The organism is Streptomyces camelliae (genome assembly GCF_027625935.1).
GTDB lineage: Bacteria > Actinomycetota > Actinomycetes > Streptomycetales > Streptomycetaceae > Streptomyces > Streptomyces camelliae.
The window spans coordinates 4290520-4348190 of record NZ_CP115300.1 but is presented as its reverse complement, the minus strand read 5'-3'; the positions used below and the strand labels follow the sequence as shown (position 1 = coordinate 4348190).

Sequence of the window (57671 nt, the reverse complement as noted above, 5' to 3'; positions counted from 1 at the left end):
ACGGCGTTGCGGCCGTGTTCGAGGTACTCGAACTCCGGGGCGTGCCAGGGCCAGTCGGTCGTGACGATGGGTGTCTCCAGGACGAACGAGTCGACCGCGCACAGCCCCACGAGGCCGGGCATCAGCATGACGTCTGACACGGCGCCCAGCAGCGCCTTGTGTTCGCCGAACGCCTGGCCGACGGGCACGACGACGGATGTCCGGGCCGCCGCGGCCTCGATGGCCGTCCGCTCCTCGCCGGTTCCGGCGACCAGCAGTCTGAATCCGGGCAGGTGCCCGGCGATGTTCTCGGCGGCTTCGACGAGGAAGGAGATGCGTTTGGTGGCGCTGAGGGCTCCGATGAACAGACCGGTGCGGCCGGCCGTCAGGCCGTACCGCTGTCGCAGCTCCGTGATCTGACTGGGAGTCACGTCTCGGTAGGCCTCGTCCAGGGCCTTGGTGTCGATGGCGTTCTGGACCACTGTCACCCGCTGCCGGGGGAATCCGTGCGCGGTCACCGCCTGCGCTCCGCCGGCGGTGTAGGAGAAGAACCAGCGGGCACGCCGGGTGAGGGCGTACTTGACGGACTGTTCCAGTGCCGACTGCGGCCGGGTGTACGTACGGCCGTGATCCCACATCGCGACGGCCGGCCCGCGGCCCGTCCACTGCCGCATGAGCTGGGGATACAGCTCCATGTTCCGCAGTGACTGGTCGACGACCAGGACGTCCGCCGTGCGGGCGAGCGAGCCGAGACTCTTGTAGACCAGAGGCCGGCCCGCCACCCACGCGCTCCACTGCCTCACTCGCAACGCTCCCTCGGTGTGGATCACATCCCGGCGCGCGCTTTGATCGCTGCTGTACGGCTCTCCGTAGGCGATCACGAGCTGGATTCCACGCTCCTTCAGGTCCCCTTCCAGGCGGCGATAGAAGGAGCGCCGGAACTCCGAAAGGAATGGCACGACGAGAACCACCTGCGGGCAGTGCGCGGGGTGGCGTGTCGACCGGGACTTTCTTTCCATGCTGGATAAATTGCCATAAACCTGGTGAAGGGCATGTCAAAGACCCGGCGATGGAGTCGGAGAAGACTCATTAGGAGCAGTTATGAAGCACAATGCGCTGACCCGACGAATTGCCGCCAGTCCGCTGGCGCCCCTCGCCGGCTTCCCGCTCCGGCTCGCGAACGTGGTTCAGCACAATGCCCGCATCGCCAGACTGTCCGCTTCCTGGCTGGTGCGTTCCCGTGAGCACGTTCACTACACCTACGACCTCGAACCTCTCAACATGGAGCACCTGGCCTGGTTCGTCGCAACGGCGACGGGCACCAGGGTGGCCACCGTACGGGGCTACCTGAAGGAGCTGCAGGAGGACGCCGAGCTGCGCCGCGTCATGGCTGAGGGCCTGGCCCGCAGCAGCCGGAGCGCCAGCACCGACAAGGTCGTCCGCTACGGTCGGCGGATCGGCTGGTACGCCTTCGTCCGGGCGCTCCGCCCCGAGTTCGTGGTGGAGACCGGCACCAACCGGGGGCTGGGCAGTGCGGTGATCGCCGCCGCTCTCCTGCGCAACGGCCGGGGCCGGCTCGCCACCGCCGACATCGACGACCGCTCGGGCGAGTTGATCCTGCCGCCCTACGACAAGGTCGTCGAGCATGTGGTCGGTGACTCGCTCGAATTCCTCGCCGGCCCGGTGGCCAGGCAGCAGCCGATCGATCTCTTCTTCGTGGACACCGGCCACACCCCGGAACACGAGCGCGCGGAACTCCTCGCAGGGGCTCCGCTGCTGGCTCCGCACGCGGTGGTGGTGGCGACGAAGACTTACTGCTGGCCGGAGCTGTCTCGCTGGGCCGAGGAGCAGCAGCGGGAGTTCCTTCACTTCAGCGAGAAGCCGCTCGACCACTGGTACCGGGGCGTCGGCATCGGCGCGTCGTTCCCCTCCCTGGTCCGGGCGTGAACCCGGCGGCCAGGGCCAGGCTCGCCCGCTGGTACGCGCGATGTGACGCCTGGCAGGGCGCCGACGCCGCGCTGCGCCGCTCGCCCGCTCAGGCATGGTTCCGTCGAAGGGCTGTCGGCCGTCTGGCGGTCCTCGGTTACCACGGCGTGGATGACCCCGAAACCTTCAAGGCTCATCTCGACCTCCTCCAGCGGCGGTTCGTGCCGGTCTCGCTGGAGCGGGTCGAGGAGGCAGTCCATGGTGGCCGGGCGCTGTCGGACCACAGCGTGCTCGTCACGTTCGACGACGGTGACCGCAGCGTGTACACCCATGCGCTGCCGCTGCTGGCGGCGCGCGGCGTTCCGGCCGTCTGCTTCGTCATCCCCGGGCTGGTGGGCACCGACGCCCCTTTCTGGTGGGACGAGGCCGAGCATCTGGTCAGGAACGGCGGCACCACGCACCGGGTACCGCCCACCCGTCCCGAGATCACGCCGCACACCCTGAAGCTGCTGCCAGAACGTGAGCGGCAGCTCGCGCTGTCGGAACTCCGGGCCACGGCCACTGTGCCCAGCCCCCGGCCGCGGCAGCTGACCGGCGCTGAACTGCGGGAGCTGGAGGAGGGCGGTGTCGTCGTCGGCAACCACACGCTGACCCACCCCTGCCTCGACCGGTGCGACGACGATCAGGTGCGGCGAGAGGTGCTGGAGGCACACGAGCGGCTGACGCACCTGGTCGGCCGTCCGCCGACCTCCTTCGCATATCCGAACGGCAACGTCGACGAGCGGGCTCACCGCTTCCTCGCGCAGGCCGGCTATCGCTCCGGATTCCTGTACAACCACCGGCTGGCCACCCCGGGTGCCTGCCATCCCCTGCGCATCGACCGGCTGGTGGTCTCCAGCCGGACCAGCGTGGACCGGATGGAAACCATCCTTTCCGGGCTTCACCCGGCCCTGTTCCGGGCCGGGCGGGGGGCGGCCCGAGCTGTCGTGGGAGCGGTTCAGCCGCTCAGCAACAGGTCCTGACCGGCTGTGAGCGCTGCGGCCACGTGCCGCAGCGCCTGGTCGATCCGGGCCGCGCAGTCGCGCAGCTCCGCCAGGGGACGGCCGTCGGGATCCTCGATGTCGTCCGCCCCCGGGGCCGCCGGAGAGGTCCTGCCTCGGGCCACGGCCGCCTGGGCGACCGCGGCCCGAGGACCGTTCACGACAGACCGTTCCCTGGTGAGACGCACGAACTCCTCCAGCGTGAAGCAGCGCCGCAGCGCCGTCGGCAGGAGCTGTACCGCGGCCTCGCGATGCTCGCGCGCAAGGCCGAGCACCAGGTCGGCCGAGCCGATCAGCTCGGCCGACAGCCGACGGGTGGCGAAGCCTGACGCCTGCCCGCCGAGTCCCTCGATCATGGTCACGCTGTCCGGGCTCATCGGTGTCCCCGGCCGCGCCATCGTGCCGGCGCTGCCGATCCGGAAGCCGTCGGCGGCCGGGCCCAGGTGCAAGGGGAGCAGCCGCTCGGCGATCGGCGAACGGTACATGTTGCCGGTGCAGACGAACAGCAGGTGGAACACGGTCACCCCGCTGTTCCGATCTTGTCGGCCTCCGCCTTCCGGGGCGCCGCCAGAAGATTCTTGGCCTCGGTGGGGCGCTGTCCATATCCGTAGCCGTAACCGTAGCCGTAACCCTTGTGCTTCACGGTGACCATACTCAACACCGCACCGAGAACAGGGGCGTTGACCGAGTGCAGGGCGTCGACCGCAGCCTTCGCCCGTTCGGCCGGAGTGCGCCTGGCACGGACTACGAGGACTGTGCCGTCGACGGCCGGGGCGAGGCCCACGGTGTCGGCGACGGGCAGCAGGGGGGCGCTGTCCACGACGACGGTGTCGAAGCTCTCGGCCAGGCCCTCCAGGATCTGCCTCATCCGGTCGGAGGAGAGCAGCTCCGCCGGATTCGGCGGCATGGGGCCCGAGGTGAGCACGAGGAGGCCGTGTTCTCCGCACTCCTGCAACACCTCGTCAGCGGTGGCCTGGCCGATGAGGACGCTGGTGAGGCCGGCGTCCTGGACGAGCCCGAAGTTCTTGGCCACGCACGGATTGCGCAGATCGGCATCGACCAGGCAGACCTTGCCACCGGTCTCGGCCAGGGAAAGCGCGAGGTTGGCGGCCGTGTTGGTCTTCCCTTCGCCCGGCAGCGCGCTAGTCACCATGATCACGCGCGGTTTCCGGTCGACCTGGGCGAACTGCAGGTTGGTACGCAGAAGCCGGAATGCCTCGGCACGGGCGCCGTAGGCCGCCGAGCCGGCCGCGAGCGGGCTGCCCGGAGCCCTCTTGTCGTACGGGATGCCGCCGAGCGTGGCCAGTCGTGTCGCCTCGGCCAGCGCGTGGCTGGTGTGCAGGGTGGTGTCGAGGGTGTCCCGAAGGACGGCGAGAGCCACACCGGCGACGAGACCGGCGAGCAGCCCGGCTGCGCCGTTGAGCAGGGGCTTCGGGCTGATCGGAGTCGTCGGCGGCTGGGCATTGCGCGTAATGCCGATGTTCACAGGAGCAGCCTTTTGCCCCGGAGGTGTCTCAAGGCTGACGAGCTGTCTGCTCGCTTCGCGCGCTACGAAGTTGGCGATCATTGCTGATCGCGCAGGGCTGGTGTCGGTGACGGTGATGTCGATGAGCACCGTGTTGAGTTTCACGCTGGCACTGATGTGCCCGGCGAGCTGAGCCGGCGTCATGTCGAGTCCGAGCTGACGGACAACCGGTGCGGCGATCAGGGGACTGGAGATGATGTCGGCGTAGGACTGCACCCTCGCCTGTGAAAACGCGCTGCCCTGGTTGAGTGCCGTGATGTCGGACGCGGTGCGCGTGGACACGAAGATCTGACTGCCGGCCTGGTAGCGGGGAGTCGAGTACGCCGTGAAGGCGATTCCGGCGCCCAGGCCGAGGAGCGTCAGGGCGGTGACGGAAAGCCACCGTCGGGCTAGTGCTTTGAGAAAGCCGCCCAGGTCCAAGGTTGCACTCCTTCGGGTTGTTCCGGTTGTGGCATCCGAGATACCCCCGGCTCAGCATCGAGACTTGAGATATCCCCTTATAGAGATCTTAGGGGCGTTTGACCGTTTTGCGGATACGCGCCCCTCAACCTCACTCACTTGAGGAGTCCACGTGCGCCATCGAGCCCCAGCCGTGGCCGCCCGCCTTGCAACCGCCGCTCTGTGGGTGATCGGGCTGAGCCCTGCCTTCTTCGCCACCGTTGTGTGGGACCGTGCTTCGTCACCTCCCGGCGGCGCTGTCGACTGGGGTGCGACAACCGCCGAGGTGACGCCGACGGATTGGCGGCTCCACGCGGGTGAGCTCTACGCGCTGGCGACGATCACCCTGCTGGTCGCCGTCCTGGTCTTCTCGCTGGCTGCGCCTCCGCCCGCCGCTCGACACCGTGGCGTGTCACTCGTAGTGGCAGTGATCGCCATGTACTGCGGTCCAGTGCTGTCGGGTCTGTTCGGTGCCCACGGTGGCGCCGGAGACTGGCGGTTGTGGCTGGCACCCTTGGCCGTCGCCGCACTTTACGCAGCCCCACCCGTTGAGTTGGGTGAACTGCTGCCGCGACTTCGGGCAGTCCTGCGTGTCTACACGTGGGGCAGCCTCGGGGCATTGGTCATCATGCCCGACTGGGCTCTGTCCACGAGCTATATCGTCAACCTGCGGCTGCCGGTGATGGGATCGTCCCGACTCCTCGGTCTCACCAACCACCCCATCCTGCTGGGTGTCCTGGCCGCCGCCACTCTCGTCGTGGAACTCGCCCCGCTGCATCGACGCCGGCTGTGGCTGTTGCACAGCGCCGCGGCCGCTGTCGTTCTGCTTCTGGCCCAGTCGCGCACGGCCTGGATGGCGACTCTGGTGGCGCTTCTGTTTCTCTACCGCCGTGGCGTCGCGCGCCGGATGCACCCCCTTCTGGTCCGCGGCCTGGCGCTGGCCTTCGTCGCCTGCTCACTGCCCTTGGTGCTGGCTCTGACGGGCCAGATCGGACGGCTCGCCAGCGACGGCGAGTTGACGTCCGTTCATGGCCGCACCGAGGTCTGGGAGATGGCGATGCTGGCCTTTCACTCCGATCCCCTGTGGGGATACGGCCCGACACTTTTCAGCGACCGTTTCTCGCCGGTTCGAGGTCTGTACGAACACGCCCACAGCCAGCTCTATCAGACCCTCGGTACCTCGGGGCTGATCGGCATGCTCGGACTGCTCGCCTTCGCGGCGGTGCTGCTGCTGGCGGCTTCACGTACCGCACGCGTGAGTGCGGGGCTGTCCCCGTCCCTGGTAGCGATCACGACGGTCACGTGTCTGACCGAGGCGCCGCTGCGAGGCGTCGGCTTCAGCCCCTACCTCGTGCTGGTAGTCCTGGACATCACGATTCTGCTGGCAGCCGTCCGAGGCTCCGGGGCCGAGCCGGAGCCGGAGCCGGCAGGGTTGTACACGTTGCCACACCCGGCGCCGCACGCCCGGTACCCGTGCGGCGTCAGGAAGAGGCTGGAGGCGGTGGGTTCCGCCGCAGCGACGCACACCGGTTCGGGCCGGTAGGGCGATCGGACACCATCGGTTTCCCGCGGTCCTCACCGCCCGCGGCATGCTCTGTGAGATGGGGAGCCCTTGTCCACCGACACCGCAGTATCCGAGGCACGTACCGCGCTGGTCGCCCTGGTCTGGAACTATGGCTCGGCGATCGTCGCCACGGTGATCCAACTCTGCTACACCGCCTACACCGCCCGCGTGGTGCTCCCCCAGAGCTTCGGGGCGTTCGCCGCGGCCGCCGCGGCTCTCACCGTGCTCGGCTATGTCGCCGGAGCAGGGCTCGCCACCTACCTGATGCGAGCGGAGCAGCTCACGCGGCAGACCGTCCGGACCGCGTACCGCGTCTCCCTGCTCAGTGGTCTCCTCTGCTGCGCAGTCAGCCAGGCGGTGGCCCCACTGGCGGCCACCGTGTGGGGGCTGCCGGAAGTCCGGCCGATCGTGCAGCTCTACGGCCTCTACTTCCTCGCCCAGCCTGCCTCGCTGGTGGCCGTCGCGGCGCTGCGCCGCATGGACCGTGCCCGCTTCTGCTCTGTCACAGAGACCGGGGCTCAGTTCGTCGGCATGGCGGTCGGTGCCGTCCTGCTCGAACTGGGCTGGAGCCCGTACGGGCTGGTGATCTCCCAGGTGGTGACACCCACGGTGACTCTCATGGTGGCAGCTGTGCGGCTGGCACGCCTGCCCCTCGTGGACGGACCCCTGGTACCGGCTCGCGACATGCTCCGCATCTCCGGGGCGTTCGCCGGCTACGGGATGATCCAGATGACGGCGGCCGACGTGTCTCTGTGGGCCGTCACCCGGTTTCTGGGACCGGCCGCAGCCGGTCAGTTCTCCCGCGCGACACTCGCGGTGAGCCTACCGGTCAGCGTCCTGTGCCAGAGTCTGCGGAAAGCCGTGATGCCGTCACTGGCCCGGATCAACGGCGAAGGGCGGTCGCTCGCCACAGTCCTGCCCGATGTGCTCAGTGCGGCCTCCGCCGTCGCGTTCATCGCCTTCGGCATTCTGGCGGGGGTGGGCCCGGCCGCGTTGGAGCTCCTGCTCGGGCCCGGCTGGGGACCGGCGGGCGCGCTGATGCCCGTGCTGGCCCTGGGTGCCCCCTTCGTGCTGCTGTGCCAGGTCAGCTATGCCGCGGACGAGATCCGCAAGGCGATGGGCAGCCTGCTGCGGACCCAACTGCTCGTGCTCGTGGCTACGGTGGTCCTCGTGGTGTCGTCGGTGACTGCTGGTCAGAGTATGGCGTTCGTCGCCGTGGCAGCTTCGGTCGCAGCAGGCCTCGGCCACGTGGAGCAGCTCGTCCGCTGGCATCGGGCCGGGGTGTGCTCGTTGTCTGCGCTCGTCCGGCCGTACCTCGTCCATGCGGGCGTCGGTGCCGCGCTGTGCGTCAGCGGGTACCTGGCGGCCGACTACGGCCGGGGACCGCTGTCCCAGGTCGTGCACGGTCTGCTGGGCATGTTGCCGGTGGGACTGGTGTGTGTGGTGCTGCGACGTCGGCTCCCGCTGTACTCGGCAGCTGTCTCTCGCGGCCTTGCCGCGTGATCAGCCTTGGCGCGGCCGAGCAGTGCGGCCGCGCACGGCAGTTCTCGCGGCCGGGCGGTCTGCGGGACATGTGGACGACGGCTGTGCGCGGCGGAGTCGTCCGCGACCGCCTTGCCCTGGGTTGGATGGCCACACGGTGATCCCGGTCAGGTGGGCCGGATGGGTGCACGGCAGCCGCGCCCCGCAGCTGCCGTGCAAGCCGGCGTCACCACCTGGTCGGCGCCGTGTCGTCCAGGTGGGGGCCTGTCACCTGGCACTGGTCGTCCGACGTGGCCCCTCGGGCAGCAGTGTGTGGCTGCCCAGCAGGAGGCCGGGCGATCGGCTCCGTTCAGGACGCGCACGGAGCCGCGGGCTTCACCGTGGTGTGCAGTGGAGTCACCAGGGCCTGGCGCAGGATCGTCGGGGAGCCGTCGGCGTCGGGCTCGTTCAGATGCAGCACCAGCGTGCGGCTGGACTGTCGGGGCAGCTCCAGGTCGAGGGTGTACACGGGGTGACCGCGTTCGACGCCGGGGATCAGCTCGACCGGGTGGCCGTCCAGGGTGGCCCGCGTCAGGCTCGCCCCCCGGCCGGCGTAGTAGGACACCAACAGCCGGTTGTCACCAGGCCTGGTGCGGTAGTCCGGGTGGTCTGCGCGCACCGTGACGTAATCGGGCAGGCCGGAAGCCGGCGCCCGGTTGGTGAGCGTCACGGTCACGGTGACTTTCCGGCCGTTGTCGGTGCAGGCGCCGGGCGCCCAGACAAGGCTCCGGTCCAGGTAGTAGTCCAGCTTGGTGCCCGCCGCGTTGTTCACCACGAGCCCCGCGAAGGGGCCGGGCGTGTCAGGCAGCGCGCCGCCGAACGGCCGTGACTCCAGCAGCCGTTCCTCGGCCCCGTGTGCGCTCCACACCTGCAGGCGGCCCTCTTGCTGCACATCGTGCACGGCCCGCAGCAGCGCGGGGAGCAGGCCCGGGTCGTCGGCCGCGTGCATCAACTGCTTGGCTGCGGCGCTCGCGGCCTCGACGAAGAACGCCTTGCGCTCTCCGACGTTCTCGTACGCGGCGTAGCTGGTCCGCTCGGTGAGGTCCACCGCGTTGTCGGCGGTGAGCGCGGTGCCGTCGGCCAGCCGGGCGGGCCCGGTGGCGCCCAGCAGTCGGCCGAGCGTGGCGGGGTCGATGGCGATCGCTCCGTCCAGGTCACGGCCGGTGTGCGTCCGCCAGTACGAGGTCCAGATGCGGGCCGCGTACGGGAAGTGCGGGCTCATGTTGGAGTTCTGCCAGATCTCGCCGGGTCCGTTGTCGCCGTACTGGTCCGCGAACTCGGACCCGAGGTTCACGTCGGTGCGGACACCGTCCATCTCGGTGTCGTTGCCGAAGCGTTCGAAGGACAGCCGGCCCCGGTCGGCCCGCAGCACGGCGAAGGCTCCGGGCAGGCCCCCGGTGCCCCGGGCCTCGGCCGTGTTCTGGAAGGACAGGAAGTAGTGCCGGGGGCCGTGCGCCCCGAGCATGGGCGGCACGGCACGGGCCGCGACGGCGACGTCGGCCGTCTGCGGGACGAGCCGGTCGAGCTGGTCCGACAGCTGCTCACGGCCGCGGTCGACCGCCGGCAGCCAGGTGGAGCCCGCCAGCCGGCGGACGTCGCCCCGCACCTGGGCCGCGACCCGCGCGGCTCGCTCGAACGCGGGCGCCTGCCCTTCGAGTTGGGTGAGCACCCGCGGGATGCCCCCCGCGTGGGCGCCCGCCGTGAGCTGCGGGACGGCCCGCACCAGTGGCGGCAGTACCTGGCCGGCCAGCCGGTCCGAGGCCTCGGCGATGCCGCGCACGGTCCGGAGGGGGCCGCCGGCGAACGGCACCTGGGCGGCGGTGTACCAGGCCGGCCCCGTGGTGAGCCAGTGCGCGCGGGCGGCGTGCGTGGCCGCGGAGCGCAGCAGGCGCTCCGCTGCGGACTCCGCCGGGGCGCCCGCGGCGGCGGTCCCGGCGGGGTGGGCTTTCGCCGTGGCCGCCATCGCCTGCCGCAGCGCGGTCAGATCGTGCTGTGCGGCGAGGAGTTCGGTGCGGGCGAACCAGCCCGTGATTCCGATCCAGGCGGCCGCCGCCGGGGGAAGAGCGGCGGCGGCCAACAGCATGTTCCTGGCAAGAGGCCCGAGGGCGCGCCGATCTGCTCGGCGCGCCCGTCGTCCGGCGTCCTGGGCACGCCCAGGACGCCTCGGGAAGAACATCCGTACTTTCGGCAACGTCATGAGCTACGGCGACGCCGCGCGACCAGCATGGTGCCGGCGCCCGCAGCGATCAGGCCCGCCGCGGCACCACCCAGCGCCAGCTTCTCCTTGCTGTGGCTGTCACCGGTGTTGGCGAGGTGCGGCGGACCGTGGTGCCCGTGCTCCTTGCCGTGCTCGTCGTCCTTGCCGTGCTCGTCGTCCTGGCCGTGCTCGTGCTCCTGGCCGTGCTCGTGGTCCTCGCCGTGCTCCTCGTGGTCGTGGTGGTGTGGCTTCGGCGGCTTCGGCGGATACTCCGGCTTCTCGTGCTCGTGCTCGTGCTCGTGGTGGTGGTGCGGCTTCGGCGGGTAAGGGTTGTCGTTGTCACCGGCATAGGCCGTCCCCGCGCTCGCCAGCGGGGCCGCGGCGAGCGCGACGGCCGTGATGGCTGAGGCCAGAACGGATCGCCATCTTGGCGATGTCTTCATTCGCTTCCACTCCTCGAATCGATCTTGGCGGCAGCTCTCTACCAAGAACTGGATAGTGGAATGAATGAGAAATAAGCGGGACAAATAACGCTTTTGCCGACATGACTCACCAGATGGTGTAGCACTGTCCTCCGTCGGCCGCCACCGGAGCATGGTCCAGGATGGATACATGAGCGTAGTCAAGATCAACGTGCTGTCTGTCCCCGCCGAGCAGCGGGAGGTGCTGGAGAAGCGGTTCGCCTCGCGGGCCCACGCGGTGGAGAACTCCGCGAGTGCCTGACCCAAGCCCTCGCCGACGCCCTGCGTGTCGCGGAGAGCCGGGGCCGGCGGCTGGAGCGGCTGAACTGAGCCAGATACGACGGCGCCCCCTGCCTGTGCGAAGCAGGGGGCGCCGTACGTCCAAGAGCCGCGGTCACTTCACCGGCTCGGGCTCCGGCTCTCTCTCGGACTCGGCCTCGCCGGCCGGGTCGACCGGGGTCTTGACGGAGTCGAGGAGGAGCTGGGCGACGTCCACGACCTGGATGGACTCCTTGGCCTTGCCCTCGTTCTTCTTGCCGTTGACCGAGTCGGTGAGCATGACGAGGCAGAACGGGCAGGCGGTGGAGACGATGTCCGGGTTCAGGCTCAACGCCTCGTCGACGCGCTCGTTGTTGATGCGCTTGCCGATGCGCTCTTCCATCCACATCCGCGCGCCGCCGGCGCCGCAGCAGAAGCCGCGTTCCTTGTGGCGGTGCATCTCCTCGTTGCGCAGGCCGGGGACCTTGCCGATGATCTCGCGCGGGGGCGTGTAGATCTTGTTGTGGCGGCCGAGGTAGCAGGGGTCGTGGTAGGTGATGATGCCCTCGACCGGGGTGACGGGGATGAGCTTGCCCTCGTCGACCAGGTGCTGGAGCAGCTGGGTGTGGTGGATGACCTCGTAGTCGCCGCCGAGCTGGGGGTACTCGTTGCCGATGGTGTTGAGGCAGTGCGGGCAGGTGGCGACGATCTTCTTGGCCGACTTCGGCTTCTTCGACTCCGGCGTGACGTTGCCGTCCTCGTCGGTCTCCTCGCCGAAGGCCATGTTCAGCGCGGCGACGTTCTCCATGCCGAGCTCCTGGAACAGCGGCTCGTTGCCCAGCCGCCGCGCCGAGTCACCGGTGCACTTCTCGTCGCCGCCCATGATGGCGAACTTCACGCCCGCGATGTGGAGGAGCTCCGCGAAGGCCTTCGTCGTCTTCTTGGCGCGGTCCTCCAGCGCGCCCGCGCAGCCGACCCAGTACAGGTACTCGACCTCGGAGAGGTCCTCGATGTCCTTGCCGACGACGGGGACCTCGAAGTCGACCTCCTTGGTCCACTCCAGGCGCTGCTTCTTGGCCAGGCCCCAGGGGTTGCCCTTCTTCTCCAGGTTCTTGAGCATCGTGCCCGCCTCGGAGGGGAACGCGGACTCGATCATGACCTGGTAGCGGCGCATGTCGACGATGTGGTCGACGTGCTCGATGTCCACCGGGCACTGCTCGACGCAGGCGCCGCAGGTGGTGCAGGACCACAGCACGTCCGGGTCGATGACGCCGTTCTCCTCGGCGGTGCCGATCAGCGGCCGCTCGGCCTCGACCAGAGCGGCGGCGGGCACACCGGCGAGCTGCTCCTCGGACGCCTTCTCCTCGCCCTCCGCCGTCTTGCCGCCGCCGGCCAGCAGGTACGGCGCCTTGGCGTGGGCGTTGTCCCGCAGGGACATGATGAGGAGCTTGGGGGAGAGCGGCTTGCCGGTGTTCCAGGCCGGGCACTGGGACTGGCAGCGGCCGCACTCGGTGCAGGTGGAGAAGTCCAGCAGGCCCTTCCAGGAGAACTGCTCGACCTGGGAGACGCCGAAGACGTCGTCCTCGCCCGGGTCCTCGAAGTTGATCGGCTTGCCGCCGGAGGTCATCGGGAGCAGGGCGCCCAGGGAGGTCTCGCCGGTGGCGTTGCGCTTGAACCAGATGTTGGGGAAGGCCAGGAAGCGGTGCCAGGCCACGCCCATGTCGGTCTTCAGGGCGACCACGATCATCCAGATGAACGACGTCGCGATCTTCAGGCCGGCGAAGAAGTAGGTGAGGTTCTGGAGGGTGGAGACGTCCATGCCCTTCAGCCACGACACGACCGGGTACGAGATGAAGAACGAGGCCTCGTAGCCGTCGACGTGGTGCTGGGCGCCCTCAAGGGCGTGCAGCATGAAGATGCAGACGCCGACGATGAGGATGACGGTCTCGACGAAGTACGCCTGACCCCAGTTGGAGCCGGCGAAGCGGGACTTGCGGCCCGGCTTGTCCGACCTGCTCAGCTGGCGGATCACGACCAGGACCGCGATGCCGAGCACCGTCGTCGTGCCGATGAACTCGACGAAGACGTTGTACGGCGTCCAGTCGCCGATGACCGGCAGGATCCAGTCGGCCTTGAAGAGCTGGCCGATGGCGTTGACGATCGTCAGCAGCAGCGTGTAGAAGCCGATCGCCACGAACCAGTGCGCCACCCCGACGACGCCCCAGCGGTTCATCCGGGTGTGGCCGAGGAACTCTCTGGCTACGGTGACGGTGCGCTGAGCGGGGTCGTTGGTCCGGGTCCCGGCCGGAACCGGCTGGCCCATCCGCATGAAGCGGTAGATCTGCAGGAGGGCGCGGCCGAACAGAGCCACGCCGACCACGATCAGGACCAGCGACACGATGATCGCGGCGAGTTGCATTGGGGCTCCTGAGGGCGGCCTTGAGAACTGAGCGATATTACTAAGCGGTAACTTATGTAGTCCGTCTGAGACTACCCCCATCATCCGTCGGGATGCAGCAGGCCTCCGGGTGATGCGCGTCATCCCCGACTCATCGGATCGTGTTATTCGTACCGAATTGCTACATTCGCCCCTACCTTAGAGCCGTGCTCTACGGGATCGCCGCCGCTACCGCCGCCCTTCTGCTCGCCGCCGTCCTCGCGGCGATGCTGCGCGGACTCGCGCTGCGGGCGGGCATCGTCGACCGGCGCCTGCAGCGCCGTCTGCCGCTGCTCGGCGGGTTCGCCGTGGTGGCCGTCACCTGCCTGGTGGCCTGGGCCGGTGAGTGGAGCGGGATCGCGCCGCTCGGGGACGGTGTCGGCCGGCTGCTGGCCGCCGCCGCCGCGCTCGCCGGGCTGGGCCTGGTCGCGGACGTGTGGCGGCTCCGCGCGCGTGTGCTCGTCGCCGGTACGGCCGTGGCGGCGGTCTGCGTGGTGCCGTACGAGGAGACAGGGGTGGCGGGCGGGGTGCTCGCGGTCGGCTGGATCGTCGTCGCCTCGCTCGCCTTCAAGGGGCTCGATCACGCGGACGGGCTGGCGGGGACCGTCGGGGTCGTCACCGCCTTCGGGGCCGGGGCCTGTGCCGCCGCCGAGGTGCTGGACGGGCTCGCCGCGCTGCTGAGCGTCTTCGCCGCCGCCCTCACCGGCTTCCTGATGCACAACTGGCCGCCCGCGCGGATCGGGCTCGGCGCCTGCGGCTCGCTGTTCACCGGATTCCTGCTGTCGTCGTCGATCGTCCTCACGCGCGCGGGGTACGAGCTCGCGCCGAGCGCGGCCGTGGCGGTGTGCTTCGGTGCCGTCGCCGTCGCCGACGCCGTCCTGGTGGTCCTCGCCCGGCGCCTCGCCCGGCGTCCGCTGCTGCGGCGCGGCCCCGACCATCTCGCGCACCCGCTGCGCCGGCTCGGGCTCACCCCGGCGGGCTCGGTCGTGCTGCTGGGTGCCGGCTCGTTCTCCTCGGTGCTCGTGGGGGTGCTCGTACACACTGGGTGGACGGGGGAGGGGGCCGCGCTGTGGGTGGGCGGAGGGGTGCTGCTCGCCGTCGCCGTACTCCTTCGGATTCCTGCCCGAATCCCTGTCCAGCGGCCTCCGCACATGACATCTGTGCAGGTCAGAGGCCCATTGCGTGTAAGGAACGGATAAGACTTGAGTCCCCTTGACTCAGGTCTGTTGACCCAGCGGGAGCCGTCGTGCACACTTGAGTCCGTTCCACTCAAGTCAGCTGGAGGAATCAACCATGGCACGTGCGGTCGGCATCGACCTGGGCACGACTAACTCCGTCGTCAGCGTTCTGGAGGGCGGCGAGCCCACCGTCATCACCAACGCCGAGGGCGCCAGGACCACGCCGTCCGTCGTCGCCTTCGCCAAGAACGGCGAGGTGCTCGTCGGCGAGGTCGCCAAGCGCCAGGCGGTCACCAACGTGGACCGCACCATCCGCTCGGTGAAGCGCCACATGGGCACCGACTGGAAGATCGCGCTGGACGGGAAGGACTTCAACCCGCAGCAGATCTCCGCCTTCATCCTGCAGAAGCTGAAGCGCGACGCCGAGGCGTACCTGGGCGAGAAGGTGACCGACGCGGTCATCACCGTCCCGGCGTACTTCAACGACTCCGAGCGCCAGGCGACCAAGGAGGCCGGTGAGATCGCCGGTCTGAACGTCCTGCGCATCGTCAACGAGCCGACGGCCGCCGCGCTGGCCTACGGCCTCGACAAGGACGACCAGACGATCCTCGTCTTCGACCTCGGCGGCGGCACCTTCGACGTGTCCCTGCTGGAGATCGGCGACGGCGTCGTCGAGGTGAAGGCCACCAACGGTGACAACCACCTCGGTGGTGACGACTGGGACCAGCGCATCGTCGACTTCCTGGTCAAGCAGTTCCAGTCCGGACACGGCGTGGACCTGAGCAAGGACAAGATGGCCCTCCAGCGCCTCCGTGAGGCTGCCGAGAAGGCCAAGATCGAGCTGTCCTCGTCCACCGAGACCTCGATCAACCTGCCCTACATCACGGCGTCCGCCGAGGGCCCGCTGCACCTGGACGAGAAGCTCACCCGCGCCCAGTTCCAGCAGCTGACGGCCGACCTGCTGGAGCGCACCAAGACCCCGTTCCACAACGTCATCAAGGACGCGGGCATCGCCCTGTCCGAGATCGACCACGTGGTGCTCGTCGGTGGCTCCACCCGTATGCCCGCCGTCGCCGAGCTCGTCAAGGAGCTGACCGGCGGCAAGGAGGCCAACAAGGGTGTGAACCCGGACGAGGTCGTCGCCATCGGCGCCTCGCTCCAGGCCGGTGTCCTCAAGGGCGAGGTCAAGGACGTCCTGCTGCTCGACGTCACCCCGCTGTCCCTCGGTATCGAGACCAAGGGCGGCATCATGACCAAGCTGATCGAGCGCAACACCACGATCCCGACCAAGCGCTCCGAGATCTTCACGACGGCCGAGGACAACCAGCCGTCGGTGCAGATCCAGGTCTACCAGGGCGAGCGTGAGATCGCGGCGTACAACAAGAAGCTCGGCATGTTCGAGCTGACCGGTCTGCCGCCGGCCCCGCGCGGTGTCCCGCAGATCGAGGTGTCCTTCGACATCGACGCCAACGGCATCATGCACGTGACCGCCAAGGACCTGGGCACGGGCAAGGAGCAGAAGATGACCGTCACCGGCGGCTCCTCGCTGCCGAAGGACGAGGTCGACCGGATGCGCCAGGAGGCCGAGCAGTACGCGGAGGAGGACCACCGCCGCCGCGAGGCCGCCGAGACCCGCAACCAGGGCGAGCAGCTCGTCTACCAGACGGAGAAGTTCCTCAAGGACAACGAGGACAAGGTCCCGGGCGAGATCAAGACCGAGGTCGAGGCCGCCGTCGCCGAGCTGAAGGAGAAGCTCAAGGGCGAGGACACCGCCGAGATCCGCACGGCCACCGAGAAGGTCGCGGCCGTCTCGCAGAAGCTCGGCCAGGCCATGTACGCCGACGCCCAGGCCGCGCAGGCCGGTGGCCCGGAGGGTGCCACCGCCGGTGGTGCCAAGGCTGACGACGACGTCGTCGACGCCGAGATCGTGGACGACGAGCGCAAGGACGGTGCCGCGTGACGGAGGAGACCCCGGGCTTCGAGGAGAAGCCCGACGTCCCCTCCGGCGCGACCCCCGACGACGCCGAGTCGAAGGCCGCCCCCAAGGAGGGGGCGGCCCCGGCCGGGGACGGAACCGCAGATGTGGGTCTGGTGGCCCAGCTGGACCAGGTGCGCACCGCGCTCAGCGAGCGCACGACGGACCTCCAGCGCCTCCAGGCCGAGTACCAGAACTACCGCCGCCGGGTCGAGCGTGACCGGATCGCGGTCAAGGAGATCGCCATCGCGAACCTCCTGACCGAGCTCCTGCCCGTGCTCGACGACATCGGCCGCGCACGGGAACACGGCGAGCTGGTCGGCGGCTTCAAGTCGGTGGCCGAGTCGCTGGAGACCGTCGCGGCCAAGATGGGCCTGCAGCAGTTCGGCAAGGAGGGCGAGCCCTTCGACCCGACGATCCACGAGGCCCTGATGCACAGTTACGCGCCGGACGTCACGGAGACGACCTGCGTGGCGATCCTGCAGCCCGGGTATCGCATCGGCGAGCGCACCATCCGCCCCGCGCGGGTGGCCGTCGCCGAGCCCCAGCCGGGTGCGCAGACCGTCAAGGCCGAGGGCGCCGAGGAGAAGAAGACCGAGGCGAAGAAGGCCGACGACAAGGAGAACGGTGGCCCGGAGGAGGGCTGACGTAATCACCGCAGACAGGAAGGAGGGACGTCGGGGATGAGCACCAAGGACTTCATCGAGAAGGACTACTACAAGGTCCTCGGCGTCCCCAAGGACGCCACCGAGGCCGAGATCAAGAAGGCGTACCGGAAGCTCGCCCGCGAGTTCCACCCGGACGCCAACAAGGGCAACGCCAAGGCCGAGGAGCGCTTCAAGGAGATCTCCGAGGCGAACGACATACTCGGCGACCCCAAGAAGCGCAAGGAGTACGACGAGGCACGCGCCCTGTTCGGCAACGGCGGCTTCCGCCCCGGACCGGGCGCCGGCGGCGGCTCCTTCAACTTCGACCTGGGCGACCTCTTCGGAGGCGGCACGACCACCCAGGGCGGAGGCTTCGGCGGCGGACTCGGTGACGTCTTCGGGGGCCTGTTCAACCGCGGCGGCACGGGGACGACACGTACCCAGCCGCGCCGCGGCCAGGACATCGACACCGAGGTCACGCTGAGCTTCACGGAGGCCATCGAGGGCGCCACGGTGCCCCTCAGGATGTCCTCCCAGGCGCCCTGCAAGGCCTGTTCGGGCACCGGCGACAAGAACGGCACACCGCGCGTGTGCCCGACCTGCGTCGGCACCGGCCAGGTCGCGCGGGGCTCGGGCGGCGGGTTCTCGCTCACCGACCCCTGCCCCGACTGCAAGGGGCGCGGCCTGATCGCCGAGCACCCCTGCCTGGAGTGCAAGGGCAGCGGCCGCGCGAAGTCGTCGCGCACGATGCAGGTCCGTATCCCGGCCGGGGTGACCGACGGGCAGCGGATCCGGCTGCGCGGCAAGGGCGCGCCCGGCGAGCGGGGCGGACCTGCGGGCGACCTGTACGTGATGGTTCACGTCGGCGCGCACCCGGTGTTCGGCCGCAAGGACGACAACCTCACCGTCACCGTCCCGGTGACGTTCGCCGAGGCGGCCCTCGGCGGCGAGGTGCGGGTGCCGACGCTCGGCGGCCCCGCCGTCACCCTGAAGCTCCCGCCCGGCACCCCGAACGGCCGCACGATGCGCGCCCGGGGCAAGGGCGCGGTCCGCAAGGACGGCACCCGAGGCGACCTGCTGGTCACCGTCGAGGTGCGTGTCCCGAAGGACCTGTCGGGGAAGGCTCGTGACGCACTGGAGGCGTATCGCGAGGCGACCGCGGACGAGGACCCGCGGGCGGAGCTGTTCGAGGCCGCGAAGGGAGACTGAGAGTGATGGACGGCCGTCGGCGTAACCCGTATGAACTGACCGAGGAGACCCCGGTCTACGTCATCTCGGTGGCGGCCCAGCTCTCCGGACTCCACCCGCAGACGCTGCGCCAGTACGACCGCCTGGGTCTGGTCTCACCGGACCGGACCGCCGGGCGGGGCCGCCGCTACTCGGCCCGCGACATCGAACTGCTGCGCACCGTCCAGCAGTTGTCGCAGGACGAGGGCATCAACCTGGCCGGCATCAAGCGCATCATCGAACTGGAGAACCAGGTCGCCGCGCTCCAGTCCCGCGTCGCGGAGCTGGAGGCGGCCCTGGACGGCGCGGCGGCCGCGATGCAGCAGCGCGAGGCCGCCGTGCACGCCTCCTACCGCCGCGACCTGGTGCCGTACCAGGAGGTGCAGCAGACCAGCGCGCTGGTGGTGTGGCGGCCGAAACGGCAGCACAACGACTGACCGAAAGGGGCCCGGATTCCGGGCCCCTTTTTTGCCTTCTCATGAACTCCCGTTGAATGGAGGGTCCGTAAAGGGCGTTTGAAGGTGATTCCGCTCCCCCTTCACAGGGTCAGCTGTGCGTGGTGTTGCGCACTCGTTAAGTAGTTCCGCTTGACGCCAGGTGTGGCCGCCGCGTTGTCTTTTCAGACACCTGGGTCCTATAGGAGCCACCACGTCCGGAACGCACTTGAAGTGAGCCCCCGCATGCGTCGTATCGCCATATCCGTGGCCGCCACCACGATGACCCTCTCGCTCGCCGGCTGCGGCATGCTGGGAGCGACGGGGGACAGCGCGAGCGCGAGCCCGAGCAAGGGCAACGACCTCACGGTGGGTCTGCTGCTGCCGGAGAAGGCGAACACCCGGTACGACAAGTTCGACTACCCCATCATCAAGTCCCAGGTCGCCGAACTCACCAAGAACCAGGGCAAGGTCGACTACGCCAACGCCGACACGGACGCCTCGCAGCAGAACCAGCAGATGCAGAAGATGATCGACGACAAGGTCGACGTCATCCTGCTCGACGCGGTCGACGCGCACGCGATCGCCGGCGAGGTGCAGAAGGCCAAGGACGCGGGCATCCCGGTCATCGCCTACGACCGGCTCGCCGAGGGCCCGATCGACGCGTACGTCTCCTTCGACAACGAGTTGGTCGGCGAGGTGCAGGGCCGCTCTCTGCTGGAGGCGCTCGGCTCGCACGTCGACACCTCCGAGAAGATCGTCATGATCAACGGCTCGCCCACCGACCCCAACGCCAAGCAGTTCAAGGAGGGCGCGCTCTCCGAGCTGAACGGCAAGGTGACGATCGCGGCGTCGTACGACACCCTCAAGTGGAAGCCGGAGACGGCCGAGGCCAACATGGCCAAGGCGATCGGCGAGATCGGCAAGAACAACATCGCCGCGGTCTACTCCGCCAACGACGGCATGGCGGGCGGCGTCATCAAGGCCCTGAAGGCGGCCGGCGTCACCAGCCTGCCCCCGATCACCGGCCAGGACGCGGAACTCGACGCGGTCCAGCGGATCCTGAACGACGAGCAGTACATGAGTGTCTACAAGTCCTACCCGGACGAGGCGCAGGCCGCGGCCCAGATGGCCGTCGCCAAGGTCCAGGGCAAGGACATCCAGTTCGACGCCCTCACCCAGGACAAGGTCGACAGCCCCACCACCAAGAGCATCCCGGCCAAGCTGATCCAGCCGGTCGCCCTGACCAAGAGCAACATCAAGTCCACGGTCATCGCGGACGGCATCTACACGGTGGGCGACATCTGCACCGCCAAGTACAAGGCGGAGTGCGCCCAGGTCGGCCTGAAGTGAGGCGCACACCCCGGGGTGAGGGGTGAGCCGTGTTGCGGACCCGGTCGGCGCCGCCGCATAGTTGCGCTGCGGAAGTGGCAGCACACCGGGGGTGAAATGGGCGATGGCCGGGCGCGGGGCGGAGGAGCATCCACACGGCGCCGACCGACTGTGCGCGGCCGGCGACCGGGTGTATTCCCGGGCCGTACGGCGCGGGCGGGTGTCCCGCACTGACGTCGAGCAGGTGCCCTGCCTGCTGGAACTGGCCCTGCTGCACCCGGACCCCGACGACATGGACTGGCTGGTGCCGACCTCCCCGCAGGAGGTCATGACCCGGCTGCTGCGCGGGGTCTACGACGAGGTCAGCGCGAGCCAGCGCCGGGTGGGCTCGGCGGTGGCCGCGTTCGAGTGGTACGCCGGTCTCGGCCGGCAGCTGCACGCGCTGGCGGCCCCGGCCGAGGGCAGCGCCATCCGGGTCCTGGACGGCCTGTCCCGGATCCAGGCGGCCATGGACGAGGCGACCGAGGCGTGCACCACCGAGGTGCTCACCGTGCAGCCGGGCGGCATCCGCCGCGAGGCGGAACTCACCGAGGGCCTGCACCGCGCCCTGGCCCTGCGCGGCAGGGGTGTCCGCATGCGCGACCTCTACACGCACGTGGCCCGCCACGGCCAGGGCCTGCTGAACTACCTGGAGCTGATGGGCGACACGGTGGAGGCCCGCACCCTGGACGAGGTCATCGACCGGCTGATCCTCTTCGACCGCACGGTGGCGTTCATCCCGGCCAACGCGGACCGCACGATGGCCCTGGAACTGCGCCACCCGGCGCTGGTGGGATACCTGGTCACGGTCTTCGAACGGCTCTGGCGCCTGGCGATCCCGCTGACGGCCCCGCTCCCCGACACGGGCATCGAGGGCATCTCCCACCGCGAGCAGTCCATCGCGGCGCTGCTGGCGGAGGGCCACCAGGACGCGGTGATCGCCGAGCGCCTCGGCATCAGCGTGCGCACCTGCCGCGCCCACATCGCCCGCCTCTCGGAGACCCTGGGCGCGGCCAGCCGTACCCAGCTGGGCGTCCGCATAGCCCAGGTGGGCCTGGACGGCCGCCCCTCCGCCGTCTCGGCGACCGCGCTCACGGCTCCCGATCCACCATCCCCGACCGTGCGATGAGGTAGCCGAGCTGCGCCCGGCTGTCGCTGCCGAGGGTGGCGGCGAGTTTGGCGATGTGGAGGCGGGCGGTGCGGATGTTCATGCCGAGGCGTTCGGCGATGGCGGCGTCGGTGTGGCCCTCGATGAGGAGGGTGGCGATGGCACGCTGACGGGGGGTGATGCCGCCCACGGACGGCTGCTGGGGAGTCCGCGGGTACAGGGGGGTGGCCAGGTGCCAGAACCGGTCGAAGACGGTCACGAAGTAGTCGACCAGGGCCGGGACACGGATTTCCAGGGCGAGCGTGCGGTCCTTGTTCGCGGGGATGAAGGCGATGCCGCGGTCGACGACGATCAGCCGCTCGGTGACTTCGTTGAGGGTGCGGGCCTGCGCATCGCCCCGCAGCAGTTCGTACCGGCTGTGGACGGTGGGCGCGTGACGCAGCGTGTGCTGGTAGAGGGTGCGGATACGGCCGCCCCGGTCGAGCAGGGCCTGGTCGCGGTCGAGGGAGAGGGCCCGTCGTTCGAGCGGCAGAGTGGTGTGCGCGACGTGCGGCTGGATGGTCAGCAGCTCCGCGGAGGCGTCGGCCATGGCGTGGGAGATGGCCGAGTTGATCCTGTCGGGGCCGCTGTGGACGCGGATGTCCGGTGTCTCACCGACGGCAGCGGTGGGGTCGGCGCCGGCGCGCAGCAACGGCTCGAAGGCCCGGGCGAGCCGGGTCTCCCGCCGGCGTTCGTCGGCGATGCGTTCCGCGGAGGTGCGCAGCAGTTCCTGCAGGGCGACGGCCGCGGGGACGGGTTCGAGCCGGTCCAGGTCCGCGATGGCCGGCTGAAGCAGCCCGAAGGCCAGCAGACAGGGTGCCGGCTCTGCTTCCACACGGCTGAGCCGCCCCTCGCGCAGGGCGCGTTCGTACAGCTCCGTACCTGCCGTACACAGCTCTTCGGGTCCGTGCTGCGGGTGCGGTGCCCCACTCAATGGGCCTCCTGTCGTGGGTTCGTCACCGGTCCCGGTCGAGCATGCCGGACTGGGCGATGAGGTAGCCGAGCTGGGCGCGGCTGCCGCTGCCCAGGGCCTGCGCGAGCTTGGCGATGTGGGCGCGGCAGGTGCGGACGTTCATGCCGAGGCGGCGGGCTATGGCCTCGTCGACGTGGCCCTCGACCAGGAGCTTGGCGATGGAGTGCTGGATCTCGGTGATGCCGTCGGGCGCGGTCTCGTACCGGCCGCCGGCGCTCAGCGGAACCGCCCGGTCCCACATGAACTCGAACACCTTGATCAGGTAGCGGACCAGGCCCGGCTGGCGCACCTCCAGGGCGACCTGCTGGTCGTCCCGGGTGGGGATGAAGGCGACGGTCTCGTCGCAGATGATGAGCCGCTCCACCAGTTCGTCGACCGTGCGGTACTCCGCCTTGCCGTTGGCCAGCTGGGCGACGTAGGCGAGCTTCTCCGGGTTGTACCGGGCGGTGTGCTGGTACAGCGTGCGGATGCGGACCCCGCGCTCGATGAGCGGTCTGTCGCGTTCGAGGCCCCGCAGGAGGTTCTTCTCGGACAGCCGGTCGCTCGGCTGGACGGTGAGCACCTCCGTCTGGCACTGCGTGGTGGCCAGGTTCAGCGCCGCGTTGATGCGCTCCCCGCCCTCCAGCACGGTGATGGAATCCGCGGTGGCCGCCATGCGACTGCTGAGCATCATGAACGGCTCGAATGTATCGGCAAGTTGGATGGACAGTCGCCTGCGCTCCGCGATCTCCCGTTCCAGGGGGCTGAGCCGCTGGGCCAGGGCCACGGGCGCGGGCAGCGGGCGCAGCCACTCCGAATCGTCGGGATCGGGGTGCAGGAGGGCGAACTCCAGCAGGCAGGGGGCGGATTCCACCTCTGTTCGGGCGATACGTCCGGCGCGCAGGGCATCGGCGTAGAGACGGCCACCTTCCTCGCACATCTCAGTCACCGCATGGGGATGTGTAGCTTTATCCCGATTCGTTCCCAAATCTCCACCCCCCAGGGTCCTGAACATGCAGGAACATGATGCATCGATTATGTGGTCATGACGTGCTCGAATGAGCCATCGTCGTACTGGACGGGGGAAGAGGGGACCTTCAAGTGAGGACGAAGCCGACTATGGGCAAGAGACTGCTTCGCTCGGTACTTGTCGCCGCTTTCTCCGTGGGGCTGACCGCGGGGGTGCTGAGCGGCTTCGCGAGCGAGAAGGGCGACGTGCGGGCGGATACCACCTGGCCGGCGGTCGCGCACACCAACGTGAGCGCGATGGACACCACCTGGCCGGCGGTCGCGCACACCAAGGCGAGCGCGATGGACACCACCTGGCCGGCGCTTCCTGAGGACGGCGTGAGGAGCTGACGTGACCACCCCGCCAGACGACCGTTCCTTCCGCCGCGAAATGGCCACGGCCTACCGCTCCGGCTGGCACTTCATCGACCTGGTCACCGCCATCCCCCACAGCGGCGACTCGCTGATGGTGACCGTGTTCGGTGAGCCGGTGGTCGTGACGCGGGACGAGGACGGGGACGTGCGGGCGTACCGATGCCTGCGCAAGCCGCGTGGCGCGCCCCAGCCGGTGCGCTGTGCCATCCGGTACGGAATGATCTTTGTGAACCTGGACCAGCGGGACCACCGGCTTGCCGAGCCGGCGGACCCCGATCTGCGAACCATCTCGGCCACCCCCCGCAGTGCCTGACGCGATTCCCCCGTCGTAAAAAGATCGCTCAGGTGCTTCCCCCCGCAGCGGCGTCACCGTGACCTGAACACGGTGACGCCGCTGCAGTTTGCGGGGACATTTCGGGGTATGGGCGCGCTCCCGCGGTGGCCGAAAGCAGTCGGCCGTCTCAGCCATGCCCCAGCGCCCGCTCGACCTCGATCTCGATCACCACGCGCGCCGGATTCGGCCCCGGCGTCCGCTCGTAGCGCTCGGCGTAGCGCCGGACCGCCTCCGCGACCCGTTCCGGTTCCGTCCGTATCCGCGCCCGGCCCTCCAGCGTGGCCCAGCGCCGGCCGTCCACCTGGCACACCGCCACCCGGGCGCCCTCGCTTCCGGCCGCGCGCACGTGCCGCACCTTCGTACTGGTCCCGTTGGTGATCACCCGGGCCAATCCGGCCTCCGCGTCGTACGTGACCCCGACCGGCACCACGTGCGGGCTGCCGTCGGGCCGGAGCGTGGTCAGCGTGCACAGGTGCCGTTCCCGCCAGAAGACCAGGTATTCATCGGAGTGCTTCAGCATGCCCGCAACCTAGTGCCCCCACGTTCTCCCGCCCACCTTGAGCGGAATAGACTCAACTTTGTGTACGCTGCTTAAGTCAGCAGTGGAAGAGAGTCACGCAGGAGGAGAACGGACACGTGGACGCCGAGCTGACCAACAGGAGCCGGGACGCGATCAACGCGGCGAGCAACCGCGCCGTGACCGAGGGACACCCGGACCTCACCCCCGCTCATCTGCTGCTGGCTCTGCTCCAGGGCCAGGACAACGCGAACATCACCGACCTGCTCGCGGCCGTCGACGCCGACCAGGCCGCCGTACGCTCCGGTACGGAGAAGATCCTGGCCACGCTGCCCAGCGTGACCGGGTCCACCGTCGCGCCGCCGCAGCCCAACCGCGAGCTGCTGGCCGTGCTCGCCGACGCCGGTGAGCGCGCGAAGGACCTCGGCGACGAGTACCTGTCCACCGAGCACCTGCTCATCGGCATCGCCGCGAAGGGCGGCCGGGTCGCCGAGGTGCTCCAGGCGCAGGGCGCCGATGCGAAGAAGCTGCTGGAGGCCTTCAAGAAGGCCAGGGGAGGACGCCGCGTGACCACCGCCGACCCCGAGGGTCAGTACAAGGCCCTGGAGAAGTTCGGCACCGACTTCACCGCCGCCGCCCGCGAGGGCCGGCTGGATCCGGTCATCGGGCGGGACCAGGAGATCCGGCGGGTCGTGCAGGTGCTGAGCCGTCGTACGAAGAACAACCCCGTCCTCATCGGCGAGCCCGGCGTCGGCAAGACCGCCGTCGTCGAGGGGCTCGCGCAGCGGATCGTCAAAGGGGACGTCCCCGAGTCCCTCAAGGACAAGCGGCTCGTCTCCCTCGACCTCGGCGCGATGGTCGCCGGGGCCAAGTACCGGGGCGAGTTCGAGGAGCGGCTGAAGGCCGTGCTCGGCGAGATCAAGGACTCCGACGGGCAGATCATCACCTTCATCGACGAGCTGCACACGGTGGTGGGCGCGGGCGCCGGGGGCGACTCCGCCATGGACGCGGGCAACATGCTCAAGCCCATGCTCGCCCGCGGTGAGCTGCGGATGGTCGGTGCGACGACGCTCGACGAGTACCGGGAGCGGATCGAGAAGGACCCGGCGCTGGAGCGGCGCTTCCAGCAGGTGCTGGTCGCCGAGCCGACGGTGGAGGACACGATCGCGATCCTCCGCGGCCTGAAGGGCCGGTACGAGGCCCACCACAAGGTGCAGATCGCCGACAGCGCGCTGGTGGCGGCGGCCACCCTCTCCGACCGCTACATCACCTCCCGCTTCCTCCCCGACAAGGCCATCGACCTGGTCGACGAGGCGGCCTCCCGGCTCCGTATGGAGATCGACTCGTCCCCCGTCGAGATCGACGAACTCCAGCGCGCCGTCGACCGGTTGAAGATGGAGGAGCTGGCGATCGCCAAGGAGACCGACCCGGCCTCCGTCACCCGCCTGGAGAAGCTGCGCCGCGACCTCGCCGACAAGGAGGAGGAACTGCGCGGCCTGACCGCCCGCTGGGAGAAGGAGAAGCAGTCCCTCAACCGGGTCGGCGAGCTCAAGGAACGCCTGGACGACCTGCGTGGCCAGGCCGAACGCGCCCAGCGCGACGGCGACTTCGACCGCGCGGCCAAGCTGCTGTACGGCGAGATCCCCACGCTGGAGAAGGAGCTGGAGGCCGCCTCCGAGGCCGAGGAGGAGGCCGCCCAGGACACGATGGTCAAGGAGGAGGTCGGCTCCGACGACATCGCCGACGTCGTCGCCGCCTGGACCGGCATCCCCGCCGGGCGCCTGCTGGAGGGCGAGACGCAGAAGCTGCTGCGCATGGAGGAGGAGCTGGGCAAGCGGCTCATCGGCCAGACCGAGGCCGTACGGGCCGTGTCGGACGCCGTACGACGCGCACGCGCCGGGATCGCCGACCCCGACCGCCCCACCGGATCGTTCCTCTTCCTCGGCCCGACGGGCGTCGGCAAGACCGAACTCGCCAAGGCCCTCGCCGACTTCCTCTTCGACGACGAGCGGGCCATGGTCCGCATCGACATGTCGGAGTACGGCGAGAAGCACAGCGTGGCCCGGCTGGTCGGCGCGCCTCCCGGCTACGTCGGCTACGAGGAGGGCGGCCAGCTGACGGAGGCCGTGCGCAGGCGGCCGTACACCGTCGTGCTGCTGGACGAGGTGGAGAAGGCCCACCCCGAGGTCTTCGACATCCTGCTCCAGGTCCTGGACGACGGACGCCTGACGGACGGTCAGGGCCGCACGGTCGACTTCCGCAACACCATCCTGGTGCTCACCTCCAACCTGGGCAGCCAGTACCTGATCGACCCGATCACCGGTGAGGAGGAGAAGAAGCAGCAGGTCCTGGAGGTCGTCCGGGCCTCCTTCAAGCCGGAGTTCCTCAACCGGCTGGACGACCTGGTGGTCTTCTCGGCCCTCGACAAGGCCGAGCTGGAGCGGATCGCGCAGCTCCAGATCGACCGGCTGGGCAGGCGGCTGGCCGAGCGCCGGCTCACCCTGGAGGTCACGCCCGAGGCGCTGGCCTGGCTCGCCGAGGAGGGCAACGACCCGGCCTACGGCGCCCGGCCGCTGCGCCGCCTGGTGCAGACCGCCATCGGTGACCGGCTCGCCCGGGAGATCCTCTCCGGCGAGATCAAGGACGGTGACACGGTCCGCGTGGACCGCTTCGGCGAGGGGCTGCTGGTGGGGCCGGCGACCGGGAAGACGCTGTGACGTGCTGACGGGCCGGGAGCGGCCGGGGCGTAGCGACTGACGGGCCGGGAGCCGCCGGAGGTACCGACTGACGGGGCGGGAGCGGCCGGGGGCTACCGGCGTGTGCCGGCGCGTGCGAGAGGGCTGAGGCCGGGGTGCCGGTGACCGTTTCGACGGTCACCGGCACCCCGGCCGTTTCGCGTTCGCCGGGAGTCCGGCGGTCTCGCGTTTGCCCGGAGCCCGGCCGTTTCGCGTTCGCCGGGAGCCTCGGCGGGCGGTCAGCTCGCGGGGGTGTCCCGCAGCAGGTCGCGGGTGGCCGCGAGGTAGCCCGCCTGGAAGCGGCTCTCGGCGTCCAGCTCCTGGAACAGGTCCGCGATGTGCTTGCGGCAGGTGCGCAGCGAGATGCCCAGGCGACGGGCGATCACCTCGTCCTTGAGGCCCTGGCTCAGCAGCCGCAGGATTACCTGGCGCAGATCGTCGACCGCGACCGGGGCGTGCTCGGGCGCGCCGAACGGGACGGCGAGGTCCCACGCGCGGTCGAACGCGCCGCACAGGAACGCCACGGCGGCGGGGGAGCGCAGCACCACCGCCCCGCCCCGGCGCTGGTGGTGCGGGAGGAAGGCGATCCGGCGATCGAAGACGATCATGCGCCCTAACAGATCGGTCAGCGTGCGCACCTCGGCGCCCGCGGAGACGACCCGCTCGACGTAGGCCTGGGTGGGGGCGTGCCGCCGGGCCGGGTGCTGGTAGAGCGTGCGCATCCGCACGCCCCGGTCCAGCAGCGCGGTGTCCCGGGCGACCGCCTGCTCCAGCTCCTCCGTGGGGCGCCCGCCACCGGGCTGACACGTGATCATCTCGTGCTCGCACTCGGCGCTGGCCTGCTCGATCAGGCTGATGACGTCACGGAGCGCGTCGACGACCTCGACGGTCTCGGCGGCGCCGGCACGCTCCTGGGGGCGGGCCGTGTACACCGAGGCGAGCGCCGTCAGGGAATCGCGTCGCGTGTTCAGTTCGAAAAGCCGTCGACGCAGCCGTGATTCCGCGCTCGCCATACGGGCGGCGGCCAGATGCGGATGGACGGTGCGCCACCAGGGACCGCCATGACACAGGCTCCGCAGGTTTTCCGCGCCGTCCACCTGGTCCACCAGATGGAATTCCGCCAGCGTCTCGATCGCCTGGTCCACCGCGGCCTCCGGGATACCCAGTTCACCGGCGGCCTCCGACGGCGTGAAAAAGGCCTGAGTCGCTCCCCAGTCATAAAGCCGTATGTGGTCCGGTGCCAGTCGCTGGAGGAGCAGAGAAGGGCCGGATTCAAGGATTTTGTCCAATTCTTCCCCCCTGCAGTTTCCTGTCTGCATCATCATGCGCGCCGGTGTCCCTGGACGGCCATGGAGGCGGGATTACAACATCGTGAAACGGCCTTTCGTGCGGTCGTTCGATCACTCTGCGCTCACCGGGCGCCTCACAACGGGGGTTGTTCTCTATGGGTAAGTCCAGGTTTGCCGTCTTTCTTCTTCCGGTCGTGGGGGACAGCGGATGGAGCTAGGAATCCGACCCCCGGCCCGGCTCACGGATCATTGCGGATCACTGGAGAAAGCGACATGAACCGACTCGACGTCACTTCCGAAATCGACGCGGAAAGCGTCCGGCTCCTCCTGGCCGACATCCTGGGTACCGAGATCGCCGACGATTCGACTTTCCTCGCCCAGGGCGGTGACTCCTTCCACGCCGTCCTCGTCGTCGAACGCGTCGAGGAACTCTGGGGTATCGAGGCCGACTTCACCGCCGTACTCCAGTCGACCCCCGCCGAATTGGCGGCGGTGCTGGGCGCGGCGCCACGTCTGTCATGACCGGCCCGCACCTCTCGGTCGCCGTCGGCCCGGGGCGTCCCGTCCCGGCCGGCGCCACCGCCCACGAGGCGGTGCTGCGGCAGGCCGCCCGGTCCCCGCGGGCCACCGCGCTGCGCGGACCGGGCGGTACCCGCCTGACCTACGCCGAACTGGCCGGGCGGGCCCGCGCGGTACGGGACCTGCTCGTGGACGCGGGTGTCCCGCCCCGCGGCTTCGTGCCGGTGGCCGCCACGGCGGGCGGGGAGTTCGCCGTCGCCGCGCTCGGCGTACTGCTGGCCGGCGCCGCCTACGCCGCGGTGGACCCGGCCTGGCCCGCGCGGCGGCTGCACGGCGTGTTCGAGGACCTCGGCGCACGCGTCGTCCTGGACGCGACCGGCGACGCGGCGGCCGTGCCCGCCGGGCGGTTCCCGGCCGGAGTACGGATCCTGCGGCTGCCCGAGTCCAACCGCCCGGCCCCCCACGGGGCGGGTGAGCGGGCGGACGTCGGTGCCGACGATCCCGCGTGTGTCTTCTTCACCTCCGGCTCGACCGGACGCCCCAAGGGCGTGATCGTGCCGCACCGGGCCTTCGTCCGCACCTTCGTCGACGGCGGATACGCCGCGTTCGGGCCCGGCACCGTCATGCCGCTGCTGGCCGCGCCGTACTGGGACGCGGGCGCGCTGGAGGTCTTCGGTCCGCTGATGAACGGGGGGACCTGTGTGACCCCCGACGAGCCGCTGCTCACCCCGGACGGACTGCGCGCCCTCGTCGCCGGGCACGGGGTGGACACGCTGTGGCTCACCAGCTCCCTCGTCAACCTCATCGTCGACGAGGACCCCGGCGCGTTCACCGGCGTACGGCATCTGATGTGCGGCGGCGAGCGGTTGTCCCCGGCGCACATCGCGGTCCTCCTCGAACGGCACCCCGGCCTGCGCGTCACCAACGGCTACGGACCGGTCGAGTCGATGGTCTTCGTCAGCACGCACGACGTCCGGCCCGCCGACACCGCGGCGCCGTACGGCATTCCGGTGGGCCGTCCGGTCCGGGGCACCGTGCTGGCCGTCCTCGACCCCGGCACCCGGCGCCCCGTGGCCCCCGGCGCCGAGGGCGAGCTGTGGGTCGCTGGCGACGGACTCGCCCTCGGCTATGTGAACCGGCCCGAGGAGAACACCCGCCGTTTCTCCCGCGTCAGCCTCCCCGGACACGGCACGCTGCGCGCGTACGCCACCGGTGACCGGGTCCGCATGGACGACGCGGGCCGGCTGAACTTCGTGGGCCGGGCCGACCGGCAGTTCAAGATCCGCGGGTACCGGGTGGAGCCCGGCGAGGTGGAGCGGCGTGTCGCCGGCTTCCCCGGTGTCCGTCAGGCCTTCCTCGTCCCGCTGCGCGACGAGCACGCCACGGTCACGGGCACGGTGTGCGCGTACGCGAGCGAGGACGCCGCACCCCTGCCGGAGGCCGCGCTCCGCCGCGCCGCCGCCGACCACCTCCCGGCCCACCTCCACCCCGACCGCTACCTCCACCTGCACCCCGTCCCCCTGGGCCCCACCGGCAAGGCGGACCTGCGGGCGGTGGAGGGGTGGGTGCGGCAGCGAGTGGCGGAGGCGGCGGGCGGCCGGGCTCCGGTGGGTGGATCCGCGGCTGTGCCCGACTCCGCGTCTGCGGGGGGTTCGGCTCCTGCAGCCGCTCCTGTCGCTGCCGTGGTCTCGGGGCCCGTTCCCGTCAGCCCTGCGCTGCACCAGACGCGGGACATACTCTCCGCGCCCCACCTGGAGCCGGACGCGGATCTGTTGGACGTCGGGGCCAGTTCCCTGCATGTACTGCGGATCGCCGCTCGGTTGTCGCGGTTGTTCGGGGTGTCGTTGTCGGCCCGGGACGTGTACGAGCACCCGAGGGTGAGCGAGTTGGAGGTGCTGGCCGCGCGGCGCCGGGGCGGCGGGCACGGCGGCGACGGCGGTACCGGTGACGGCGGCACCGGTGACGGTGGGACCGCGTCCTTCGAACTCTCCCCCGGTGAACGGCGTTTCTGGCTCGCCTCACGGCTCGCGCCCGGTGCGCCCGGTCATGTCGCCGTCAGCCGGATCGCGGTCAGCGGCACGCTGGACCCGGAGCGGCTGGGCCGCGCCCTCACGGCGGTGGTCGGCGCGCATCCGGCGCTGCGGACCACGTTCCCCCGGCAGGCGGGCCGGCCGCACCGGCGCGTGGCCGGCCGCCCGGTGCCGCCTGAGCTGCTGATCCGTACGGAGACGGAGGCCGCGGCCGGCGAGCACACCGTCACCCAGGAGCTCGCGGCGCTCGTCCAGGACGTCGAGCACGGGCCGCTGCTGGCCGCCGCCGTCCTGGCCGCGGGCCCGGGACGGCAGCTGCTGCTGCTCGCCGTGCACCACATCGTCTACGACGCCCGGTCCGAGGAGATCCTGGTCGCGGACCTCGCCGCCGCCTACGCGGGCCGCACTCCGCCCGCCGCACCCGCACCGCCCGCCGGGCTCCCGCGCCCCGGCGCCGCCGAGGCACAGGAGTTCTGGCGCGGCCGGCTCGCCGGACTGACCGCGCCCGAGTGGCCGGGCGGCGCGGCGCTCGGGCCGCGGGAGCTGTGGACCCGGCCCCTCGTCACGCACCGGTTCGCGCTCGGCGCCGAAACCACCGCCCGGCTGCGGGAGTTCGCCGCCCGCGACCGCCAGCCGGTGCTGGTCCCGCTGCTCGCGGCCTGGTGGCGGGCGCTGGCCGAGGTCACCGGGCAGCGCGACCTCGCCGTCGGCACGATCGTCGAGGACCGCGCGGACGCGCATGAGCGCACCGTCGGCTACTTCGCCAACGGCCTGCCCGTACGGATCGCCGCCGACCCGGCCCTGGACGCCACCGCCCTGCTGGCGCTGGTCCGCGACCGGCTGCTGGAGGTGTTCGCGCACACCGCGCTCGGCACCGACGAGATCGCCGCGCTCGCCCCCCGCCCGCCCGGCGGCCGCGCCCCGCTCTACCAGACCCTGCTGGTGCTGCAACGGCCGTCCGCCCCGGCCGAGTCCGACGGCCTGCGGTTCGCCCCGCTGGCCGCGCCCGCCCTCGGCCCCCAGGCCGAACTGGCCTGCGAACTCTGGGACGAGGGGCCGTCCGTCACCGGTGCCGTCACCGCCCCCGAGGGCCTGCTGGACCCGGCCGTGCTCGCCGGGATCACCGACCTGTTCACGACCGCCCTGGCCGACCTCACCCGGTCCCGGCGGCCCGCTGTGCCCCGTACACCCGTCGCCTCCGCACGCCCGAACCCCCGCGTACCCGAGGACCACACATGACCGACCATGCCGCCGTCCCGCTGTCCTGGACCCAGGAGCGGATCTGGTTCGAGGAGCAACTGCGCCCCGGCGACACCGCCTACCACATGCCGGTGACCCTGCGGGTGCGCGGCCCGCTGGACCTCGCCGCGCTCCAGCGCGCCGTCGACGCCCTGGTGGCCCGGCACGACGCGCTGCGCACCGTCTTCGACACGGCCGACGGGGAGCCGCGCCAGCGGGTGCGGGCCGCGGCGGCCGCGACGGCCGTCACCATCGGCACGCGGGACACGCGCACTTTCGCGGACCCGGAGGAGGCGGCGCACACCGCCGTACGACGGGCCGCGCGCGAGCCGTTCGACCTGGCCCGCGGACCGCTGCTGCGCGTCCTGGCCGTGCGGTACGCCGACGACGCGCACCTGCTCCTGGTGTCGGCTCATCACCTGATCGCGGACGGCCGGTCGTTCGCCGTCCTGTTCACCGAGCTGTCCCGGCTGTACGCCGACCCCGGCGCCGCCCTGAAGCCGCCGCGCCGCGGTTTCGCCGAGACCGTGCGCGCCGAGCGCGAGCAGCTCGGCGAGGCCGGCGCGGACGAGCTGGTGGCGTGGTGGCGCCGGCACCTGGACGGAGTGCCCCGGGTGCTCGACCTGCCCGCCGACCGCCCGCGCCCCGCCGTACGCGGCCACCGCGGCGCGAGCCGCCGGCTGGAGCTGGACGCGACCGCCGGGCAGGCGGTGCGCGAGCTGGCCCGCGCCCACGAGGCGACCCCCTTCATGGCCCTGCTCGCGGCGTTCGGCGTGGTGCTCGCCCGGCAGACCGGCCAGGAGCGGATGGTCGTCGGCACTCCGGCGTCCACGCGCGGTCCGGGCGCCCGTGACCTGGTCGGCTGCTTCCTCAACACGCTGCCCCTGAAGGTGGACGCGGCCGGTGACCCGGCGTTCGCCGACCTGCTCGGCCGGGTCCGCGACGACGCCCTCGCCGCCTTCGGCCGCCAGCGGGTGCCGTTCGGCCGGCTGGTCGCCGACCTCGCCCCGGAGCGCGACCTGTCCCGGGGCCGGCTCGTCCAGGTCTTCTTCAACATGCTGCCGCCCGCCGTCACCCCCGAGCTTCCCGGCTGCACGGTGGAGCAGCTGCCGTTCGGGGACATCGACAACAAGTTCGACCTCACGCTGTACGCCGCCGCGCGTCCCGACGGCGGCTACACGCTGGAGGCCGTCCATGACGCCGGGCTGTACGACGGTGTGCGCGTCGACGAGCTGCTGCGCCAGCTGCGCGCGGTGCTGGCCCAGGCCGCCGCCGAACCCGCCCGCACGGTGAGCGGCTTCGACCTGGCCACGGTCCGCTCCGCCGCCCTGCAGCCCGACCCCTTCGCAGTACTGGAGCCCGGCACGCCCGAGCCGCTCGCCGCCCGGCTGACCCGGCACGCCGCGACCGCCCCGGACGCGCCCGCGCTCGTCGCCGGCGACCGGGTCTGGACGTACGCCGAGGTCGAGCGCACCACCGACCGTCTCGCCCGGCTGCTGCACGCGCGGGGCATCCGGCCCGGCGACGTGCTCGCCCTGCACGCCGCGCGCCATCCGGCCGTCGTCCTCGGCATCCTGGCCGCGGTCAAGGCGGGCGCGGTCTTCTCGGTACTGGACGCACACCACCCCGACGACGCCCTGCGGGCCCGGGCCGAGACCCTCGCGCCCCGCGCCTGGATCGGCTGCGCGCCCGGGGTGCCGCTGCCCGGCTTCGTCACCGGCCCGGTCCTGCGCATCGAGCCCGGCGAGGCGCTGGACCGGGCCCTGGCCGGCCTGCCGGACGGCGCCCCGGTCCCCGCGCCCGGCCCCGACGACGACGCCTACATCGCGTTCACCTCCGGCACCACCGGCCGGCCCCGCCAGGTCATCGGCACCCACCGGCCGCTCACGCACTTCCTCGACTGGTACACGCGCGCCTTCGCCCTCGGTCCCGGAGACCGGTTCGCCACGCTGTCCGGGCTCGGGCACGACCCGTTCCTGCGGGACGTCCTCGCCCCGCTGTGGGCGGGCGGCGCCGCGGTCTTCCCCGACGCCGACGTACGGGACACCGCCGCCCTCGCCGCCTGGCTCGCCGAGGCCGCGCCGACCGTCGCCCACCTCACCCCGGCCCTGGCGCGGGCACTCGCCGACCAGGCGGACACGGCCGCGGACGCCGGGGCCGCAGCCTGGCCCGCGCTGCGGCTGGTGGGCTTCGGCGGCGACACCCTGACCGGCCGCACCCTACGCGCCTGGGCCCGCCACGCACCCGGCGCCGACCTGCTGAACCTGTACGGCGCCACGGAAACCCCGCAGGCGGTGTCGGTCCACCTCGCCCACCGCGCGGGCACCCCCACCGACACGATCCCGCCGGGACCGGTGCCGCTCGGTCCGGGCATCGAGGGCGTACAACTCCTCGTCCTCACGGGCGACCGCCCGTCCGGCGTCGGCGAGCTCGGCGAACTCGTCGTGCGCACGCCGTACCTGGCGCGGTACGGCGACGGGGCCGGGATCGGCGCCTGGGTCGGCACCGGCGCCGCAGCCGAAGACGGCGCTGAGGCCGGGGGCGTCGCCGAGGTCGGCATCGGGGTCGGGCACGTCGGCGCCGGCACGGGTGCGGGGACCGGCACCAGCCCCGCCACCGCCACCGGCACCAGCCCCGGCACCGGCACCAGCCCCGGCACCGGCATCAGCCCCGCCACCGGCACCAGCCCCGGCACCGGCATCAGCCCCGCCACCGGCATCAGCCCCGCCACCGGCACCAGCCCCGGCACCGGCACCAGCCCCGCCACCGCCACCGGCATCAGCCCCGGCACCGGCATCAGCCCCGGCACCGGCACCAGCCCCGGCACCGGCATCAGCCCCGGCACCGGCATCAGCCCCGGCACCCGCCCCCGCCCCCGCGCCGGTTACCTCGCCGATCCGTTCTCCGGCCGGCTCCGTGACCGCGTCTACCGCACCGGTGACCTCGCCCGGCTGCGGCCCGACGGACTCGTGGATCACCTCGGCCGTGCCGATCAGCAGGTCAAGATCCGCGGCTTCCGTGTGGAGCCGGCCGAGGTGGAGGCCGCGCTCGACGCGTTGCCGGGGGTGCGGCAGAGCGCCGTCCTGGCCGTGCCGGACGGGTACGAGGACGGCGACCTGCGGCTCGTGGCCTTCCTGGCCGCCGGCGGCGAGGCTCCCCCGCTCGCCGAGGTGCGCGCCGCGCTGGCCCGGCGGCTGCCGGACCACCTGGTGCCCGCCGCGTACGTCGTCCTGGACGCCCTGCCGCTCACCGCCAACCGGAAGGTCGACCGGACGGCGCTGCGCGCCCTGGAGCACCGGGCCGAGGCCGCCACCGGTGGCTACGTCGCCCCCCGCGGGCCGGTCGAGGAGCGGCTGGCGGAGCAGTGGCGGGCCCTGCTGCGCCGCGAACGCGTGGGCGCCACCGACGATTTCTTCGCCCTCGGCGGCCACTCGCTGCTCCTGACCCGCCTGCTGGCCCGCATCCACCGCGAGTTCCCCGCCGGGGCCACCCGGCACCTCACCCTCCAGGACCTGTTCACCCACCCGACGATCACCGCGCTGGCCGGTCTCCTGGGGGAGACGGGACTTCCGGGGGAGACGGGACTTCCGGAGGTGCCGGACGGCCTCCCTCGCACCGACCCCGCCGAGCCCGCGCCCCTGGCCTGGACGCAGGAGCGGTTGTGGGTGGAGGAGCAGCTGCGGCCGGGGGACGTGGTCTACAACATGCCTGTCGTGCTGCGGCTGTCCGGTCCGCTGGAGGCCGACGCGTTGCAGCGGGCCGTGGACACGGTCGTGGCGCGGCACGCCGTGCTGCGTACCGTGTTCGAGGCCGGCCCCGACGGCACCCCGCGCCAGCGCGCCGTCCCCGGGGGCCGGGTGCTCGTGGAGGTCACCGACCTGTCGGACCGGCCGGACCCGCGGGGCGCCGCCGTCGCCGCCGCGATGGACAGCGTGCGGGAGCCGTTCGACCTGGCGCGCGGTCCGCTGCTGCGCGTGGCCCTGCTGCGGATCGGCGATCAGGAGCACGTGCTGGCACTGACGGTGCATCACATCGTCTTCGACGGATGGTCGTTCGGGGTGCTGCTGCGTGAGCTGTCGGCGGCGTACGCGGGCCGGGAGGGTGAACTGTCCGTCCCCGCCCTTCAGTTCGCCGACGTGGCCCGCTGGGAGCGGGCCGGTCTCGACGGGCCCGTGCTCGACGGGCTGGTCGAGTGGTGGCGGGAGCATCTCGACGGCGCGCCCCGGGTGCTGGAGCTGGCCACCGACCGGCCGCGGCCCGCCGTGCGCGGTCACCGGGGTGCGCGCCGCCGGCTGACCGTGGACGCCGCCACCTCCGCCGCCCTGCGCGAGCTGTCCCGCACCCAGGGCGCGACACTGTTCATGACGCTGCTGTCGGCCTACGCCGTCGTGCTGTCCCGCTGGAGCGGCCAGGAACGGCTGCTGGTCGGCACGCCCGTCGCCAACCGGCCGCGCGCCGAGTTCGAGGACCTGCCCGGCTGCTTCCTCAACACCCTGCCGCTCCGCGTCGATCTGCACGGCGACCCGGCCTTCGGCGAACTGCTCGGCCGGGTCCGCGACAGCGCCCTGGCGGCGTTCGCCCACGAGCGCGTCCCCTTCGGCCGGCTGGTGACCGAGCTGGCGCCGGAGCGTGATCTGTCGCGCGGCCCGCTGGTGCAGGTGCTGTTCGCGCTCCAGAACGTCGACCTCGGCACGCTCGACGTGCCGGGCGTCACAGCCGAGTTCGTGGACGTGTCCGCCGCCAACAGCCAGTTCGACCTGAACCTGCGGATGATCGACACCGGGCGGGAGCTGATCGGCTGGCTGGACTACGACACGGAGCTGTTCGACGCGGCCACCGTCGAGCGGTTCACCGAGCACTTCACCAACGTGCTGACCGCCGTGTGCGCCGATCCGTCCGCCGTCGTCCCCCTGATCGACCCGCTCGCCGCCGCCGAGCGCGCACAGCTCCTCGACGGCTGGAACGACACCGGCGTCGACTGGCCCGCGGGCGACACCCTGACCGGACTGCTGGCCGAGGCCGCCGCCCGGCACGCCGACGCCGTCGCCGTCCGCTTCGCGGGCCGGGAGCTGACGTACGCCGAACTGCACCGCAGGGCCGGAGCGCTCGCGCACCGCCTGCGCGGGCTCGGCGTCGGCCCCGACACCGTGGTCGGTGTCCACCTGGACCGCTCCCCGGAGCTGATGGTGGCCCTGCTCGCGGTGCTGAAGGCGGGCGGCGCCTATCTGCCGCTGGACACCGGGTACCCGCACGAGCGGCTGGCGTTCATGCTCGCCGACGCCCGGGTGCCGGTGCTGCTCACGCACCCCGGCCGGGGCGCGGCGCTCGCCGCCGAGGGGGTCACCGTCGTCGCCGTCGACGAGCACGCCGGGGACGGCTTCCCCGGTACCGGGCCCGAACCGGTCGCCGGCCCGGACCACCTGGCGTACGTCATCTACACCTCCGGCTCCACCGGCCGCCCCAAGGGCGTGCAGGTGCCGCACCGGGGCATCGTCAACCGGCTGCGCTGGATGCAGGACGCGTACGGACTGACCGGCGCCGACACCGTGCTGCAGAAGACGCCGGTCTCCTTCGACGTGTCGGTCTGGGAGCTGTTCTGGCCGCTGCTGACCGGCGCCCGGCTGGTCCTGGCCGCCCCCGGCGGCCACCGCGACCCCGCGCACCTCGCCGCACTGGTGAGGGACGAGCGGGTCACCGTCTGCCACTTCGTGCCGCCCATGCTGGACACGTTCCTGGGCGCGGTCCGGGCCGCCGACTGCGGCAGCCTGCGGCTGGTGGTGTGCAGCGGCGAGGCGCTCCCCGCGGACCTGGCCCGCCGCTTCCACCGGGCGCTGCCCCAGGCGGCCCTGGAGAACCTGTACGGCCCCACCGAGGCGTCCGTCGACGTGACCCGCTGGACCTCCCGCCCCGACTGGACCGGTGCGACGGTTCCCCTCGGCGCCCCCATCGCCAACACCCGCGCCTATGTCCTCGACGCCCGCCTGCGGCCCGTCCCCGTCGGTGTCCCCGGCGAGCTGTTCCTGGGCGGGGTCCAGCTGGCCCGCGGCTACGGCGGCCGGCCCGCCCTGACCGCCGACCGGTTCGTCCCCGACCCGTTCGGGCCGCCCGGGGCCCGGCTGTACCGCACCGGCGACGTGGCCCGCTGGAGTGCCGAGGGCCGGCTGGAGTACCTGGGCCGCTCCGACCACCAGGTCAAGGTCCGCGGCTTCCGCATCGAACTCGGCGAGATCGAGGCGGCCCTGCTCGCCCTGGACGGGGTGGGCCAGGCGGTGGCCGTGGTCCGCGAGGACCGTCCGGGCGACCGGCGGATCGTGGCCTACCTGACCGGGGCCACCGTGCCGGCCGTCCCGGAGCTGCGCGCGGTCCTCGGCGAGCGGCTGCCCGAGCACATGGTGCCCAGCGCCTTCGTGGTGCTCGACGCGCTGCCGCTCAGCCCCAACGGCAAGGTCGACCGGGGGGCCCTGCCCGCGCCGGACCGCTCCGCGGGGACCGCGGTCGCCCATGTGGCCCCGCGCACACCCGAGGAGGAGCTGCTGGCCGGGCTGTGGCGGCGGGTCGTCGGAGTGGACCGGGTGGGAGCACACGACGACTTCTTCGACATCGGCGGCGATTCGATGCACGCCGTGCGGGTCGTGGGCCTGGCCCGCGAGGCCGGGTACGAGATCCCGCTCCAGCAGCTGTTCGCGAGCAGGACCGTGGCGGCCCTCGCCCAGTGGCTGACCACCCGCGCCGACAGCGGCCCGGCCCGCCGGGAACTCCCCGCCTTCGGCCTGCTGTCCGCGCAGGACCTCGCCCGCCTCACGTCCTGACCCCGGATCCCGCCCCCAGACGCTCCCCAGACGCACCCCGGAAGGAACCCCGTGCCGTCCCACGACGACATCATCGACGCCTATCCGCTGACCCTGCTCCAGTCCGGCATGCTGTTCCACAGCCACGCCGACGCGGACACCCCCACCTACCACGACATCTCCGCCGTCCGGCTGTCCGGCCGCTTCGACGAGACCGCCCTGCGGGCCACCCTCGCCGGGGTGATCGAGCGCTCCGACATCCTGCGCAGCTCCTTCGACCTCACCCGCTTCAGCACGCCGGTGCAGCTGGTGCACGCCGCCGTGGACACCCCGCTGACCGTCGAGGACCTGCGCGGCCTGGACGCGGCCGAGCAGGAGCGGCGGGTGGCCGCGTGGACCGAGCGGGAGAAGGCGACGCCGTTCGTCCTCACCCGGGCCCCGCTGCTCACCCTGCACGTGCACGTCTTCGCCGACGACGACTTCCGGCTCAACCTGAGCTTCCACCACGCGATCCTGGACGGCTGGAGCCTGTCCCTGGTGACCAACCAGCTGATCACCGGCTACGACGCCCGGCTCGCCGGCCGCCCCGATCCGGCGACCGCCCCCGTCACCCGGTTCCGTGACTACCTGGCGCTGGAGCAGGAGGCCCTGGCCAGCGAGGAGTCCCGCGCCTACTGGTCCGGCCTGCTGCAGGACACCGACTTCAGCGGCCTGCCCCGGCGCGCGGACGCCGCGCTCAGCGCTGTACGCGAGGCCCGGGTGCACGACGTACCGCTGCCCGAGGGCCTCGGGGAGAAGCTGCGCGCGGTGGCCGCCGAGGCGCGGGTGCCGGTGAAGGCGGTGATGTTCGCCGCGCACGCCCGCGTGCTGTCGCTGCTGTCCGGCCGGAGCCGGGTCGTCACCGGACTGGTCGCGGGCGGCCGGCCGGAGACCGCCGACGGCGACCAGGTCGTCGGCCTGTTCCTGAACACCCTTCCGCTCGTCGTGGACGTCACCGGGACCACCTGGACCGAGCTGGCCCGCCGTATCCACGCGGCCGAGAGCGGCGCCCTGCCGCACCGCCGCTACCCGATGGCCCAGATGCTCCGCGACCTGCGCCGGCCGGGCTTCTTCGAGACGGTCGTGGACCACCGCAGCTTCCGCGGCTACGACATGGAATTGGAGCAACTGGCCGTCACCGGCGGCGAGTTCTTCGAGCAGACGAACTTCCCGTTCACCGCCAACTTCGGCACCGACCCGGTCACCGGCCAGGTCCGGCTGCGCCTCAACTACGACGCCGCCGAGTTCACCGACGCCTGGATCGCCGGCGTCGGCGGCCACTACGCCGACGCCATCGACGCCCTCGTCACCGACCCGCACGCGGCCGTGCACGCCACCGTGCTGCTCGCCCGCGCCGACCTCGACCGGCTGTTCACCGAGTGGAACGACACCGCGGCCGGCTGGGACCTCGATCGCACCCTGCCCGAGCTGCTCGCCGAGCGAGCCGCCAAGCACCCCGACCGGATCGCCGTACGCTTCGGCGACACCGCCCTGACCTACGGCGAGTTCAACGCCTGGGCCAACCGGCTCGCCCACGAGCTGCGCGCTCGCGGCGTCGGCCCCGACACCCTGGTCGGCGTCCACCTGGAGCGCTCGGCCGAGCTGATCGTCGCCCTGGTCGCGGTGCTGAAGGCGGGCGGCGCCTATGTGCCGCTGGACCCCGGATATCCGCGTGAACGCCTCGCGTACATGCTCGACGACGCCCGCGTCCCGGTCCTGCTGACCGGACCGGGGCTCGCCGTGCCCGCCGTCCCCGAGGGCACCGCCGTGATCGAGGTGGACCGCTCGGCCGCGGCCGGCCGGCCCGGCACCGACCCGCTGCCGCAGGCCGGGCCCGAGCACCTGGCGTACGTCATCTACACGTCGGGTTCCACCGGCCGCCCCAAGGGCGTGCAGATCCCGCACCGCGCGCTGCTCAACCTGCTGTTCTCCTTCGGCCGCGACCTCCGGCTCACCGAGGAGGACCGGCTGCTGGCCGTCACCTCCCTCTCCTTCGACATCGCCGCCCTGGAGGTGTACCTGCCGCTGCTCACCGGCGCCGAGCTGATCGTCGCCCCGGACATCGCCGTGGACGGCCCCCGGCTGCGGGCGGCGGTGGAGAGCTCCGGCGCGACCGTCGTGCAGGCCACCCCGTCCAGCTGGCGGCTGCTGATCGAGGCCGGCCTGACGGGCGACGAGCGGCTGCGGGTGATCTCCGGCGGCGAGGCGCTGCCCGAGGACCTCGCCCAGGAGCTGACCGCCCGCTTCCCGGTGGTGTGGAACGCCTACGGCCCCACCGAGACCACCATCTGGTCCTGCCTGGACCAGGTGCGCCCCGGAGAGCCCGTCACGCTCGGCCGGCCGATCGCGGGCACCCGGGTCTACGTCCTCGACGAGTCGTTCGCCCCGGTCCCCGAAGGCGTGCCCGGCGACCTCTACATCGCCGGTGACGGCCTGGCCCGGGGCTACTCCCGGCGCGGCGACCTGACCGCCGACCGCTTCGTGCCCGACCCGTACGCCGGCGCGGTGGCCGAGGGCGCCCGGATGTACCGCACCGGCGATGTGGCGCGGTGGCTGCCCGACGGGCGGCTGGAGTTCCTGGGCCGCTCCGACCACCAGGTCAAGGTGCGCGGCTTCCGCATCGAACTCGGCGAGATCGAGAACGTGCTGGCCCGGCACCCCGCCGTCGGCCGGGTCGTCGTCATGGCCCGCCGGGACCAGCCGGGCGACGCCCGCCTGGCCGCCTACCTCACCCCCGAGGGCCCCGCCGCGCCCACCGCGGCCGAACTGCGCGAGCTGGCCGGCGCCGCGCTGCCCGAGTACATGGTGCCCAGCGCGTTCGTCGTCCTCGACGCCTTCCCGCTCACCCCCAACGGCAAGGTGGACCGGCTGGCGCTGCCCGCGCCCGGCCGCGAGGAGACCACCGCCGGCGCCTTCGTCGCGCCCCGCACCCCGACCGAGGAGGCCATCGCCGCGATCTGGCGGGACGTCCTCGGTGTGGAGCGGGTCGGCGTCACCGACGCCTTCCTCGACCTCGGCGGCAACTCCATCTCCGCGCTGCGGGTCGTCATGCGGCTGCCGGACATCACCGACGCCGAGGTGCCGGTGGCCGCGCTGTTCGAGGGCGGCACGATCGAGAAGCTCGCCGCGATCGTCACCGGCGAGCGGCAGCAGGCCGCCTCCACGCTGGTGCCGCTGCGCTCGACCGGCACCAAGGCGCCGTTCTTCCTGGTCCACCCGCTGGGCGGCAGCGTCTTCTGCTACTCCGAACTCGTCGGCGTCCTCGACCCCGACCGCCCGCTGTACGCGTTCCAGGCCCCGGAGTACGCCGGTCCCGACGTGCCCCGCCCGGACAGCGTCGAGGAGATCGCCGCCCTGTATCTGTCCGAGGTGCGCGCGATCCAGCCCGAGGGGCCGTACTTCCTGGGCGGCTGGTGCATGGGCGGCATGGTCTCCTACGAGATGGCCCGGCAGCTGGAGGCCGCCGACGAGGAGATCGGCATGTTGACGATCATCAGCGCCAGCATCGACGACCCGGTCCCGCCGCGCTACGCCACCAGCGAGTCCGCCGCCATCCTCGGCGCGTTCGCCGGCCGGCTCGACGTCACCGAGGCCGAACTGGAGGCCCTCGACCCCGAGGCCCGCCTCGCCCATGTCGTCAAGCTCACCCAGGGCACCGGCGACGAACGCGCCGACGCCCGCTCCGTGGACGACCTGCGCCGCCTGGTCCAGCTGTACACCCGGCACGCCCGCGCCCTGCTCACCTACCGCGACACCCCGCGCGAGCCGCTGCGCGGTGACGCGGTGCTGATCCGGGCCGAGACCGAGCTGTTCGACGGCTGGCACATGGGCTGGCAGCCGCGCGTCGGCGGCACGCTGCTGATCGACGAGTCGCCCGGCGACCACTTCAGCATGCTCGAACAGCCGAACGTCCCCGAGGTCGCGCGCCGCCTCGCGGACGCGGCCGCCGGCCGTCCGCACGGCGTCCCCGCCACGTCCTGAGCCCGATCAACTCCCCCTTACGTAGGAGCACTTCATGACGGACGCCACCACCGCAGCGGAGGCGGCGGCCCCGCCCACCCCCAGCGTCTGGCGCAACGCCGACTTCACCCGGCTGTGGACCGGGCAGACCGCCTCGCTGTTCGCCGCCCAGGTCAGCGAACTCGCCCTGCCCCTGGTCGCGGTGCTGGCCCTGGCCGCCAGTTCCGCGCAGGTCGGTCTGCTCACCTCGGTGGTCAAACTGCCGTATCTGCTGGTCTCGTTGTTCGCGGGTGTGCTCGTGGACCGGGCCCGGCGCAAGAACATCCTCATCGCCACCGACCTCGGCCGCGCGCTCGTGCTGTCCGTCGTGCCCGTCCTGTACTGGACGGACCGGCTCGGCATCAGCTGGCTGTACGTCCTCGGTTTCCTCGCCGGCTGCGGCAGCGTGCTGTTCGACGTGGCCGGGCAGGCCTATCTGCCCCGGCTGGTGGAGCGCGAGCAGCTCACCCGCGGCAACTCGGCACTGGGCGCCAGCCAGTCCGCGGCCACCATCGGCGGCCCGGCGCTCGGCGGTGTGCTCGTGCAGTGGCTGACCGCGCCCGTCGCGGTACTGGCGGGGGCGCTGTCCTACCTGGTGTCCGCGCTGACCGTCGCCACCATCCGGCACCAGGAGGACAGGGCGGAGCAGTCCGAGCGGGTCACCCCCGCCGGGACGCTGCGCGAGGTGTGGGCGGGCCTGAAGTTCGTCTTCGGCAACGAGCCGCTGCGCGCCATGACCGTCATGGCCTCCATCTTCAATCTGTCGTTCACCGCGCTGGAGGTCGCCTTCGTCCAGTTCATGCCGCGCACCCTGGGCCTGAGCGCGGGCGAGATCGGCCTGGTGATGGCCGCGCTCGGCCCCGGCTTCCTGGTCGGCGCGGCCTTCGCCGGCCGGCTGCCGCAGCGGTTCGGCTACGGCCGCACGATGCTCGTCACCGCCTCGATCGCCAACCTGGTCATGCTCGGCATCTCCACCGTGCACGGCTCCGGATTCCTGGCCGTCGGCACCCTGATGCTGATCAACTTCCTGTTCGCGTCGTTCGGCGTCGCCAACAACGTCACCGTGCTCAGCATCCGGCAGACCCTCACCCCCGACTCGCTCCAGGGCCGGGTCGCGGCCACCAACCGCTTCGTCGCCATGGGCATCGCCCCGGTCGGCGCCCTCGCCGGCGGTCTGCTGGGCGGTGCCTTCGGGCTGCGCGCCACGGTCCTGATCACCGCGATCGGCCTGTCCTCGGCGCTGGTCCCGCTCGCCCTGTCCTCGCTGGCGCGGATCCGGTTCGACCTGCCCGCCCAGATCCCCCTGACCACCCCTGTGACCAAGGAAGAAGCCTGATGCCCGAGTCGTACGACACCCCCGAGACCGCCGTACCCGCCGAGCCCCGCCACCTCGTCGTCGTCAACCACGAGGAGCAGTACTCGGTGTGGCCCGCGCTGCTGCCCGTGCCCGACGGCTGGCGCGCCGAAGGCTTCGAGGGCACGCGTGCCGAGGCCCTCGCGCACATCGAGACCGTCTGGACCGACCTGCGCCCGCTCAGCCTGCGCTGACCGGCACCGACCCGCCCGAGAGGCCCTGCGATGGACTTCAGTCTCTTCTACTTCGCCGACGGCAGTGTCGCCGACGGCGCCGGCGACAGCGGCGGCGGCCGCTACGACCTGCTGCTCGAAGGCGCCAAGTACGCCGACACGCACGGCTTTTCGGCCGTGTGGACGCCCGAGCGGCACTTCCACCCCTTCGGCGGGCTCTACCCGAACCCGTCCGTGACCGGTGCGGCCGTCGCCGCCGTCACCGAGCGGGTCGCCGTCCGCGCGGGCAGCGTGGTCGCCCCGCTGCACCACCCGCTGCGCATCGCCGAGGAGTGGTCGGTCGTCGACAACCTCTCCGGCGGCCGGGCCGGGCTGTCCCTGGCCTCCGGCTGGAACGCGGTCGACTTCGCGCTGCGCCCGGAGGGCTACGCGGGCCGCAAGACCGCCGTCATCGAGGCCGTGGAGCAGGTGCGCGCCCTGTGGCGGGGCGAGCCGCTGGCCGTCACGGACGGCGCGGGCAACCCGGCCGAGGTGCGGGTCTTCCCGCCGCCCGTCCAGCGCGAGCTGCCCGTCTGGGTGACCAGTGCGGGCGGCCCGGAGACGTTCCGTGCGGCCGGTGCGGCGGGCGCCGGGGTGCTCACCCATCTCCTCGGCCAGGACTTCGACCAGCTCGCCGAGAAGATCGCCCTGTACCGCAAGGCGCTCGCCGAACGCCCCGATCACGACGGCCGGCCCGGTCAGGTGGCCCTGATGCTGCACACCTACCTCGGCGAGGACCCGGAGCAGGTGAAGGAGACGGTCCGTGAGCCGTTCACCGCGTACCTGAAGAGCTCCTTCGGGCTCATCGCCCGCTCGGCCGGCAGCATCTTCTCCGGCTTCGACCCCGACCAGCTGCGCGAGTCCGACATCGACTTCCTGGTACGGCGCTCCTTCGACACCTACTACACCACCAGCGGCCTGTTCGGGACGGTGGAGCAGGCGGCGGCGGTCGTGGAGCGGGCGCGGGCCGCGGGCGTCGACGAACTGGCCTGCCTGATCGACTTCGGGGTGGCCAAGGACGAGGTGCTGACGGGCCTGGAGCGCCTCGGCGCCCTGCGCGAGGCGTCCGCGTGACAGCGCCCGCCGGGGGCGCCCGCACCGCCCCCGGCCCTTCCCCCAGCCCCTCCCTCAGCCCTCCCCTCAATCCTTCCCCCAGCCCTTCCCCCAGCCCTTCCCTCAGCCCTTCCTCCAGCCCTTCCGGACCCCTCGGAGCACGACCATGAGCAAGGCATCCATCGCCTGGGACCCGCGGGACTCGCGGGGACCGGCCCGCCCGGTGCCGGGTGCGGTGCGCGGCGGCACGCTGCGCATCCTGCGCGACGCCGACCACGACCACCTGGACCCGCAGCGCATCCAGACCATCCAGGCGACCGCGCTCGGCCACCTCCTCTTCCGCACCCTGACGATGTTCGCCGAGGACGGCGAGGGCGGCTGGCGGCTGGTCGGCGACCTCGCCGAACACCCCGGCCGGGACGTCGACGGCGACGGCCGCACCTGGGAGTTCACCCTCAAACCCGGCCTGCGCTACGAGGACGGCCGCCCGATCGCCGCGGCGGACGTGGCCCACGGCATCGCCCGCTCCTTCGAGGAGAGCCTCGCGGGCGGCCCCCAGCACCTCCAGGACTGGCTGCGCGCGGCCGGCCCCTACGCGGGCCCCTTCACCGACGGCACCGACGAGGTGCCCGGCCTGGAGGTGCGGGACGCGCGCACCCTGGTGTTCCGCTTCCCTCAGCCGCGCCCCGACCTGCCGTTCGCCGCGGCCCTCGTGACCACCGTGCCGGTGCCGCGGGACGCCGACACCGGCGAGAGCTACGGCAAGGCGCCGCTCGCCTCCGGGCCGTACCGCATCGCCGAACACGTCCCCGGCGAGCGCCTCGTCCTGGAGCGCAACCCGCACTGGGACCCGGCCACCGACGCCGTACGGCACGACCACCCGGACCGCGTCGAGCTCGAACTGGGCGTCGACGCCGCCACCCAGAACCGGCGCGCCCACGCCGGCGAGGGCCCGGACGCCGTCGCCGTCGCCGAGAACAACGCTCCCGAGGAGGTCGCCGCACAGCTGCTGGCCGACCCGGCGCTCGGCCCCCGGCTGCGCCGCGACCGCACCCCGCTCGTCTGGTACCTGGCGATCAACACGGCCCGGGTGACGGACGTGGCGGTCCGCCGGGAGATCGCCCGCGCCCTGGACAAGGAGGCGGTCCTCGGCGCGATGGCGGGTGCCACGCAGGGCGAGATCACCCACAGCATCCTCTCGCCCGCGACCATCGGCCACCGCCCCTACCCGGACCCGCACGCGGGCGGCCCGCGCGGCCTGCCGGACAGCTGGGACGGCCGTACGCTGCGGCTGCTCAGCCGCGACGGCGCGTACTTCACCGCCGGCGCGGCCGAGGTGCGACGCTCCCTCGAAGCGGCCGGATTCGCCGTCGAGCTGGTGGAGATCGAGCGGCCCCGGCACAACGCGGCCGTCCTCACCCGCGGCCACGCGTACGACCTCTACCTGATGTGCCAGGCCGCCGACTGGCCCGGTGCCTCGACGCTGCTCACCGGCTTCGACGGACGCACCCTGCGCGCCACCGGGAACGCGAACTACACCTACCTCGACGACCCCGGCGTCAACGCCGAGATCGCCCGCGTCTCCGCCCTGCCCGCCGACCTCGCCGCGCCCGAATGGGCCGCGCTGGACGAGACCTTGACGACCTGTCATATCCCGCTGGTGCCGGTCTTCTCCTACGTCTACCTGGCGGTCCGCGGCCCACGGGTGGGCGGGGTGTTCACCTCGTCGTTCCTCGGCACGCCGGTGTACTACGACGCGTACGTGACGCCCGCGGCGCAGGGCGGCGGCCGTGGCTGAACCGCGCACGCTGTACGAGCGGTTCGCCGCGTCGGCCGGCACGCATCCCGGGCGGACCGCGCTGGAGACGGACGGCCGGGTCCTCGGCTACGCGCAGCTGCGCCGGCTCGCCGAGCACACCGCGGCCCGGGTGCTCGACGCGCTCGGCGGGCGGCGCCCGGAGCGCGTCGGCGTCCTCGCCGACCGGACCGTCGCCGCGTACGCCTCCTACCTGGCCGCCCAGCGGCTCGGCGCGGCCGCCGTACCGCTGGGCCCGCGGGTCGCGCCGGCCCGGCTCACCGCGATCGCGCGGGCGGCGGGACTGGACGCGGTGCTCGCCGAGCCGGACGCCGCCGGCGTGGCCGGATTCCCGTGCCCGGTCCTGCCGTTCACCGAACCGGAGCCTGCACCGGAGCCTGCACCGGGGCTCGCACCGGAGCCTGCACCGGGGCTCGCACCGGAGGGCCTCGCCGCCCTGCCGGCGTACGAGCCGCGCTCCGACGCGGTCGCGTACATCGTGTTCACCTCCGGCTCCACCGGCACCCCCAAGGGCGTCCCGGTGACGCAGCGCAACGCGGCGGCCGTACTGGACTACGCGGTCGACCGCTACGGCATCGGCCCCGAGGACCGTGTCTCGCAGACCTTCGACCTCACCTTCGACCCGACCGCCTGGGACATGTTCACCGCGTGGAGCACCGGCGCCGCCCTCGTCGTACCGGCCCGCGCCGAGCTGGTCCGCCCGGCCCGCTTCATCCGCGAGCGCCGGATCACCCACTGGTTCTCCGTCCCGTCGGTGATCACCTACGCCCGCAGGCTGCGCGACCTCGCCCCCGGCAGCATGCCCGAGCTGCGCTGGACCCTGTTCGGCGGCGAACCGCTCACCCTGGACCAGGCCGCGGCCTGGCAGGCGGCGGCACCCGGCAGCGTGCTGGAGAACCTCTACGGCCCCACCGAGGTCACCGTCTCCTGCACCCAGCACCGGCTGCCCGCCGACCCCGCCCACTGGCCCGCCACGGCCAACGGCACCGTGCCCATCGGCACGCCCTACCCGCATCTGGACGCCCTCGTCCTGGACGACGACGGCCGCCCGGCCGACGAGGGCGAGCTGTGCCTGCGCGGCCCGCAGCGCTTCCCCGGCTACCTCGACCCCGTCGAGAACGCGGGCCGGTTCCTCCGCTTCGACGGGCGGCGCGCCACCGTGCACGAGGGGCCCGGGGCGCCCGGCCCGGAGCTGTACTACCGCACCGGCGACCGGGTGCGGCGGGGCGCGGACGGCGCGCTGCTGCACCTGGGGCGGCTCGACCAGCAGGTGAAGATCAGCGGCCACCGCATCGAGCTGGGGGACGTCGAGGCGGCCCTGCGCTCGGTCGACGGGATCGCCGAGGCCGTGGTGAGCGTGCGCAGGGCCGAGGGCGCCGAGCCGGCCCTGGAAGCCGCCTACACCGGGGACGCCCAGGACGCCCTGACCCTGCGTGGCCAGCTGGCGCAGCGGCTGCCCGCGTACATGCTCCCGAGGTCCTTCACCCATTTCGACGCCTTCCCCCTCAACGCCAACCGCAAGATCGACCGAAGGGCGGTCGGCGCACTTCTGTCCGCCCAGGGATGACAGGCGGGTCGGGGCTTGCTTCCCCCCTCCCCGCATGGGGGAGGATGGCGGCATCCAATGAAGGGAAATTCACGGTGAGCATCGACCCGTCCTCGATTCCGAACTTCGGGGGCCAGCCCGAACCGCAGCCCCAGGGACCGGCGGGCCCCGTCCTTCCGGATCAGGACCTCGTGAAGCAGCTCCTCGACCAGATGGAGCTGAAGTACGTCGTCGACGAGGAGGGTGACCTCGCGGCTCCGTGGGAGCAGTTCCGCACGTACTTCATGTTCCGCGGGGAGGCCGACCAGGCGGTCTTCTCGGTGCGGACCTTCTACGACCGCCCCCACAAGATCGACGAGAAGGCGCAGCTGCTGGAGGCCGTCGACGACTGGAACCGCCGCACCCTGTGGCCCAAGGTCTACACCCACACCCACGAGGACGGCACCGTCCGCCTCATCGGCGAGGCCCAGATGCTGATCGGCACGGGCGTCGACATCAACCACTTCGTCTCCTCGACGGTCAGCTGGGTGCGGGCCGCGATCGAGTTCGACAAGTGGCTGCTGGAGCAGCTCGGCCTGGAGCAGGACCTCGACCAGGCGGACCCGGGCGACGAGCCCGAGGGCGACGAGCAGTAGCCCCTACAGGGGAGTGTGCGCGTAGACGACCAGGTACGCGCCGTAGAGATGGCTGAACCCGGCCAGGGTCGCGACCAGCATGGTCGTGTGCCAGGGCCGGGTTCGTGCCAGGCGGACCAGCAGCCGCGCGAGCGGCAGCAGCAGCGGGAACGCCGGCAGCAGGAACCGCGGCTTGCACTCGAAGAAGCCCGACCCGCCGAGCGCGATCAGCAGCAGCACCCCGCTGTGCACGAGCAGCGGCACCGGGGCGCGGTCCAGCGCCAGCAGCACGAACAGCACCGTCCCGGCCGCCACGATCAGCAGCGCCACCGGGAACACGAACGGGCTGCCGTGCGCCACCATCAGATGCACGAAGTGCAGCGAGCCCCGCCCGAAGTCGAACCTCGACCCCCACTGCCGCTGCACCTCGAAATAGCCGCCCAGCGGATCACCCTCGTGCAGGCCGACCCGCAGCACATACCCCGCCCAGCCCAGCGGGGCGAGCGCCGCGCCCGTCCACAGCCTGTGGGAAACCTTTCCGCGCCGCCGCCACACCGCACAGCCGGCCGTGGCCAGTACGGCGGCGGCGACCGCGAACCCGTTCGGCCGGGACAGCCCCGCGAGCGCCGCCAGCGCGCCCGCCCACAGCCAGTTGCCGGCCAGCAGCGCGTACAGCGACCAGGCCGCCAGCGCGGTCAGCAGCGGCTCGGTGTACGCCATCGACAGCACCACCGAGTGCGGCAGCAGCCCCCACAGCAGCACCAGCGCGATCCCGGTGGACCGCCCGTACAGCAGCTCGCCGACCGCGTAGATCCCGGCGGCGGCCACCGCGGCCGCGGCCCACGAGATCAGCAGCCCGGCCGCGCCCCCGGTGACCGGCAGCACCGCCGTCACGGCCCGCACCAGCGCCGGGTACAGCGGGAAGAAGGCCAGGTCGCTGTGGACGCCCGGGGCGTGGGAGGGCAGGTCGTGGCCGTAGCCGTGCACGGCGATGCCCAGGTACCAGACCGAGTCCCAGGACCGGCCGAGCAGCGCGAGCGGGCGCTGGCCGGCGAGCGTGGCGACGAGCGTGAGCACGGCCGCGCCGGCGAGCCGGGCACCGAGGAAGAGGCCTACGGCGACGAGGTGCGGCGCCGGCTTCGGCGTGGTGATGGGGCGGGCGCTGAGAGCGGTGCGGAGGGGGCTGGCGTGGGTCACATCTGAGCACCTTGCGCGACGCTCGTTTCGGCCGTGCGGTGACGCGCCGTCGGTTTGCGTCTCGTCGCCCGTCTGCGGGTGCGTTGTGGCTTGTCGCTCCCCCAAGCTCTCAACTTCGTTCGAGCAGGGGTACCCCCATCGCGGTGGAGCCGCATATCGGTGCGGACTCCGGAGATGCATGCGATTCAAATCCGCCAAACAAATCAAACATATAGTAATGTTCTGGCCATGAACTTGCCAAGTCGACGCCGTTCCGGTCAGCGAATTGCTGTGTCACGGGGCGTCCGGACGGCTGGCCCTTGGCGGGTTGGATGACCGACCAGACCGCCCAGACCAATCGCTTGCAGGGGGAATTGCATGGCCGTCGTCGTAGGAAAGCACGCTCCCGACTTCTTCGCTCTCACCGACAGAGAGCGGGAGGTCCTGCTGCTGCTCGCCACCGGTGAGCAGAACCGGTGGCTCGCCCGCCGTCTCGGCATCGCGGAGCGTACGGTGCGGGCGCACACCGCCAGCATCGTGCGCAAGCTCGATCTCAAGTCGAGGTTCGAGGCGGCGATCGTCTCGCACCTGTACGCCGACGACATCAGAGGCGCACGAAGCTGACGTCCGACGAGTCACCCGGGGATCATGTCCCCGATCATCTCGATCGCGATCATCCACATGGGCTGGGCGCCGGTTCCGAACGCGGCGGCGAGTGCGTAGCCGAGGGCTGCGTCCGTCGCGTTCGGGGCGGTGTCCTCCCGCCACTCCGCCTGGACCCGTCCGTCGCCCCCCGAGGTGAAGTCCCCGACGTGTTGCTCGTCCCGCAGCAGCCGGCTGCCCGGGATGGAGTCGGGCACCAGGCGCCGGCCGTGGCCCGCGTGGTCGACGTCGACGCGGTACGAGCGCCGGGTGAGCCGTCCCTTGGCCGGGGTGATGGCGGCTTCCTCGCCGTCCACGGTCAGGGTGAGGAGTGTGCCGTCGCGGGTGCCGACCGGGATGTGGTCGGCGGCCTCGGTGCCGGCGGTGCGGCGCAGGACGACTCGGGGCACCGACTCGCCCTCGACGGTCACTTCACCCTGGCGCGTGTCCAGGCGCACGGTGATCGCGCCGAAGAGGTCGTCCTCCACCGCCGTCTCGACGACGGGTTCCGGCGCCTCGTGCTCGTCCTCGTCGGTCCAGTCCTCGTACGCGGATCCCGTCGCGGCGGCGGAGTCGGTGGCGGAGTCGGCGGCGTTGCCGGGCGAGGGTGCCGGGTCCTTCGGCATGCGGGTCGTTCCTTTGCTGTTGCTGTCTGACGGATGGTCAGTACGTCAGGCGGTACGGCGTCGCGTGCGCCGTACACCATGAGGGACGGACGAGGGGGCCGTCATGTTCCCGTGGCGGTCAGCTGGGTGGCGGCCAGGTCCCGGTACAGCGCGCTGCGCCCCAGGAGTTCGCCGTGCAGGCCGTGGTCGTGTACGCGGCCGTCGGCCAGCAGCACCGTGTGGCGGGCGGAGGTCACCGTGGACAGCCGGTGGGCGATCAGGAGCACCGTGCACCGCCGCGCGGCTCGCTCCACCGTATGCCGCAGTGCGGTCTCGCTCAGTCCGTCCAGGTGTGCGGTCGCCTCGTCCAGCAGGAGCACCTGCGGGCGGCGCAGCAGCGCCCGGGCGATGGCCAGCCGCTGTCGTTCACCTCCGGACAGGGCCAGGCCCCGCACCCCGATCTCGGTGTCCAGCCCCTGGGGGAGCCGGGCGACGAGGGAGTCGAGGAGGGTGTCGCGCAGTACCCGGGAGACCTCTTCCTCCGTGGTGTCGGGGGCGGCGTACAGCAGGTTCTCGCGGAAGGTGCCCGCCAGCATCGGGGTGTCCTGCTCCACGTACGCGATACGGCGGCGGACTTCGGCCCGGCTGAGGGTGGTGATGTCGGTGCCGTCCAGGAGGATGCGGCCTGAGTCGATGTCGTAGAACCGCTGGAGGAGTGAGAAGACGGTCGTCTTGCCGCTGCCGGACGGGCCGACGAGCGCGGTGACGCCGCCGGCCGGAGCGGTGAGGCTGACCCGGTCGAGGGTCGTGGGGCGGCCCGGGTAGGCGAACGTGACGTCGTCCAGGGTCACTTGGGGCGGCGGGCCGACGGGCTGCGCGGGCGACTCGTCGACGTCCGTCTCGACCTGCATGCGTTGCACCTCCTCGATCCGGGCGAGCGCGCCGAGGCCCTGTTGCAGCGAGGTCGTGCCGCCGACGAGGGAGAACACCGGGCCGCCGAGATTGAAGAGGTACAGCAGGAAGGCGATCAGCGCGGCCAGATCGAGGGAGCCGGTGGCGACCAGCGCGCCACCGAGGCCGATGACGGCGAGGAAGGACGCCTGGACGACCAGCGTGGAGAGCACCGCGATCAGGGCGTGGTAGCGGGCGCCGGCCAGTCCGGCCTGGTAGGCGTCCTCGGCGGCGGCCACGGCCCGCGCGGTCTCCGTCGCCTCGCCGCCGTTGGCCTTCACGGTGCGGGCGGCGCCGAGCGCGCGGTCGAGCGCGGCACCGAGCTCGCCGACCGACGTCTGCGCGCGTGTGGTGACCTGGCGAATGCGTGGCATCACCACACCGATGGCGACGCCGACCACCACCAGGACGCCGGAGGTGATGCCGAGCAGCGGCAGGCTCGTCATGCCCATCAGCACGATGGTCGCCAGCAAGTGAACGCCGCCGTCGAGCAGTTGGATGACCCCGCGCGGACATGCTGCGCCGGGCGGGCGTGGACGTCGGTGCTCGCGACCCGGCGGCGGAGCTCCTGCGCGCCCAGGTGTTCGTGACCGGCACTCCGCGGGAGATAGCCGCGGACCTGGCCGGCTATCGCGACGCCGGTGTCGACGAGATCCTCCTCAACCCCACCGCCGTCCTCCTCACCGAGGGCGTCCGGGCGGCGGTCGCCGACCTGGAGGAGATCATCACGACCTGCCGGGGAGCGTGAATCCGGAAGCCCCGTCCGTGAGTTCAGGACGCGAGGCGTCGCAGGCGACCGGTGGCCTCGGCGAGCACGTCGTCCCGCTTGCAGAAAGTGAAGCGGACCTGGCTGCGGCCGGCGTCGGGGTCGTCGTAGAAGACGGAGTTCGGGATGGCGACGACACCGCAGCGTTCGGGCAGCGCGCGGCAGAAGGCGTAGGCGTCCTTCTCGCCGAAGGGGGTGATGTCGGTGGTGATGAAGTACGTGCCCTGGGGCTGGTAGACCTCGAACCCGGCCGCGCGCAGGCCGTCGCCGAGCAGGTCGCGCTTGCGGCGCAGGTCGGCGCGGAAGCCGTCGAAGTACGCGTCCGGCAACCGCAGAGCTTCGGCGATCGCGTACTGGAACGGGCCGGCGCTGACGTAGGTCAGGTACTGCTTGGCCGTCCGGACGGCGGAGACGAGAGGACCGTCCGCCGTGACCCAGCCGACCTTCCAGCCGGTGAAGGAGAACGTCTTGCCGGCCGAGCCGATGGTGACCGTGCGCTCGCGCATCCCGGGCAACGTGGCGAGGGGGATGTGCTCGGCCTCGTCGAAGACCAGGTGCTCGTACACCTCGTCCGTCACGACCAGCAGATCCCGCTCGACCGCCAGCTCGGCGATCGCGGCCAGCTCCGCGCGCGTGAGGACCGTACCGGTGGGGTTGTGCGGGGTGTTGATCAGCAGGAGGCGGGTGGCGTCGGTGACCGCCGCGCGCAGTTCGTCCAGGTCCAGGCGGAAGGAGCCGCCGTCCGGGCGCAGGGTCACCGGGACCCGGCGGCCGCCCGCCATCGCGATGCTCGCCGCGTAGGAGTCGTAGTACGGCTCCAGGGCCACGACCTCGTCGCCCGGCTCCAGCAGGGCCAGCAGGCTCGCCGCGATCGCCTCCGTCGCGCCCGCCGTGACCAGCACCTCGGTGTCGGGGTCGTACGACAGCCCGTAGCGGCGCAGCTGGTGCCCGGCGATCGCGGTGCGCAGCTCGGGGATGCCCGGCCCCGGCGGGTACTGGTTGCCACGGCCCTCGCGCAGCGCCCGTACGGCGGCCTCCCGGACCTCCTCGGGGCCGTCGGTGTCGGGAAAGCCCTGGCCCAGGTTGATCGACCCGGTCGCCGTGGCGAGGGCGGACATCTCGGCGAAGATCGTCGTACCGAACTCGGCGAGCCGGCGGTTCAGGTGGGGGCGCGCGGTGGAGGTCATGCCGGTCATCCTGCGCTCAAGCTCTGGAGTTCCTCAACTCACGTTCGGGGATGAGCGCCTGCGGCGACACCCGACGTGCCCCCTCTGAGCTGGGGGAGAGCTGTCGTCGTCTGTCGTCGTCGGTCGCCGTCGGACGGCCCACAGACGGCCTGGCACAGGGCCCCGAAGAGCTCCTGGCACGAGCGGGAGGGACCGCTGACGTCAGTGCCCCCGACAGCGGCCCAAACCCCGGATGACCAGCATGTTGGCTGTCAGTACTCCAGCCGTGGATGTGGATCTTCATGACTGAAGTGCGGCTTGACGGCGGTAATGGCTCCGGCGTGCGCGGGCTTGGTGGCGTCTGCGCCAGGTGGACCAGCGTCATCGGTGCGCGAGGCCGTGGACAGGCGGCCTGACGAGTAGGACGGTGAATAGGCGCTGGATCTCGTTGCAGGTGAGCGGGATCAGTCCGTCCGGAATGGTTCCGTCGTCGGGCTGCCACGATGATCACCGGTGGCCGCGGTCGTCATTGCGCCAGCTCTCGCCGGCTCGATCACTGCAGATTCGGATCTGCCGCGGATCCTGCTCACCGGCCGAGATCCGCTGGAGATTCCCTGAACGCGGTGCCGGCTGACATGTGATCATGCCGATATGGCATCTGGTCGGATCATCTTCCTGAACGGCACCTCCAGCTCAGGGAAGTCGAGCATCGCCCGGGAGCTTGTGGAGATCATGGACGATGGCGTCTTTTTCCACATGGCGGTCGACGGCTTCAACGCGATGCGCACCAAGCGGGAACTCGGGGCCGCAGAGCTCGACGCCGCGCTGCGGCGGACCAGGATGGGCTTCCACCGCTCGATCGCGGCCATGGCAGAGGTGGGAAACGACGTCGTGGTCGACCATGTGCTGAGTGAGCCGTGGCGGCTGCTCGACTGCCTGACGGTGCTACGTCCCGAGGACGTACTGTTCGTCGGTGTCCACTGCCCGCCGGATGAACTGGCCCGCCGCGAGCTGGCCCGGGGCGACCGCCCGCCGGGCCTCGCGGCGCACCAGTACGACCTGGTCCACGGTCACGGCGACTACGACCTGGAGTGCGACTCCAGCGCGGCAAGCCCACGCGAATGCGCGCAGCGGATCAAGGAGTTCCTCCCGCACCGCCCCCGCCCCACCGCCTTCACCCGTCTCCGCCGACGCTACCTGACGGGCAGCCAGGAATCTCCCACGGCGTGATCGCACGCCTGCTCAACGTGCTGTTCTCTTCGTTTTCGCCGTCTGGGCCCAGGCCCGATCCTGTTTCTCACGAATCGCCGTGCGGCGTGCGCCACAGCTGAGACTTTTGCGTTTTGCGGGGGGACCATCCCTCGATGTTGTTCGGAGGCCGGCGCGGTGGCGCTGCTGGCTTTCGGGCTTCTCTGTCACTGCGGACAGCAGCAGCGCGAGCGGCTGATGCGAACAGCCACACGATCACCGCGAGAATTGCGGCACCGAACACCAAGTCGGATGCGCCCGGCACCCCTCGGATCCATTGCACAAGCCCTACGGCCATCGCGACCACATAAATATTGACACCCGCAAACGCCGCATAGTAAATGATCCGCCATATTTGTGCCGAAATTCCCTGGAGCGACCGAAGCAGGAGTAGTCGACGTAGGACAGGCAACTGCTTCTGGGGTGCCACCTCCGCCTGGTACACCTCCGCTTGAGAGGACTCAATCGCCGCGTAGCACCTGTCCAGCCATTCTTGAGCAGATTGGGATTCTTGTCCCAATGGGCCCAACAGTTGACGGGCCTGTAGCCAGGCATGAATAAATTGCACCTCCGCTTGACCGAACTCGATTTGGCGTCGGATTCGGTGATCGCGGTTCTTTTCCATGCGGCGATCTTTGAGTAGAATACCCAGGGCGCCCATTGCGGCCGTCAGCAACGGCACCAAAAGCGGAATGACAGCTGAAAGTATGTCTTTTTCCGTCATAGGCTTCATTCACCCCGCTTGACGAGATGCATGTCCCCTTAGCGAAGCAGGGGTCGGCAAGGCCCTACATCCAGCCTGCCCCTCCGTGTCTGTCAGAGCATGTCGAGCGCGATCCTCGTGATCGCGCGCCATCCCGTGCGGCCTGTCAGGAGCCGGCTCCTATTCGAATGCCCACGCGCCCGCCGGAAGACGGCGATGCCGGCGGTGAGGGCCTCTCCTTGGGAAGGCCCTCAGGACGGAGCACCCGGCCCTGACACCCATCTGGCGCCTGACACCGTCACGGCCACCCCACGGACACGAGGAGTCACCGCCGCCATGGCCGAAGAGCCGACCGACCCCCGCGCGATCCTGCGCGGCGGTCTCCCTGGCCGCTACCTCGCCCCCGAAGACCTGGTCGCCATGTTCGGCCTGCCGAGCGTCGACACGTTCTACCAGTGGCGCCGCAAGCGCATCGGCCCGCCCGGCTTCCGCGTCGGCCGGTACCTGCGCTTCGACCCCGCCGCCGTCCGCGCCTGGGTGACCGAGCAGACCGCCCCCGAAGACGCGGCATGAACCGCTGCTGGACCTAGCGCCCGCCAGTGCTGGACCTAGCGGCTCCACCAGCGGCCAATCCGCTCCCTGGCCTGCGATCCAGCGCCTAGCAGCACCT

At 71.6% G+C, this 57671-nt stretch carries 42 protein-coding genes and 3 pseudogenes (1 of these 45 running past the window's edge); 29 read left to right on the top strand and 16 right to left on the bottom strand.

Translation table 11 applies throughout. The annotated features are described in order from the left end of the window. A protein-coding gene (locus tag O1G22_RS19745) for a glycosyltransferase family 4 protein (protein ID WP_270082545.1) crosses the window boundary here: on the bottom strand, positions 1–938 show its 5' portion. Its footprint begins 181 nt before the window's first position; the window shows 938 of its 1119 coding nt (coding positions 1–938); its start codon is at positions 936–938; its stop codon lies off the left edge, out of view. Between the two features lie 142 nt (positions 939–1080). Between O1G22_RS19745 and O1G22_RS19740 the strand changes: the two genes are divergently transcribed. Then, entirely contained in the window at positions 1081–1926 is an 846-nt protein-coding gene (locus O1G22_RS19740) for a class I SAM-dependent methyltransferase (protein ID WP_270082544.1), read from the top strand. After that, positions 1923–2927 carry a polysaccharide deacetylase family protein gene (locus O1G22_RS19735; protein WP_270082543.1) on the top strand — a complete coding sequence of 335 codons (1005 nt, stop codon included), beginning with the start codon at positions 1923–1925 and terminating at the stop codon, positions 2925–2927. Before O1G22_RS19740 ends, O1G22_RS19735 begins: the two co-directional genes overlap by 4 nt. Here O1G22_RS19735 and O1G22_RS19730 read toward each other — a convergent pair. Both O1G22_RS19730 and O1G22_RS19725 read right to left on the bottom strand, forming a co-directional pair. Then, positions 2903–3469 carry an arsenate reductase/protein-tyrosine-phosphatase family protein gene (locus O1G22_RS19730; RefSeq protein ID WP_270082542.1) on the bottom strand — a complete coding sequence of 189 codons (567 nt, stop codon included), beginning with the start codon at positions 3467–3469 and terminating at the stop codon, positions 2903–2905. The two genes, O1G22_RS19735 and O1G22_RS19730, sit on opposite strands and share 25 nt — an antisense overlap. Continuing rightward, on the bottom strand, positions 3466–4890 hold the full coding sequence (locus O1G22_RS19725; RefSeq protein ID WP_270082541.1) for a tyrosine-protein kinase domain-containing protein: 1425 nt from the start codon (positions 4888–4890) through the stop codon (positions 3466–3468). The genes O1G22_RS19730 and O1G22_RS19725 overlap by 4 nt, the downstream gene beginning before the upstream one ends. 172 nt (positions 4891–5062) lie before the next feature. Between O1G22_RS19725 and O1G22_RS19720 the strand changes: the two genes are divergently transcribed. Both O1G22_RS19720 and O1G22_RS19715 read left to right on the top strand, forming a co-directional pair. Further along, on the top strand, positions 5063–6451 hold the full coding sequence (locus O1G22_RS19720) for an O-antigen ligase family protein (RefSeq protein WP_270082540.1): 1389 nt from the start codon (positions 5063–5065) through the stop codon (positions 6449–6451). Between the two features lie 69 nt (positions 6452–6520). Continuing rightward, a complete protein-coding gene (locus O1G22_RS19715) occupies positions 6521–7975 on the top strand; it encodes an oligosaccharide flippase family protein (RefSeq protein WP_270082539.1) in 1455 nt (484 codons plus the stop codon). 328 nt (positions 7976–8303) lie between these two features. On the opposite strand, the gene O1G22_RS19710 is transcribed toward O1G22_RS19715, so the two are convergent. Then, on the bottom strand, positions 8304–10070 hold the full coding sequence (locus O1G22_RS19710) for a DUF4012 domain-containing protein (protein ID WP_270082538.1): 1767 nt from the start codon (positions 10068–10070) through the stop codon (positions 8304–8306). Between the two features lie 116 nt (positions 10071–10186). Continuing rightward, the gene (locus O1G22_RS19705) at positions 10187–10633 is read right to left on the bottom strand and encodes a hypothetical protein (RefSeq protein ID WP_270082537.1); all 447 of its coding nucleotides are present in this window, start codon (positions 10631–10633) and stop codon (positions 10187–10189) included. Positions 10634–10802: 169 nt separating this feature from the next. Here O1G22_RS19705 and O1G22_RS19700 point away from each other — a divergent pair. Continuing rightward, positions 10803–10901 (top strand): annotated as a pseudogene (locus tag O1G22_RS19700) (antibiotic biosynthesis monooxygenase); the annotation flags it as partial. Between the two features lie 144 nt (positions 10902–11045). On the opposite strand, the gene O1G22_RS19695 reads toward O1G22_RS19700, so the two are convergent. Continuing rightward, positions 11046–13328: a (Fe-S)-binding protein gene (locus O1G22_RS19695; protein ID WP_270082536.1), complete on the bottom strand. Its 2283-nt coding sequence runs from the start codon at positions 13326–13328 to the stop codon at positions 11046–11048. 185 nt (positions 13329–13513) lie between these two features. Here O1G22_RS19695 and O1G22_RS19690 point away from each other — a divergent pair, with 185 nt between their 5' ends. From O1G22_RS19690 to O1G22_RS19660, 7 genes are all read left to right on the top strand, one after another. Then, positions 13514–14545 (top strand): MraY family glycosyltransferase, encoded by a 1032-nt coding sequence (locus O1G22_RS19690; RefSeq protein ID WP_270082535.1) that lies wholly within the window; start codon positions 13514–13516, stop codon positions 14543–14545. 94 nt (positions 14546–14639) lie between these two features. Further along, positions 14640–16484: a molecular chaperone DnaK gene (dnaK, locus tag O1G22_RS19685; RefSeq protein ID WP_225097410.1), complete on the top strand. Its 1845-nt coding sequence runs from the start codon at positions 14640–14642 to the stop codon at positions 16482–16484. Continuing rightward, a complete protein-coding gene (gene grpE / locus O1G22_RS19680) occupies positions 16481–17146 on the top strand; it encodes a nucleotide exchange factor GrpE (RefSeq protein WP_270082534.1) in 666 nt (221 codons plus the stop codon). Before dnaK ends, grpE begins: the two co-directional genes overlap by 4 nt. A gap of 36 nt (positions 17147–17182) precedes the next feature. Beyond that, positions 17183–18355 carry a molecular chaperone DnaJ gene (gene dnaJ / locus O1G22_RS19675; RefSeq protein ID WP_270082533.1) on the top strand — a complete coding sequence of 391 codons (1173 nt, stop codon included), beginning with the start codon at positions 17183–17185 and terminating at the stop codon, positions 18353–18355. Positions 18356–18360: 5 nt separating this feature from the next. Then, positions 18361–18810 (top strand): heat shock protein transcriptional repressor HspR, encoded by a 450-nt coding sequence (locus O1G22_RS19670; protein WP_225097407.1) that lies wholly within the window; start codon positions 18361–18363, stop codon positions 18808–18810. Between the two features lie 243 nt (positions 18811–19053). After that, positions 19054–20160, top strand: coding sequence for a sugar ABC transporter substrate-binding protein (locus O1G22_RS19665; RefSeq protein ID WP_270082532.1), 1107 nt, complete (start codon positions 19054–19056; stop codon positions 20158–20160). Positions 20161–20263: 103 nt separating this feature from the next. Beyond that, on the top strand, positions 20264–21307 hold the full coding sequence (locus tag O1G22_RS19660) for a helix-turn-helix transcriptional regulator (protein WP_270082531.1): 1044 nt from the start codon (positions 20264–20266) through the stop codon (positions 21305–21307). Here the strand turns inward: O1G22_RS19660 and O1G22_RS19655 are convergent. Together O1G22_RS19655 and O1G22_RS19650 are read right to left on the bottom strand one after the other, a co-directional pair. Then, the gene (locus O1G22_RS19655) at positions 21270–22259 is read right to left on the bottom strand and encodes a helix-turn-helix transcriptional regulator (RefSeq protein ID WP_270082530.1); all 990 of its coding nucleotides are present in this window, start codon (positions 22257–22259) and stop codon (positions 21270–21272) included. The genes O1G22_RS19660 and O1G22_RS19655 overlap by 38 nt on opposite strands. A gap of 22 nt (positions 22260–22281) precedes the next feature. After that, positions 22282–23292, bottom strand: a complete 1011-nt coding sequence (locus O1G22_RS19650; protein ID WP_270082529.1) for a helix-turn-helix domain-containing protein — start codon at positions 23290–23292, stop codon at positions 22282–22284. Positions 23293–23396: 104 nt separating this feature from the next. On the opposite strand from O1G22_RS19650, the gene O1G22_RS19645 reads away from it, so the two are divergent. Together O1G22_RS19645 and O1G22_RS19640 are read left to right on the top strand one after the other, a co-directional pair. Beyond that, entirely contained in the window at positions 23397–23636 is a 240-nt protein-coding gene (locus O1G22_RS19645) for a hypothetical protein (RefSeq protein ID WP_270082528.1), read from the top strand. A gap of 1 nt (position 23637) precedes the next feature. Beyond that, on the top strand, positions 23638–23973 hold the full coding sequence (locus tag O1G22_RS19640; protein WP_270082527.1) for a Rieske (2Fe-2S) protein: 336 nt from the start codon (positions 23638–23640) through the stop codon (positions 23971–23973). Between the two features lie 148 nt (positions 23974–24121). On the opposite strand, the gene O1G22_RS19635 is transcribed toward O1G22_RS19640, so the two are convergent. Continuing rightward, positions 24122–24514: a pyridoxamine 5'-phosphate oxidase family protein gene (locus O1G22_RS19635; RefSeq protein ID WP_270082526.1), complete on the bottom strand. Its 393-nt coding sequence runs from the start codon at positions 24512–24514 to the stop codon at positions 24122–24124. Between the two features lie 116 nt (positions 24515–24630). On the opposite strand from O1G22_RS19635, the gene clpB reads away from it, so the two are divergent. Further along, the gene (clpB, locus tag O1G22_RS19630) at positions 24631–27228 is read left to right on the top strand and encodes an ATP-dependent chaperone ClpB (RefSeq protein ID WP_270082525.1); all 2598 of its coding nucleotides are present in this window, start codon (positions 24631–24633) and stop codon (positions 27226–27228) included. 257 nt (positions 27229–27485) lie between these two features. Here the strand turns inward: clpB and O1G22_RS19625 are convergent, their stop codons facing one another. Further along, a complete protein-coding gene (locus O1G22_RS19625) occupies positions 27486–28391 on the bottom strand; it encodes a helix-turn-helix transcriptional regulator (RefSeq protein ID WP_270082524.1) in 906 nt (301 codons plus the stop codon). 417 nt (positions 28392–28808) lie between these two features. Between O1G22_RS19625 and O1G22_RS19620 the strand changes: the two genes are divergently transcribed. From O1G22_RS19620 to O1G22_RS19575, 10 genes are all read left to right on the top strand, one after another. Further along, positions 28809–29057, top strand: a complete 249-nt coding sequence (locus O1G22_RS19620) for a phosphopantetheine-binding protein (RefSeq protein WP_270082523.1) — start codon at positions 28809–28811, stop codon at positions 29055–29057. Further along, positions 29054–32323, top strand: coding sequence for an amino acid adenylation domain-containing protein (locus O1G22_RS19615; protein WP_270082522.1), 3270 nt, complete (start codon positions 29054–29056; stop codon positions 32321–32323). The genes O1G22_RS19620 and O1G22_RS19615 overlap by 4 nt, the downstream gene beginning before the upstream one ends. Then, positions 32320–39132, top strand: a complete 6813-nt coding sequence (locus O1G22_RS19610) for a non-ribosomal peptide synthetase (protein WP_270082521.1) — start codon at positions 32320–32322, stop codon at positions 39130–39132. Before O1G22_RS19615 ends, O1G22_RS19610 begins: the two co-directional genes overlap by 4 nt. A 51-nt stretch (positions 39133–39183) precedes the next feature. After that, the gene (locus tag O1G22_RS19605; RefSeq protein ID WP_270082520.1) at positions 39184–43131 is read left to right on the top strand and encodes a non-ribosomal peptide synthetase; all 3948 of its coding nucleotides are present in this window, start codon (positions 39184–39186) and stop codon (positions 43129–43131) included. A gap of 34 nt (positions 43132–43165) precedes the next feature. Then, on the top strand, positions 43166–44485 hold the full coding sequence (locus O1G22_RS19600) for an MFS transporter (RefSeq protein ID WP_270082519.1): 1320 nt from the start codon (positions 43166–43168) through the stop codon (positions 44483–44485). Beyond that, entirely contained in the window at positions 44485–44697 is a 213-nt protein-coding gene (locus O1G22_RS19595; protein ID WP_270082518.1) for an MbtH family protein, read from the top strand. The genes O1G22_RS19600 and O1G22_RS19595 overlap by 1 nt, the downstream gene beginning before the upstream one ends. Positions 44698–44727: 30 nt before the next feature. Next, positions 44728–45789, top strand: coding sequence for a MupA/Atu3671 family FMN-dependent luciferase-like monooxygenase (locus O1G22_RS19590; protein ID WP_270082517.1), 1062 nt, complete (start codon positions 44728–44730; stop codon positions 45787–45789). A 145-nt stretch (positions 45790–45934) separates the two neighbouring features. Next, entirely contained in the window at positions 45935–47566 is a 1632-nt protein-coding gene (locus O1G22_RS19585) for an ABC transporter substrate-binding protein (RefSeq protein ID WP_270082516.1), read from the top strand. Continuing rightward, positions 47559–49151 (top strand): amino acid adenylation domain-containing protein, encoded by a 1593-nt coding sequence (locus O1G22_RS19580; protein WP_270082515.1) that lies wholly within the window; start codon positions 47559–47561, stop codon positions 49149–49151. The genes O1G22_RS19585 and O1G22_RS19580 overlap by 8 nt, the downstream gene beginning before the upstream one ends. A 74-nt stretch (positions 49152–49225) precedes the next feature. Then, the gene (locus O1G22_RS19575; RefSeq protein ID WP_270082514.1) at positions 49226–49765 is read left to right on the top strand and encodes a YbjN domain-containing protein; all 540 of its coding nucleotides are present in this window, start codon (positions 49226–49228) and stop codon (positions 49763–49765) included. A gap of 3 nt (positions 49766–49768) precedes the next feature. Here the strand turns inward: O1G22_RS19575 and O1G22_RS19570 are convergent, their stop codons facing one another. Next, positions 49769–50896 carry a glycosyltransferase family 39 protein gene (locus O1G22_RS19570; RefSeq protein WP_270086466.1) on the bottom strand — a complete coding sequence of 376 codons (1128 nt, stop codon included), beginning with the start codon at positions 50894–50896 and terminating at the stop codon, positions 49769–49771. A 402-nt stretch (positions 50897–51298) separates the two neighbouring features. On the opposite strand from O1G22_RS19570, the gene O1G22_RS19565 reads away from it, so the two are divergent. Continuing rightward, a complete protein-coding gene (locus tag O1G22_RS19565) occupies positions 51299–51544 on the top strand; it encodes a helix-turn-helix domain-containing protein (RefSeq protein ID WP_270082513.1) in 246 nt (81 codons plus the stop codon). A gap of 11 nt (positions 51545–51555) precedes the next feature. On the opposite strand, the gene O1G22_RS19560 is transcribed toward O1G22_RS19565, so the two are convergent. After that, a complete protein-coding gene (locus tag O1G22_RS19560) occupies positions 51556–52188 on the bottom strand; it encodes a hypothetical protein (protein WP_270082512.1) in 633 nt (210 codons plus the stop codon). A gap of 101 nt (positions 52189–52289) precedes the next feature. Next, positions 52290–53612 carry an ABC transporter ATP-binding protein gene (locus O1G22_RS19555; protein ID WP_270086465.1) on the bottom strand — a complete coding sequence of 441 codons (1323 nt, stop codon included), beginning with the start codon at positions 53610–53612 and terminating at the stop codon, positions 52290–52292. A gap of 14 nt (positions 53613–53626) precedes the next feature. On the opposite strand from O1G22_RS19555, the pseudogene O1G22_RS19550 reads away from it, so the two are divergent. Beyond that, positions 53627–53866, top strand: a pseudogene (locus O1G22_RS19550) (5,10-methylene tetrahydromethanopterin reductase); the annotation flags it as partial. Between the two features lie 23 nt (positions 53867–53889). Here the strand turns inward: O1G22_RS19550 and O1G22_RS19545 are convergent. Together O1G22_RS19545 and O1G22_RS19540 are read right to left on the bottom strand one after the other, a co-directional pair. Further along, the gene (locus tag O1G22_RS19545) at positions 53890–55080 is read right to left on the bottom strand and encodes a pyridoxal phosphate-dependent aminotransferase (RefSeq protein WP_270082511.1); all 1191 of its coding nucleotides are present in this window, start codon (positions 55078–55080) and stop codon (positions 53890–53892) included. A gap of 270 nt (positions 55081–55350) precedes the next feature. Further along, positions 55351–55527: pseudogene (locus tag O1G22_RS19540) on the bottom strand (IS701 family transposase); the annotation flags it as partial. 174 nt (positions 55528–55701) lie between these two features. Between O1G22_RS19540 and O1G22_RS19535 the strand changes: the two are divergent. Beyond that, a complete protein-coding gene (locus tag O1G22_RS19535) occupies positions 55702–56280 on the top strand; it encodes a chloramphenicol phosphotransferase CPT family protein (protein WP_270082510.1) in 579 nt (192 codons plus the stop codon). Positions 56281–56347: 67 nt separating this feature from the next. Here O1G22_RS19535 and O1G22_RS19530 read toward each other — a convergent pair whose 3' ends face one another. Next, entirely contained in the window at positions 56348–57022 is a 675-nt protein-coding gene (locus O1G22_RS19530; protein ID WP_270082509.1) for a hypothetical protein, read from the bottom strand. Positions 57023–57337: 315 nt separating this feature from the next. Here O1G22_RS19530 and O1G22_RS19525 point away from each other — a divergent pair, with 315 nt between their 5' ends. Continuing rightward, the gene (locus O1G22_RS19525) at positions 57338–57574 is read left to right on the top strand and encodes a helix-turn-helix transcriptional regulator (RefSeq protein ID WP_270082508.1); all 237 of its coding nucleotides are present in this window, start codon (positions 57338–57340) and stop codon (positions 57572–57574) included. Positions 57575–57671: the final 97 nt, after the last annotated feature.

Coding starts and splice junctions, on each gene's coding strand:
- O1G22_RS19620 (WP_270082523.1), top strand. CDS start 28,809: ATGAACCGACTCGACGTCACTTCCGAAATCGACGCGGAAAGCGTCCGG.
- O1G22_RS19610 (WP_270082521.1), top strand. CDS start 32,320: ATGACCGACCATGCCGCCGTCCCGCTGTCCTGGACCCAGGAGCGGATC.
- O1G22_RS19525 (WP_270082508.1), top strand. CDS start 57,338: ATGGCCGAAGAGCCGACCGACCCCCGCGCGATCCTGCGCGGCGGTCTC.
- O1G22_RS19645 (WP_270082528.1), top strand. CDS start 23,397: ATGGGCAAGAGACTGCTTCGCTCGGTACTTGTCGCCGCTTTCTCCGTG.
- O1G22_RS19560 (WP_270082512.1), bottom strand. CDS start 52,188: ATGCCGAAGGACCCGGCACCCTCGCCCGGCAACGCCGCCGACTCCGCC.
- O1G22_RS19530 (WP_270082509.1), bottom strand. CDS start 57,022: ATGACGGAAAAAGACATACTTTCAGCTGTCATTCCGCTTTTGGTGCCG.
- O1G22_RS19740 (WP_270082544.1), top strand. CDS start 1,081: ATGAAGCACAATGCGCTGACCCGACGAATTGCCGCCAGTCCGCTGGCG.
- O1G22_RS19665 (WP_270082532.1), top strand. CDS start 19,054: ATGCGTCGTATCGCCATATCCGTGGCCGCCACCACGATGACCCTCTCG.
- O1G22_RS19590 (WP_270082517.1), top strand. CDS start 44,728: ATGGACTTCAGTCTCTTCTACTTCGCCGACGGCAGTGTCGCCGACGGC.
- O1G22_RS19600 (WP_270082519.1), top strand. CDS start 43,166: ATGACGGACGCCACCACCGCAGCGGAGGCGGCGGCCCCGCCCACCCCC.
- O1G22_RS19660 (WP_270082531.1), top strand. CDS start 20,264: ATGGCCGGGCGCGGGGCGGAGGAGCATCCACACGGCGCCGACCGACTG.
- O1G22_RS19585 (WP_270082516.1), top strand. CDS start 45,935: ATGAGCAAGGCATCCATCGCCTGGGACCCGCGGGACTCGCGGGGACCG.
- O1G22_RS19545 (WP_270082511.1), bottom strand. CDS start 55,080: ATGACCGGCATGACCTCCACCGCGCGCCCCCACCTGAACCGCCGGCTC.
- O1G22_RS19705 (WP_270082537.1), bottom strand. CDS start 10,633: ATGAAGACATCGCCAAGATGGCGATCCGTTCTGGCCTCAGCCATCACG.
- O1G22_RS19535 (WP_270082510.1), top strand. CDS start 55,702: ATGGCATCTGGTCGGATCATCTTCCTGAACGGCACCTCCAGCTCAGGG.
- O1G22_RS19595 (WP_270082518.1), top strand. CDS start 44,485: ATGCCCGAGTCGTACGACACCCCCGAGACCGCCGTACCCGCCGAGCCC.
- O1G22_RS19695 (WP_270082536.1), bottom strand. CDS start 13,328: ATGCAACTCGCCGCGATCATCGTGTCGCTGGTCCTGATCGTGGTCGGC.
- dnaK (WP_225097410.1), top strand. CDS start 14,640: ATGGCACGTGCGGTCGGCATCGACCTGGGCACGACTAACTCCGTCGTC.
- O1G22_RS19650 (WP_270082529.1), bottom strand. CDS start 23,292: ATGTTCAGGACCCTGGGGGGTGGAGATTTGGGAACGAATCGGGATAAA.
- O1G22_RS19635 (WP_270082526.1), bottom strand. CDS start 24,514: ATGCTGAAGCACTCCGATGAATACCTGGTCTTCTGGCGGGAACGGCAC.
- O1G22_RS19670 (WP_225097407.1), top strand. CDS start 18,361: ATGGACGGCCGTCGGCGTAACCCGTATGAACTGACCGAGGAGACCCCG.
- O1G22_RS19565 (WP_270082513.1), top strand. CDS start 51,299: ATGGCCGTCGTCGTAGGAAAGCACGCTCCCGACTTCTTCGCTCTCACC.
- dnaJ (WP_270082533.1), top strand. CDS start 17,183: ATGAGCACCAAGGACTTCATCGAGAAGGACTACTACAAGGTCCTCGGC.
- O1G22_RS19615 (WP_270082522.1), top strand. CDS start 29,054: ATGACCGGCCCGCACCTCTCGGTCGCCGTCGGCCCGGGGCGTCCCGTC.